62 protein-coding genes and 2 pseudogenes (2 of these 64 running past the window's edge) are annotated in these 54,088 nt (G+C 71.7%); 38 read left to right on the top strand and 26 right to left on the bottom strand.

What is annotated here, in order from left to right:
- The 5 genes and pseudogenes from ACFW47_RS14220 to ACFW47_RS14200 all read right to left on the bottom strand — a co-directional run.
- A protein-coding gene (locus tag ACFW47_RS14220) for an SCO6880 family protein (protein ID WP_386280358.1) crosses the window boundary here: on the bottom strand, positions 1-652 show its beginning. Its footprint begins 908 nt before the window's first position; 652 of the gene's 1,560 nt are visible here — the first part of the coding sequence; its start codon is at positions 650-652; its stop codon lies off the left edge, out of view.
- Positions 649-2,001 (bottom strand): hypothetical protein, encoded by a 1,353-nt coding sequence (locus ACFW47_RS14215; protein ID WP_386305925.1) that lies wholly within the window; start codon positions 1,999-2,001, stop codon positions 649-651. The genes ACFW47_RS14220 and ACFW47_RS14215 overlap by 4 nt, the downstream gene beginning before the upstream one ends.
- Positions 1,991-2,791 (bottom strand): hypothetical protein, encoded by an 801-nt coding sequence (locus tag ACFW47_RS14210; RefSeq protein ID WP_386305924.1) that lies wholly within the window; start codon positions 2,789-2,791, stop codon positions 1,991-1,993. The genes ACFW47_RS14215 and ACFW47_RS14210 overlap by 11 nt, the downstream gene beginning before the upstream one ends.
- A gap of 166 nt (positions 2,792-2,957) precedes the next feature.
- A complete protein-coding gene (locus tag ACFW47_RS14205) occupies positions 2,958-3,266 on the bottom strand; it encodes a membrane protein (RefSeq protein ID WP_019326783.1) in 309 nt (102 codons plus the stop codon).
- A 277-nt stretch (positions 3,267-3,543) separates the two neighbouring features.
- A pseudogene (locus tag ACFW47_RS14200) lies at positions 3,544-3,633 on the bottom strand (DUF397 domain-containing protein); the annotation flags it as partial.
- On the opposite strand from ACFW47_RS14200, the pseudogene ACFW47_RS14195 reads away from it, so the two are divergent.
- From ACFW47_RS14195 to ACFW47_RS14185, 3 genes and pseudogenes are all read left to right on the top strand, one after another.
- Positions 3,620-4,035 (top strand): annotated as a pseudogene (locus tag ACFW47_RS14195) (transposase); the annotation flags it as partial. The pseudogenes ACFW47_RS14200 and ACFW47_RS14195 sit on opposite strands and share 14 nt — an antisense overlap.
- Positions 4,036-4,251: 216 nt before the next feature.
- Positions 4,252-5,271, top strand: a complete 1,020-nt coding sequence (locus tag ACFW47_RS14190; RefSeq protein WP_386280368.1) for an NlpC/P60 family protein — start codon at positions 4,252-4,254, stop codon at positions 5,269-5,271.
- 239 nt (positions 5,272-5,510) lie between these two features.
- Entirely contained in the window at positions 5,511-6,221 is a 711-nt protein-coding gene (locus ACFW47_RS14185; protein ID WP_386280371.1) for a phosphatase PAP2 family protein, read from the top strand.
- 41 nt (positions 6,222-6,262) lie between these two features.
- Here the strand turns inward: ACFW47_RS14185 and ACFW47_RS14180 are convergent, their stop codons facing one another.
- Complete coding sequence (locus ACFW47_RS14180; RefSeq protein ID WP_386280374.1) at positions 6,263-6,445, bottom strand: hypothetical protein; 183 nt, start codon at positions 6,443-6,445, stop codon at positions 6,263-6,265.
- A gap of 87 nt (positions 6,446-6,532) precedes the next feature.
- Between ACFW47_RS14180 and ACFW47_RS14175 the strand changes: the two genes are divergently transcribed.
- A complete protein-coding gene (locus tag ACFW47_RS14175; RefSeq protein ID WP_386305923.1) occupies positions 6,533-7,408 on the top strand; it encodes a hypothetical protein in 876 nt (291 codons plus the stop codon).
- Positions 7,409-7,476: 68 nt separating this feature from the next.
- Positions 7,477-7,659, top strand: a complete 183-nt coding sequence (locus tag ACFW47_RS14170; RefSeq protein WP_386280379.1) for a hypothetical protein — start codon at positions 7,477-7,479, stop codon at positions 7,657-7,659.
- A 23-nt stretch (positions 7,660-7,682) separates the two neighbouring features.
- On the opposite strand, the gene ACFW47_RS14165 is transcribed toward ACFW47_RS14170, so the two are convergent.
- Positions 7,683-8,069 carry a metal-sensitive transcriptional regulator gene (locus tag ACFW47_RS14165; RefSeq protein WP_386305922.1) on the bottom strand — a complete coding sequence of 129 codons (387 nt, stop codon included), beginning with the start codon at positions 8,067-8,069 and terminating at the stop codon, positions 7,683-7,685.
- 234 nt (positions 8,070-8,303) lie between these two features.
- Between ACFW47_RS14165 and ACFW47_RS14160 the strand changes: the two genes are divergently transcribed.
- Together ACFW47_RS14160 and pitH are read left to right on the top strand one after the other, a co-directional pair.
- On the top strand, positions 8,304-8,924 hold the full coding sequence (locus tag ACFW47_RS14160) for a DUF47 domain-containing protein (protein ID WP_030403626.1): 621 nt from the start codon (positions 8,304-8,306) through the stop codon (positions 8,922-8,924).
- A 7-nt stretch (positions 8,925-8,931) separates the two neighbouring features.
- The gene (gene pitH / locus ACFW47_RS14155; RefSeq protein WP_386280383.1) at positions 8,932-9,930 is read left to right on the top strand and encodes a low-affinity phosphate transporter PitH; all 999 of its coding nucleotides are present in this window, start codon (positions 8,932-8,934) and stop codon (positions 9,928-9,930) included.
- Between the two features lie 114 nt (positions 9,931-10,044).
- On the opposite strand, the gene pstB is transcribed toward pitH, so the two are convergent.
- The 7 genes from pstB to ACFW47_RS14120 form a co-directional block, all read right to left on the bottom strand.
- Entirely contained in the window at positions 10,045-10,821 is a 777-nt protein-coding gene (pstB, locus tag ACFW47_RS14150; protein WP_100046999.1) for a phosphate ABC transporter ATP-binding protein PstB, read from the bottom strand.
- 57 nt (positions 10,822-10,878) lie between these two features.
- Positions 10,879-11,937, bottom strand: a complete 1,059-nt coding sequence (gene pstA / locus ACFW47_RS14145; RefSeq protein ID WP_386280386.1) for a phosphate ABC transporter permease PstA — start codon at positions 11,935-11,937, stop codon at positions 10,879-10,881.
- Positions 11,934-12,947 (bottom strand): phosphate ABC transporter permease subunit PstC, encoded by a 1,014-nt coding sequence (pstC, locus tag ACFW47_RS14140; protein WP_386280389.1) that lies wholly within the window; start codon positions 12,945-12,947, stop codon positions 11,934-11,936. Before pstC ends, pstA begins: the two co-directional genes overlap by 4 nt.
- Positions 12,948-13,071: 124 nt before the next feature.
- Complete coding sequence (gene pstS / locus ACFW47_RS14135) at positions 13,072-14,199, bottom strand: phosphate ABC transporter substrate-binding protein PstS (RefSeq protein ID WP_386280392.1); 1,128 nt, start codon at positions 14,197-14,199, stop codon at positions 13,072-13,074.
- Between the two features lie 208 nt (positions 14,200-14,407).
- Complete coding sequence (locus ACFW47_RS14130) at positions 14,408-14,869, bottom strand: NUDIX hydrolase (protein WP_386305921.1); 462 nt, start codon at positions 14,867-14,869, stop codon at positions 14,408-14,410.
- Between the two features lie 32 nt (positions 14,870-14,901).
- A complete protein-coding gene (locus ACFW47_RS14125) occupies positions 14,902-16,095 on the bottom strand; it encodes a CHAD domain-containing protein (protein ID WP_386280397.1) in 1,194 nt (397 codons plus the stop codon).
- Positions 16,076-18,325 carry an RNA degradosome polyphosphate kinase gene (locus ACFW47_RS14120; protein ID WP_386280400.1) on the bottom strand — a complete coding sequence of 750 codons (2,250 nt, stop codon included), beginning with the start codon at positions 18,323-18,325 and terminating at the stop codon, positions 16,076-16,078. The genes ACFW47_RS14125 and ACFW47_RS14120 overlap by 20 nt, the downstream gene beginning before the upstream one ends.
- Before the next feature lie 254 nt (positions 18,326-18,579).
- Between ACFW47_RS14120 and ACFW47_RS14115 the strand changes: the two genes are divergently transcribed.
- The 5 genes from ACFW47_RS14115 to ACFW47_RS14095 are packed head-to-tail and all read left to right on the top strand — an operon-like array spanning position 18,580 to position 23,026.
- Positions 18,580-19,122, top strand: coding sequence for an RNA polymerase sigma factor (locus ACFW47_RS14115; protein ID WP_386305920.1), 543 nt, complete (start codon positions 18,580-18,582; stop codon positions 19,120-19,122).
- Entirely contained in the window at positions 19,119-19,955 is an 837-nt protein-coding gene (locus ACFW47_RS14110) for a zf-HC2 domain-containing protein (protein WP_386280405.1), read from the top strand. The genes ACFW47_RS14115 and ACFW47_RS14110 overlap by 4 nt, the downstream gene beginning before the upstream one ends.
- Positions 19,956-20,010: 55 nt before the next feature.
- Entirely contained in the window at positions 20,011-20,880 is an 870-nt protein-coding gene (locus ACFW47_RS14105) for an ABC transporter ATP-binding protein (RefSeq protein WP_386305919.1), read from the top strand.
- Positions 20,877-22,400: an ABC transporter permease gene (locus ACFW47_RS14100; RefSeq protein WP_386305918.1), complete on the top strand. Its 1,524-nt coding sequence runs from the start codon at positions 20,877-20,879 to the stop codon at positions 22,398-22,400. The genes ACFW47_RS14105 and ACFW47_RS14100 overlap by 4 nt, the downstream gene beginning before the upstream one ends.
- Positions 22,388-23,026, top strand: coding sequence for an ABC transporter (locus ACFW47_RS14095; RefSeq protein ID WP_386280414.1), 639 nt, complete (start codon positions 22,388-22,390; stop codon positions 23,024-23,026). Before ACFW47_RS14100 ends, ACFW47_RS14095 begins: the two co-directional genes overlap by 13 nt.
- Before the next feature lie 13 nt (positions 23,027-23,039).
- Here ACFW47_RS14095 and mshD read toward each other — a convergent pair whose 3' ends face one another.
- Positions 23,040-23,969: a mycothiol synthase gene (gene mshD, locus ACFW47_RS14090; protein ID WP_386280416.1), complete on the bottom strand. Its 930-nt coding sequence runs from the start codon at positions 23,967-23,969 to the stop codon at positions 23,040-23,042.
- Positions 23,970-24,152: 183 nt separating this feature from the next.
- Between mshD and ACFW47_RS14085 the strand changes: the two genes are divergently transcribed.
- Entirely contained in the window at positions 24,153-25,988 is a 1,836-nt protein-coding gene (locus tag ACFW47_RS14085) for a bifunctional metallophosphatase/5'-nucleotidase (RefSeq protein WP_386305917.1), read from the top strand.
- Between the two features lie 64 nt (positions 25,989-26,052).
- Here ACFW47_RS14085 and ACFW47_RS14080 read toward each other — a convergent pair whose 3' ends face one another.
- The 5 genes from ACFW47_RS14080 to ACFW47_RS14060 all read right to left on the bottom strand — a co-directional run bounded on the left by ACFW47_RS14080 (position 26,053) and on the right by ACFW47_RS14060 (position 31,367).
- Positions 26,053-27,495: a sensor histidine kinase gene (locus ACFW47_RS14080; RefSeq protein WP_386305916.1), complete on the bottom strand. Its 1,443-nt coding sequence runs from the start codon at positions 27,493-27,495 to the stop codon at positions 26,053-26,055.
- On the bottom strand, positions 27,492-28,238 hold the full coding sequence (locus ACFW47_RS14075; protein WP_386305915.1) for a response regulator transcription factor: 747 nt from the start codon (positions 28,236-28,238) through the stop codon (positions 27,492-27,494). Before ACFW47_RS14075 ends, ACFW47_RS14080 begins: the two co-directional genes overlap by 4 nt.
- A gap of 97 nt (positions 28,239-28,335) precedes the next feature.
- Positions 28,336-29,385 (bottom strand): S1C family serine protease, encoded by a 1,050-nt coding sequence (locus ACFW47_RS14070; RefSeq protein ID WP_386305914.1) that lies wholly within the window; start codon positions 29,383-29,385, stop codon positions 28,336-28,338.
- A gap of 110 nt (positions 29,386-29,495) precedes the next feature.
- Entirely contained in the window at positions 29,496-30,518 is a 1,023-nt protein-coding gene (locus ACFW47_RS14065) for a LacI family DNA-binding transcriptional regulator (RefSeq protein ID WP_386280456.1), read from the bottom strand.
- A gap of 42 nt (positions 30,519-30,560) precedes the next feature.
- A complete protein-coding gene (locus ACFW47_RS14060; protein ID WP_386305913.1) occupies positions 30,561-31,367 on the bottom strand; it encodes a winged-helix domain-containing protein in 807 nt (268 codons plus the stop codon).
- Between the two features lie 255 nt (positions 31,368-31,622).
- Between ACFW47_RS14060 and ACFW47_RS14055 the strand changes: the two genes are divergently transcribed.
- From ACFW47_RS14055 to ACFW47_RS14020, 8 genes are all read left to right on the top strand, one after another.
- A complete protein-coding gene (locus tag ACFW47_RS14055; RefSeq protein ID WP_386280460.1) occupies positions 31,623-32,495 on the top strand; it encodes an alpha/beta hydrolase in 873 nt (290 codons plus the stop codon).
- Positions 32,496-32,557: 62 nt separating this feature from the next.
- On the top strand, positions 32,558-32,812 hold the full coding sequence (locus ACFW47_RS14050; protein ID WP_217245275.1) for a MoaD/ThiS family protein: 255 nt from the start codon (positions 32,558-32,560) through the stop codon (positions 32,810-32,812).
- Between the two features lie 2 nt (positions 32,813-32,814).
- A complete protein-coding gene (locus ACFW47_RS14045; protein ID WP_386305912.1) occupies positions 32,815-33,999 on the top strand; it encodes a hypothetical protein in 1,185 nt (394 codons plus the stop codon).
- Positions 34,000-34,128: 129 nt separating this feature from the next.
- Positions 34,129-34,866 (top strand): DUF2993 domain-containing protein, encoded by a 738-nt coding sequence (locus ACFW47_RS14040; protein WP_386280466.1) that lies wholly within the window; start codon positions 34,129-34,131, stop codon positions 34,864-34,866.
- Between the two features lie 189 nt (positions 34,867-35,055).
- On the top strand, positions 35,056-35,136 hold the full coding sequence (locus ACFW47_RS14035; protein ID WP_350203226.1) for a putative leader peptide: 81 nt from the start codon (positions 35,056-35,058) through the stop codon (positions 35,134-35,136).
- 127 nt (positions 35,137-35,263) lie between these two features.
- Complete coding sequence (locus tag ACFW47_RS14030; protein WP_219187417.1) at positions 35,264-36,109, top strand: sulfurtransferase; 846 nt, start codon at positions 35,264-35,266, stop codon at positions 36,107-36,109.
- A gap of 33 nt (positions 36,110-36,142) precedes the next feature.
- A complete protein-coding gene (locus ACFW47_RS14025) occupies positions 36,143-36,430 on the top strand; it encodes a DUF1416 domain-containing protein (protein WP_121747762.1) in 288 nt (95 codons plus the stop codon).
- A gap of 100 nt (positions 36,431-36,530) precedes the next feature.
- Complete coding sequence (locus ACFW47_RS14020; protein ID WP_386280469.1) at positions 36,531-36,791, top strand: DUF3099 domain-containing protein; 261 nt, start codon at positions 36,531-36,533, stop codon at positions 36,789-36,791.
- Positions 36,792-36,843: 52 nt separating this feature from the next.
- Here the strand turns inward: ACFW47_RS14020 and ACFW47_RS14015 are convergent, their stop codons facing one another.
- Positions 36,844-37,473 carry a TetR family transcriptional regulator gene (locus tag ACFW47_RS14015; protein ID WP_386280472.1) on the bottom strand — a complete coding sequence of 210 codons (630 nt, stop codon included), beginning with the start codon at positions 37,471-37,473 and terminating at the stop codon, positions 36,844-36,846.
- A 162-nt stretch (positions 37,474-37,635) separates the two neighbouring features.
- Here ACFW47_RS14015 and ACFW47_RS14010 point away from each other — a divergent pair, with 162 nt between their 5' ends.
- The 5 genes from ACFW47_RS14010 to ACFW47_RS13990 all read left to right on the top strand — a co-directional run bounded on the left by ACFW47_RS14010 (position 37,636) and on the right by ACFW47_RS13990 (position 41,896).
- Positions 37,636-38,445, top strand: a complete 810-nt coding sequence (locus tag ACFW47_RS14010; RefSeq protein ID WP_386305911.1) for an SDR family NAD(P)-dependent oxidoreductase — start codon at positions 37,636-37,638, stop codon at positions 38,443-38,445.
- Positions 38,446-38,474: 29 nt separating this feature from the next.
- The gene (locus ACFW47_RS14005) at positions 38,475-39,239 is read left to right on the top strand and encodes a glucose 1-dehydrogenase (protein WP_386280477.1); all 765 of its coding nucleotides are present in this window, start codon (positions 38,475-38,477) and stop codon (positions 39,237-39,239) included.
- A 148-nt stretch (positions 39,240-39,387) separates the two neighbouring features.
- Positions 39,388-40,203 (top strand): hypothetical protein, encoded by an 816-nt coding sequence (locus ACFW47_RS14000; RefSeq protein ID WP_386305910.1) that lies wholly within the window; start codon positions 39,388-39,390, stop codon positions 40,201-40,203.
- Complete coding sequence (locus ACFW47_RS13995) at positions 40,200-41,048, top strand: hypothetical protein (RefSeq protein ID WP_386305909.1); 849 nt, start codon at positions 40,200-40,202, stop codon at positions 41,046-41,048. The genes ACFW47_RS14000 and ACFW47_RS13995 overlap by 4 nt, the downstream gene beginning before the upstream one ends.
- Entirely contained in the window at positions 41,045-41,896 is an 852-nt protein-coding gene (locus tag ACFW47_RS13990; RefSeq protein ID WP_386280484.1) for a hypothetical protein, read from the top strand. The genes ACFW47_RS13995 and ACFW47_RS13990 overlap by 4 nt, the downstream gene beginning before the upstream one ends.
- A gap of 99 nt (positions 41,897-41,995) precedes the next feature.
- Here ACFW47_RS13990 and ACFW47_RS13985 read toward each other — a convergent pair whose 3' ends face one another.
- Positions 41,996-42,358, bottom strand: a complete 363-nt coding sequence (locus ACFW47_RS13985; protein ID WP_003974797.1) for a DsrE family protein — start codon at positions 42,356-42,358, stop codon at positions 41,996-41,998.
- 205 nt (positions 42,359-42,563) lie between these two features.
- On the bottom strand, positions 42,564-42,956 hold the full coding sequence (locus tag ACFW47_RS13980; protein WP_386280486.1) for a hypothetical protein: 393 nt from the start codon (positions 42,954-42,956) through the stop codon (positions 42,564-42,566).
- A 172-nt stretch (positions 42,957-43,128) separates the two neighbouring features.
- Between ACFW47_RS13980 and ACFW47_RS13975 the strand changes: the two genes are divergently transcribed.
- The 5 genes from ACFW47_RS13975 (at position 43,129) to ACFW47_RS13955 (ending at position 46,343) form a co-directional block, all read left to right on the top strand.
- Positions 43,129-43,971 (top strand): helix-turn-helix domain-containing protein, encoded by an 843-nt coding sequence (locus ACFW47_RS13975; protein ID WP_386280488.1) that lies wholly within the window; start codon positions 43,129-43,131, stop codon positions 43,969-43,971.
- Complete coding sequence (locus ACFW47_RS13970; RefSeq protein ID WP_386280490.1) at positions 43,953-44,168, top strand: DUF397 domain-containing protein; 216 nt, start codon at positions 43,953-43,955, stop codon at positions 44,166-44,168. Before ACFW47_RS13975 ends, ACFW47_RS13970 begins: the two co-directional genes overlap by 19 nt.
- Positions 44,169-44,337: 169 nt before the next feature.
- Positions 44,338-44,913, top strand: coding sequence for an FABP family protein (locus ACFW47_RS13965; protein ID WP_272586226.1), 576 nt, complete (start codon positions 44,338-44,340; stop codon positions 44,911-44,913).
- A 16-nt stretch (positions 44,914-44,929) separates the two neighbouring features.
- Positions 44,930-45,367: a Fur family transcriptional regulator gene (locus ACFW47_RS13960; RefSeq protein ID WP_386280492.1), complete on the top strand. Its 438-nt coding sequence runs from the start codon at positions 44,930-44,932 to the stop codon at positions 45,365-45,367.
- Between the two features lie 10 nt (positions 45,368-45,377).
- Positions 45,378-46,343 (top strand): YgfZ/GcvT domain-containing protein, encoded by a 966-nt coding sequence (locus ACFW47_RS13955; protein ID WP_386280494.1) that lies wholly within the window; start codon positions 45,378-45,380, stop codon positions 46,341-46,343.
- A gap of 9 nt (positions 46,344-46,352) precedes the next feature.
- Here ACFW47_RS13955 and dtd read toward each other — a convergent pair whose 3' ends face one another.
- Positions 46,353-46,778, bottom strand: a complete 426-nt coding sequence (gene dtd, locus ACFW47_RS13950) for a D-aminoacyl-tRNA deacylase (RefSeq protein ID WP_073729726.1) — start codon at positions 46,776-46,778, stop codon at positions 46,353-46,355.
- A 179-nt stretch (positions 46,779-46,957) separates the two neighbouring features.
- Here dtd and ACFW47_RS13945 point away from each other — a divergent pair, with 179 nt between their 5' ends.
- The 3 genes from ACFW47_RS13945 (at position 46,958) to ACFW47_RS13935 (ending at position 50,056) form a co-directional block, all read left to right on the top strand.
- Positions 46,958-47,629, top strand: coding sequence for an aerial mycelium formation protein (locus tag ACFW47_RS13945; protein ID WP_386280496.1), 672 nt, complete (start codon positions 46,958-46,960; stop codon positions 47,627-47,629).
- Positions 47,630-47,723: 94 nt separating this feature from the next.
- Complete coding sequence (locus tag ACFW47_RS13940) at positions 47,724-48,725, top strand: asparaginase (RefSeq protein WP_386280498.1); 1,002 nt, start codon at positions 47,724-47,726, stop codon at positions 48,723-48,725.
- A 74-nt stretch (positions 48,726-48,799) separates the two neighbouring features.
- Positions 48,800-50,056, top strand: coding sequence for a GNAT family N-acetyltransferase (locus tag ACFW47_RS13935; protein WP_386280500.1), 1,257 nt, complete (start codon positions 48,800-48,802; stop codon positions 50,054-50,056).
- Between the two features lie 169 nt (positions 50,057-50,225).
- Here ACFW47_RS13935 and ACFW47_RS13930 read toward each other — a convergent pair whose 3' ends face one another.
- The gene (locus tag ACFW47_RS13930; protein ID WP_386280502.1) at positions 50,226-50,411 is read right to left on the bottom strand and encodes a hypothetical protein; all 186 of its coding nucleotides are present in this window, start codon (positions 50,409-50,411) and stop codon (positions 50,226-50,228) included.
- 154 nt (positions 50,412-50,565) lie between these two features.
- Here ACFW47_RS13930 and ACFW47_RS13925 point away from each other — a divergent pair, with 154 nt between their 5' ends.
- Positions 50,566-51,477 carry a FadR/GntR family transcriptional regulator gene (locus ACFW47_RS13925; protein ID WP_384478428.1) on the top strand — a complete coding sequence of 304 codons (912 nt, stop codon included), beginning with the start codon at positions 50,566-50,568 and terminating at the stop codon, positions 51,475-51,477.
- Here ACFW47_RS13925 and ACFW47_RS13920 read toward each other — a convergent pair whose 3' ends face one another.
- A complete protein-coding gene (locus ACFW47_RS13920; RefSeq protein ID WP_386280504.1) occupies positions 51,478-51,666 on the bottom strand; it encodes a hypothetical protein in 189 nt (62 codons plus the stop codon).
- 148 nt (positions 51,667-51,814) lie between these two features.
- On the opposite strand from ACFW47_RS13920, the gene ACFW47_RS13915 reads away from it, so the two are divergent.
- From ACFW47_RS13915 to ACFW47_RS13905, 3 genes are all read left to right on the top strand, one after another.
- Positions 51,815-52,690, top strand: coding sequence for a winged helix-turn-helix domain-containing protein (locus ACFW47_RS13915; protein WP_386280506.1), 876 nt, complete (start codon positions 51,815-51,817; stop codon positions 52,688-52,690).
- Complete coding sequence (locus tag ACFW47_RS13910) at positions 52,690-53,445, top strand: HAD family hydrolase (protein WP_386280509.1); 756 nt, start codon at positions 52,690-52,692, stop codon at positions 53,443-53,445. Before ACFW47_RS13915 ends, ACFW47_RS13910 begins: the two co-directional genes overlap by 1 nt.
- A gap of 241 nt (positions 53,446-53,686) precedes the next feature.
- Positions 53,687-54,088: the start of a phosphotransferase family protein gene (locus tag ACFW47_RS13905; protein WP_386280511.1), read on the top strand. Its footprint extends 1,824 nt past the window's final position; only the first 402 of its 2,226 coding nucleotides appear in the window; the start codon lies at positions 53,687-53,689; its stop codon lies off the right edge, out of view.

Here is a 54,088-nt window from a genome sequence, read left to right as displayed (position 1 = left end):
GCTGGGCCACGTCCTTGGCGTGCGCGTCGGGGTCGGCCGGGAGGGTGCGGGCGAGCATCTGGATGCGGGTGACGAAGCCGTCGCCGTTGGCCACGTGCTTGAGCAGGGTGCCGAAGCGGTCGACGAGGGCTTCCTGGTCCTCGGAGTCGCGCAGGCCGACGCCGGGGCCCTCGATCTCGATCGCGGCCGTCACCGTCTTGCGGTCGGCGTGCAGGAGTACGGCGATCTCGTCCGGGCCGAAGGGCGCGGCAAGCCAGGTGATGCGGCCGATGCCGGGCGGCGGGCCGACCTCGACCTCCCGGCCGTCGAGCCGGGTGCCGGCCTCGATGGCGCCGGAGCGGTAGGTGGTGCCGTTGCGCAGTGTCCGCTTGTAACTGCGGTTGATCTCGAACCACCGGTAGAACGTCCGGTGCTTGTACGGCACGTAGACGGCCGCCAGCGCGAGCATCGGGAAGCCGACGAGCAGCACGATGCGCAGGGTCAGGACGGGGACGAGGAGCCCGCACATCATGCCGAGGAACGCGCCGACGACGATCAGCGCGATCTCACCGGTCTCGCGGTTGCGGCCGACGATCGCGTTCGGCCGGGCGCGGCCGATCAGATACGTACGGCGGGGCGTGACCGGATGGGACACGTGGGACTCGGTCGTCAACGCCCGTCACCTCCTGTGCTCTTGGTGCTGCTGTTGCGGTTGTTGCTGGCGTGCGGGGTGTTCACCGGGCTGCCGGAGCGCGGTGCGGGTGCGGCGGAGGGGACAGTTCCGCCGCCGCCGTTCGAGGGGCGCGAGCTGTGCGCGGCGACTCCGCCGGAGGCGGGGTTGGAGGGGCGGGACGCGGAGGAGGAGCCGCCGCTCTGGCTGCCGCCGCCTCCGCCGTCGCCGTTGTGGCGGGAGCTGTGGGTCCTGATGCCCTGGGCGACGAGGTTCGCCGGGGAGCTGATCACGGCGGCGGCCTTGCCCTCGGCGCCCTGCATGATCCGGTTGTTGCGGCCGCTCGCGATCTCGTCGCCGAAGCCGGGGACGAAACGGTAGATCATCGCGGACGCGAAGATGGCGAGCAGGATGATCGCGAGGCCGGAGACGACGGCGGAGAAGGCGTCCGGCCCGTCGTCGGCGGAGAGCGCCCCGGCGAGCCCGAGCACGATGACGATGACGGGCTTCACGAGGATGACCGCGATCATGATCCCGGCCCAGCGGCGGACGTGTCCCCACAGGTTCTTGTCGACCAGGCCGGCGTAGACGACGGTGCCGAGCAGGGCGCCGACGTAGAGCAACGCGGCGCGGATGACCAGCTCCAGCCACAGGACGCCGGCGGCGAGAATCGACACCAGGGAGACGACGATCAGCATAATCGGTCCGCCGCCGATGTCCTCGCCCTTCTTCAGGGCGCCGGAGAACGTGCCGAAGAACGTGTTCGTCTGGTCGCCGGTGGTCTGGGCGAGGACGTCCGTGACGCCGTCGGTCGCGGACACGACCGTGTAGAGGATCAGCGGCGTGAACGCCGACGCCAGGACGGTGAGCCAGAGGAACCCGATGGCCTCGGAGAGCGCGGTACTGAGGGGGACGCCGCGCACGGCACGCTTCGCTACCGCGAGCAGCCAGAGGACGAGCGTGAGGACGGTCGACGCCGCGAAGACGACGGCGTACTGCTGGAGAAACTTCGGGTTCGTGAAGTCGACGTTCGCGGTGTCCTCGACGGCGGCACTGAGCTTGTCGACGGTCCACGCGGCGGCGTCGGCGCAGCCCTTGGCGAGGGAGGAGAGGGGGTCGAGGGTGGAGGTGATGCCGGGGGTGTCGGCTCCGCCGCCGGATCCTGTGCCGGAGTTTCCGTCTTCGCAGTAGTCCTTGGCGGGGCCGCGGATGAGGTCGCAGGGATCGTCGCTGTCGGCCGGGCTTGGGGTCGGTGTCGGAGCAGCGGCCGCGCGGGTCGCCAGGAGCGCCATGGCCGCCGGTACGGAGACAAGGACGGTCGTGACCTTGAGAAGGCGTTGGTCAGCGCGCATAGGTGAACCCTCCGAACTCCTCGACGGCCTTCGACATTTCGTCGGGAGCGGAGGCCCGCTGATCGCGCCCGATCGGCACCGGGCCGTCCTTCTGCTGGAAGTCGATGACCTTCCAGTCGTTGCCGGTCCAAGTCAGCTGGTAGGTGGTGGTGTACCAGCTCTCGGTGACCGGGTTGGTCGACTTGCCACCGGACAGCCCGAAGAGCGACGTGTACCAGACCTCGACGGTGGCCTTGTCGGCGCTTGACTCCGTGACCTTGGTACCAACCGGGATCACGCGCGAGACGAACGTTTGACCGCCGGGCGCTTTGCCGTTCTTGTCGAGCCCGATGTTGGACAGGAACTTCGGGCTCGAGTAGGCCTCCTCCAAATCGGCCTGCCGGGAAGCAGCGACGTCGGGGGCATAGACGGTGTTCACGATGTCCTGGCGTTTGGCCTTGTCGAACATGTCGGCCGACCCCAAAGCCACCGCATAGTTCGCCGCCGCGCTCTGCGCCCCCTGCTCGTCATGGGCGAAGCCCGACTGGACCGGCGCGGTTCCGGACGGGGCCGTCGATGACGTCTTCGGTTTGTCCGTGGCCGCGTCGGCGGAATCGGAGTCCCCTCCTCCACGGTTCGCGAAGGCGATCGCGGCGATGAGGAGGACGACGACGCCGACCACGGTGACCAGGCTTCTGGACGACGAACGGCCGCCGCGCCGGTGTCCGCCCTCGTCCTCGGGCAGCCGCATCCGCGTCCCGCTCGTGCCGCCGTAACCGCCGGAGGACTCGTGGTCGTCTCCGAGACTCATGCCGCGTACGCCCCCTCGACGTCGTGTCTGCCGTAGAAGTACGACGGTAGCCGTGCTGGTTCCCGCGCGGGCGCGGTGTGGTGACTCGACATCAGGGAAACGCAACCTCAGCCGGTTGGCACGACGGGCGGGTGGGGTGGAGGGTGAGGAACGGACGTGAGCGTGGCTATACGGCCATCCCGTACACGATGGTGAAGAGCGTGCCGAGGGAGCCGATGATGAACACGCCCGTCAGCCCGGCGATGATGAGACCCTTGCCCTGCTCGGCGCTGAAGGTGTCCCTCAGGGCCGTGGCTCCGATGCGCTGCTTGGCGGCGCCCCAGATGGCGATGCCGAGGCAGAGCAGGATCGCAACGGCCATGACGACCTGGACCATCGTCTTCGCCTCGGCTCCCAGCGCACCGAAGGGGCCCCAGTCCGGAGCGATCCCCCCGATGATGGTGTTGATGTCTCCCTCGTCGGCCGCAAAGAGCATGTAAGTCACCGCCCCTGTTGGGTAGTTCCGCATCCTCTGCGGGCATGCAGAGGTCAGGCCTCATTGTCGCCGACAAATCCGCCGTCGTATGTCGACTTGGCGTCATTGATTGGCAGGTTTCGTACGGATAGCTTGCCACCGGCCCGCGCCGACCCCTAAGAGGGCCGGGCGGACCGGTGTGCGATGAGTCGTATGGTCACTCTGTGTATCACGGCATGTTACGCCTAGCAATGATGCTGGAGCGCAACCTGTCGCGTGGTTGTGTCGTTGGACCCTTCTACGCACCCACGAAGTGATCGAACTCGCCGGCCTTCACGCCGAGCACGAAGGCGTCCCACTCCTGACGGCCCGTCGTGACGACGGCATCTCGGGCGCCGGGACCGCGGACGCGTACGGGGGTGTCCGCGGTGGTGCTTCAGCAGTCTCCGCGTGACGCCGAGGCCGCGTACCGCAACTTCTTCGCCTTCCTCCAGGGCGGCCGCAAAGGAGCCAGGAGTGGACGGCCTCGCTTCAAGTGCCGCAAGGAGGCCCGGCAGTCGGTCCGGTTCACCGCCAACGCCCGCAGCCTGCCCTCCACGCCCTCGTCCGTCACCGTGGCCTCACCCACTTCGCGGTCCTCTCCGACGGCACGAAGATCGACTCCCCGCGCTTCCTGCGGCGTGCGGAGAAGGAGCTGAAGAAGGCCCGGCGGGAGCTGACCCGCAAGCAGAAAGGATCGAAGAACCGTGCCAAGGCCCGCCTGAAGGTCGCTCGCGCCCACGCCAAGGTCACCCGGCTTCCGGGACGGGGAGCAGCCCGGCACCGCGGCCCCGGCGGACGCCGGGCGTGGGCTGGCACTGGTGCGGGCCTGCGCCGACGCCGTCGGCGTGTCCGTGCTGCGTGAGCTGGACGCGTCGATGGGAGGCAAGCTGCTGTGGGCCGAGTCCCGAAGCCGCCCCGAAGAGGTGCGCGACATGGCTGGAAAGTGTTATTGAACGGCCCCGACATGGGGGAAAGTTGGGCCATGCGGAAGTTGTGGGTCGGGGCCGGTGTCGCGGTTGCCCTCGGGATGGGCTTCGTGATGCTGCTCGTCGTGGGCGTCTACGTGGTCGCCGGGAATCTGGCCAACGGCGTCGGGAGCGGGTCGAAGAGGCTCGCGAAGGGGTCCGTTCCCGCGGCGTACCAGCCGCTCGTGCAGAAGTGGGGCAATCTCTGTCCCGCCATCAACCCCGCGCTGCTCGCCGCCCAGCTCTACCAGGAGAGCGGCTTCAACCCGAAGGCCCAGAGCCACGCTGCCGCGCAGGGCATAGCGCAGTTCATCCCGGGGACGTGGGCGACGCACGGGATCGACGGGGACGGTGACGGGGACCGGGACGTCTGGGACCCGGCGGACGCCATCCCGTCGGCGGCGTCGTACGACTGCACCCTCGCGTCCTACGTGAAGGACGTGCCCGGCAACCCGACCGAGAACATGCTGGCCTCCTACAACGCGGGGGCCGGCGCGGTGATCCAGTACCAGGGCGTGCCGCCGTACAAGGAGACCCAGAACTACGTCAAGGTCATCCGGAGCCTGGAGAAGAGCTTCGCGGCGCCCGAGGGGCGCGTCGACCCCTCCGAGCAGGCCGCCGGGGCCATCGCCTACGCGCAGGAGAAGCTCGGGACGCCCTATCTGTGGGGCGGTAACGGGACGGCTGATCAGGGTGGGCGGTTCGACTGTTCGGGACTGACCAAGGCGGCGTACGAGAGTGTGGGGATCACGCTGCCGCGGGTGGCCAACGACCAGTACAACGCGGGGCCGCATCCCAGCCGGGAGGAGTTGCTCCCGGGGGACCTGGTGTTCTTCTCGGACGACCTCACCAACTCGCGGGCGATCCGGCACGTGGGGATCTACGTCGGCGGCGGGTACATGATCGACGCGCCGCGGACGGGCGCCGTGATCCGGTTCGACCCGATCGACACGCCGGACTACTTCGGGGCGACCCGGGTGACGGAAGATGGCGCGAAAGCGTTGCCCACCACGGTGTGAATGCCATGGTTTGGACACAGCGTGAACCCGTGCCCTGAGCTGCGACGACGTGTCTCTCTTCGATAACGTCTGCGTGATCATTCAGTGGAGTGTGGAACGTATCAACGGGGGCCGTGCGTTCCTGTTGTCGTGTAGGTGTGCGGGACAAGAGGAGCCGGCGGATCTACTGACCACGGGGGTGGCAGAGGAAAGGCGTGCGCACAGTGCGCCGCAGGACATGACGAAGGGGCCGCAGCACCATGGCTGGACTCGCCGAATCCGGGTCGAACCCCGACGTCGAGCTGCTCTACGACATCAACGGTTTGGCCAAGGACGCGCCGCACTGGTTCGACCGGGTCATGGAGTTCGTCGGTGAGTACGGACTGCTGTTCGCGATCGTGCTGATGGTGCTGTGGTGCTGGTGGGGCGTGCGGCGGCGGGGCGGTGAGGACGCGGCGTCCTCGGTGGCCGCGCTGGTGTGGGCGCCGCTCGCGGCCGGTGTCGCGGTGCTGGTCAACGTCCCGATACGGGGTTTCGTGGAGCGGCCACGGCCGTTCAAGACCCATGACGGGCTGGAAGTGCTGGTCGCCGGGAAGGACGACTTCTCGTTCGTCAGCGATCACGCGACGCTGTGCATGGCGCTCGCCGTCGCACTGTTCGTCGCCAACCGGAAGTTCGGGCTCGGCGCGATCGTGCTGGCGCTGTTCGGCGGTTTCATCCGGGTCTACATGGGCGTGCACTACCCGACGGACGTCATCGGCGGCTTCGCCCTCGGTACGGCGGTCGCGCTGCTGCTGTCGCCGGTCGCCATGGCGCTGCTGACGCCGCTGACCCGTGCCGTCGAGCGGTCGCCCCGGGTGGGATGGCTGGTGCGCGCGCGGGGGCGAGACGGTGCCGACGGGCGCGGCGCCGTGATTCCGGGGGCCCGCAAGGAGAGCGCCGAGGCGGACGAGCGGGATCTCGCCGCCTGAGGCAGACGTCCCCCACTTCGGTAACGCACGCGGCGGCCCTTTCAGGCCGCCGCGTGCGTTTTCGCGTCCGTCCGGGCCTGGCTTCTCGCCCTGCGGGCCGGGCCGCGCCAGCCGCAGCTGCAGCGGGCCAGGCAGAAGCGGCCCTGTTCGGTCGTCGTCGTGAGGTGTTCCGGCTCCGGTCCGGGGGCTTCCCCGGGGGCTTCCAGCCCGTCCTGCTGCGCCACGCCGTCCACGTTACCGGCGTCACCTGCCCCTCGTTAACCGGGTCGGCAGGGGGTCCGGAGCGGGCGTGACGGCTGGGGTAGGTGGCGATGGTCGGGCGGGAGCGGAAGAGGGAGCGGCGGGGCAGGAGGGGGGTCGGTGGTCTCGCCGTCGCCGGGGGCGTGGTCTGTGTGTGGCTGGCCGGGAGCGGGTGTTCCGGGGAGGGAGCCGCCGTCCGGGGCGCGGGCGGCGGTGATCCGGTCGCCGTGCTGCAGCGGGCCGCCGACCGGCTGGTGGCCGCCGGGAGCGCCAAGGCGCGCACCGCGATGGAGATGGCCAGCGGCGGGACACGGGTGACCATCCGGGGCGAGGGCGTCTACGACTTCGAGCGGCGGTTCGGCCGGCTGGAGGTGCGGCTGCCCCAGGACCCCGCGGGCGCGAGCGAGCACCGGCCGATCACCGAACTGCTCGCACCGGGGGCCCTGTTCATGAAGAACCGGGGAGCCGGCGTGCCCGACGACAAGTGGGTGCGGGTGGAGACCGCCTCGCTGTCCGACGGGAACCTCGTGACCGGAGGGGCGACCGACCCCTTCGCCGCCGCCGAGGTGCTGCGGGGGACGCGGACGGCGACGTACGTGGGGCGGACCGAGGTCGGCGGGACTGAGGTGCGGCACTACCGGGGGACCGCCGACCTGGGGCGGGCGGCGCGGGGCGCCTCCGACGGCAACAAGGACGCGCTGGCGGCGGCGGCCGACGGGTTCGCCACCGCCGAGGTGCCCTTCGACGCCTACCTCGACGACGAGGGCCGCATCCGCAAGGTCCGGCACCGCTTCAGCTTCGTCAACGGGCGGGACGAGGGCACCGTCGACGTCTCCTCGACGACGCTGCTCTACGATTTCGGCGCCGCCGTCCGCGTACGGCTGCCGGACGACGAGGACATCTACGCCGGCAAGATCGCGGCGGGGCCGGGCGGCGACAAGAACTAGCCCTTCCGTGCCATGCGCGGTGTGTAGGCCGCTCCCTACTCTAGGAAGTCGGTGACGGCAGAGACGAGGTGACGCGCGTGGCTCCGGTCGGCGGTACGGCGGTACAGGACCACGTGGCCCTCGCCGAGATCGAGCTGTGCGGCGAGCTGATCATCGCGGCGTCGGCCGCCCGGGAGCGGCTCAGTCTGGAGAGCATCGACGAAGTGCTGCGGGTGGCCGAGGAGCGCAGGTCCGCTCCGGCCGACCGGTAGCGGCTCGCCGGGGCCGCCCGGGGTCAGGTGCGCAGCAGGCGGCCGATCGCCTTCGTGGCCTCCTCCACCTTCGCGTCGATCTCGGCGCCGCCCTTGACGGCCGCGTCGGCGACGCAGTGGCGCAGGTGTTCCTCCAGGAGTTGCAGGGCGAAGGACTGCAGGGCCTTCGTGGAGGCGGAGACCTGGGTCAGTATGTCGATGCAGTAGACGTCCTCGTCGACCATCCGCTGCAGGCCGCGGATCTGGCCCTCGATGCGGCGCAGCCGCTTGAGGTGCTCGCCCTTCTGCTTGTGGTAGCCGTGCACGCCCCGGTCGTGGTCGGTCACGACGTCCGTGCCGTCCGTCTCCACCTCGTTCGCCTCGTCCACGGCGGGGGAGGGCGCACCTGCGCCGGCCTCAGTGGTCGTCATCGCGTCCTCCTGTGAGATTGGGCAGATAGCGGACATATACCCCTGGCGGGTATATGGTAACGAACTTTGCGGGGTAAGGGGCCCTCGGGAGGAAACCCTGGCTGTCGCCCGGGTGTCGCCCCCCTGCTCATCAGTCTTCCTGATGGGCGACACTGGGGGACGGCCCGTTAGCCGTGGCCGGATGATGCGCCTAGCATCAGCCTGACCGAAACCGATGCACCCCGAGGACCCCACGTGCGCTTTCGTCTGACCCCCAGGGAGACGAGCTTCTACGACATGTTCGCCGCTTCCGCGGACAACATCGTCACGGGCTCGAAACTCCTGATGGAACTGCTCGGGGCGGACGCATCCGCCCGGGCCGAGATCGCAGAGCGTATGCGGGCCGCCGAACACGCCGGTGACGACGCCACGCACGCGATCTTCCACCAGTTGAACTCCTCGTTCATCACGCCCTTCGACCGCGAGGACATCTACAACCTCGCCTCCTCCCTCGACGACATCATGGACTTCATGGAGGAGGCCGTCGACCTGGTCGTCCTCTACAACATCGAGGAACTGCCCAAGGGCGTCGAGCAGCAGATCGAGGTGCTGGCGCGGGCCGCCGAGCTGACCGCCGAGGCCATGCCGAACCTGCGGACCATGGACAACCTCACCGAGTACTGGATCGAGGTCAACCGGCTCGAGAACCAGGCCGACCAGATCCACCGCAAGCTGCTCGCCCACCTCTTCAACGGCAAGTACGAGGCCATCGAGGTGCTGAAGCTCAAGCAGATCGTCGACGTGCTCGAGGAAGCGGCCGACGCGTTCGAGCACGTGGCGAACACGGTGGAGACCATCGCGGTCAAGGAGTCCTGACCCCTTCATGGACACCTTCGCACTGGTCGTGACCATCGGGGTCGCGCTCTTCTTCACGTACACCAACGGTTTCCACGACTCGGCGAACGCGATCGCGACGTCCGTGTCGACGCGCGCGCTGACGCCCCGCGCGGCGCTCGCGATGGCCGCCGTCATGAACCTCGCCGGCGCGTTCCTCGGCTCCGGGGTCGCCAAGACCGTCAGTGAGGGGCTGATCGAGACGCCCGAGGGCTCGAAGGGAATGGGGATTCTCTTCGCGGCGCTCGTGGGCGCGATCGTCTGGAATCTCATCACCTGGTACTTCGGGCTGCCGTCGTCCTCGTCGCACGCGTTGTTCGGCGGGATGGTGGGGGCCGCACTGGCCGGGAGCACGACCGTGTACTGGCACGGGGTCGTCGACAAGATCGTCATTCCGATGTTCGTGTCGCCGGTGGTCGGTCTGATCGCCGGTTACCTGGTGATGACGGCCATCATGTGGATCTTCCGGCGGGCCAACCCGCACAAGGCGAAGCGGGGCTTCCGTATCGCGCAGACGGTGTCCGCGGCGGGTATGGCGCTGGGGCACGGTCTGCAGGACGCGCAGAAGACGATGGGCATCGTGGTGATGGCGCTGGTCATCGCCGATGTCGAGGACTACGGCGATCCCATTCCGGTGTGGGTGAAGATCGCGTGCGCGCTGATGCTGTCCGCGGGGACGTACGCGGGGGGCTGGCGGATCATGCGGACGCTGGGGCGGAAGATCATCGAGCTGGATCCGCCGCAGGGGTTCGCCGCGGAGACCACGGGGGCCTCGATCATGTTCGGGTCCGCGTTCCTGTTCCACGCGCCGATCTCCACGACGCATGTGATCACGTCGTCGATCATGGGTGTGGGGGCTACGAAGCGGGTGAACGCCGTGCGGTGGGGCGTTGCGCGGAACATCATCGTGGGCTGGTTCATCACGATGCCGGCGGCCGCGGTGGTGGCGGCGGTGTCGTTCTGGATCGTGAATCTGGCGTTCCTGTAGCCGCTCACCCGCGGCTGCGGCAGGCAAGAGGGCCCGCCCCCGACGGGGGCGGGCCCTTTGTGCTCCTCGCGGTGGCACCGCCATGCAGCACCGCGAGGGGATCGGGGTGGGGGTCTAGCCGAAGCGGCCGGAGATGTAGTCCTCCGTGGCCTGGACCGACGGGTTGGAGAAGATGCGCTCCGTCTCGTCGATCTCGATCAGCTTGCCGGGCTGGCCGACCGCCGCCAGGTTGAAGAACGCCGTGCGGTCGGAGACACGCGCCGCCTGCTGCATGTTGTGCGTCACGATGACGATCGTGAAGCGCTCCTTCAGCTCGCCGATCAGGTCCTCGATGGCGAGGGTGGAGATCGGGTCCAGGGCGGAGCAGGGCTCGTCCATGAGCAGGACGTTCGGCTCGACGGCGATGGCGCGGGCGATGCACAGGCGCTGCTGCTGGCCGCCGGAGAGGCCGGAGCCCGGCTTGTTCAGGCGGTCCTTCACCTCGTTCCAGAGGTTGGCACCGCGCAGCGACTTCTCGACGACGTCGTCCATCTCGGACTTCTTGTACTTGCCGTTGAGCTTCAGGCCGGCCGCGACGTTGTCGTACACCGACATGGTCGGGAACGGGTTCGGGCGCTGGAAGACCATGCCGACCTCGCGGCGCACGGCCACCGGGTCGATGCCGGCGCCGTAGAGGTTCTCGTCGTCCAGCATGACCTTGCCGTCGACGCGGCCGCCGGGCGTGACCTCGTGCATGCGGTTGAGCGTGCGCAGGAAGGTGGACTTGCCGCAGCCGGAGGGGCCGATGAAGGCGGTCACGGAGCGGGGCTCGACGGTCATCGAGATGTCCTCGATGGCCAGGAAGGAGCCGTAGTAGGCGTTGAGGCCGCTGACGTCTATGCGCTTGGCCATGGGTATCACTTCTTCTTTCGCGTGTCCGGATCGCTGACTGTTCTTGCCGCGGCCGCGTCAGCGACCCGTCTTCGGGGCCTTCCAGCGGGCGATCCCGCGGGCCACGAGGTTGAGGATCATGATGAACGCGATGAGCGTCAGGGCCGCCGCCCAGGCACGGTCGTAGGCGGGGTCGGAACCGGCGGTGTACTGGAGGTAGATGTACATCGGCAGCGATTCCTGCGGATCCTGGAACGGGTTCGCGTTGATGAAGTCCGTGCCCCAGACCAGCAGCAGCACGGGCGCCGTCTCGCCGGTGATGCGGGCGACGGACAGCATGACGCCGGTGACGATGCCGCCGATCGAGGTGGGCAGGACGACCTTCAGGATCGTGCGCCACTTCGGCACGCCGAGCGCCAGCGACGCCTCGCGCAGCTCGTTGGGGACGAGCTTGAGCATCTCCTCGGTGGAGCGGACGACCACGGGGATCATCAGGATGGACAGGGCGAACGAACCGGCGACACCGGAGGGGCCCATGTCCAGGATGAGGACCCACAGGCTGAGGATGAACAGACCCGCGACGATCGACGGGATGCCCGTCATCACGTCCACGAAGAACGTGACCGCCTTGGCGAGCCGGCCGCGCCCGTACTCGACCAGGTAGATCGCGGTGAGCACACCGACCGGCACGGAGAACAGGGTGGCGAGGCCGACCTGCTCCAGGGTGCCGAGGATGGCGTGGTAGATGCCGCCGCCGGGCTCGTAGTCGGCGACCACGCCCATCGAGTGGGTGAGGAAGTAGCCGTCGAGGACCTCGACGCCCCGCTTGACGGTCTCCCAGATCAGGGACAGCAGCGGGATCAGAGCCAGCAGGAACGCGACCCAGACCATGCTGGTCGCCACCCGGTCCTTGGCCTGCCGCCCGCCCTCGACACCCGCCGAGATGGCGTACGTGCCGCCGACGAAGAGGACCACGGCGATCAGGGCCCACTGGATGCTGCTGTTCAGCCCGGCCACGGTGCTGATGCCGAGGCCGGCGAGGGTCGCGCCGGCCGCCACCGCCCACGGGAACCACTTGGGCAGGGTGGCGCCGCGCAGGGAGCTGCGGCTCTTGGGGGTGAGGGTTGCGTTGCTCATGCGTTGGCCCCCGAGTACTCCTTGCGGCGAGCGATGATCATGCGGGCACCGCCGTTGACCAGCAGCGTGATGACGAACAGCACCAGACCGGAGGCGATCAGCGCGTCCCGGCCCATCACGGTCGCCTCGTTGAACTTGCTGGCGATGTTCTGGGCGAAGGTGCCGCCGCCCGGGTCGAGCAGGCTGGCGTTGATGTCGAAGGTCGGCGAGAGGACCATGGCCACGGCCATCGTCTCGCCGAGGGCGCGCCCGAGGCCGAGCATCGAGGCGGAGATGATGCCGGAGCGGCCGAAGGGGATCACCGACATCCGGATGACCTCCCAGCGCGTGGCGCCGAGGGCCAGGGCGGCCTCCTCGTGCATGCGCGGGACCTGCCGGAAGACCTCGCGGCTGACGTTGGTGATGATCGGCAGGATCATGATCGCGAGCAGGACGCCCACGGTGAGCATCGAGCGCGGCGCGCCGCCGCTCCACTCGAAGATGCCGGTCCAGCCGAGGTACTCGTCCAGCCAGCCGAAGAGCCCGTCCATGTGCGGCACGAGGAAGAGCGCGCCCCACAGGCCGTAGACGATCGAGGGCACGGCGGCGAGCAGGTCGATCACGTACGCGATGACGCCGCCCAGCTTGCGGGGCGCGTAGTGCGTGATGAACAGGGCGATGCCGACCGAGATCGGGACGGCGATGGCCATCGCGATGACCGACGACACGACGGTGCCGTAGACCAGGACGGCGATGCCGAACTGCGGCGGGTCGCCGCTGGGGTTCCACTCGAAGCTGGTGAGGAAGTTGGCCTCGTTCTCGCTGATGGCGAGGATGGCGCGGTAGGTGAGGAAGGCCGCGATGGCGGCCATGATGGCCAGCACCAGGATGCCGGACCCGCGGGAGAGCCCGAGGAAGACCCGGTCGCCGGGGCGGGTGGCGCCGCGGGTGGCGCGCTTGCCGTCCTTGCCGGGGGGCTGGTGCGGTACGGGGGCTGCTGCTGGCTTCTGGGGGTCAGTGGTTATGTCCATCGGGTTCTCCGGTCTGCGGAGCCGCCGCTGTGACGGCGGCTCGGGCGGAGCCCGTCGGGCTCCTGGCGGCGGTGCACCGGACGGTGCGGTCCGGTCCCCGGTCGGGGGCCGGACCGCACTCGGGTCAGCTCAGGCCCGAGATGGTCTCGCGGACCTTGGTGATGATCTCGGTGGGCATCGGGGCGTAGCCGGCGTCCTTCAGCAGGCCCTGGCCGTCCTCCGAGGCGATGTAGTTGAGGAAGGACTTGGTGGCGGGCAGGGTCTCGGCCTTGTTGCCCTTGTCGCAGACGATCTCGTACGTGACGAGGACGATCGGGTAGGCGCCGTCGGCGGCCGGCGTGTAGTCCAGCTCCAGCGCGAGGTCCTTGCCAGTGCCGACGATCTTGGCGGCGCCGATGGCGGCGGTGGCGTTGTCGACGGTGGCCTTGACCGGCTCGGCGGCCTCGGTCTTGATGTCGACGGTCTTGATGCCGCCCTTGGCGTACGACAGCTCGAAGTACGAGATGGCGCCGGGGGTCTGCTTCACCTGGCCGGCCAGGCCGGAGGAGCCCTGCGCGGACTGGCCGCCCTTGGCCTCCCAGGACTTGCCCGGCTCGTACTTCCAGGCGTCGGGCGCGGCGGCCTTGAGGTACTTGGTGAAGTTGTCGGTGGTGCCGGACTCGTCCGAGCGGTGGAAGGCCTGGATCTTCAGGTCGGGCAGCTTCGCGTCGGGGTTGAGCTTGGCGATCGCCTCGTCGTTCCAGTTGGTGATCTGGCTGTCGAAGATCTTGGCGAGCGTCGGGGCGTCCAGGGCGAGGGTGTCGACGCCCGGGACGTTGAAGCCGACGGCGATGGGGCCGCCGACCATCGGCAGGTCGATGGCCTGGCCGTCCTTGCAGACCTTCTTCGACGCCTCGATCTCGTCCGGCTTCAGCGCGGAGTCCGAGCCGGCGAACGCGGTCTGGCCCTGCGTGAAGGCGGTGATGCCCGCGCCGGAACCGGTCGGGTTGTAGTTGATCTGGACGCCGTTGCAGGCCGCGACGTACTGCTTGACCCAGGCGTCGATCGCGTTCTTCTGCGCGGACGAGCCGGACGCCTGGAGCTGGCCCTTGGCGTCGTCGCACTTGATGTTGCTGTTGGCGGCGGCGCTGGCGTCGCCGCCGTTGCTGTTGCCGCCGGTGTCGTCGGAGCCGCACGCCGTGAGGGCCAGGGCGCCGGAGACGGCGAGAGCACCGAGAGCGAGGGCCCGCCGGTTCTTGCGCTGAAGCTTCACTTGAGGGAGTTCCTTCCAGGAGCCGCCGTCCTGAATTCGGCGGCGTGCGAGGACTGCGCTGAAGACTGGGCGATACGGCCGCGTTCTCGGGGTGCGTCCCGTATCGGTAAGGCCGAAATTAGGCAGAACAGGTGAAGCCGCCGATGGCCGTAAATGAACGCGGGGTGAACCCCTGTGGTCGGTGCGGTGAGGTCACGGAACGCTTACGTCAAGGACACGGAGTGGTCCCGGCGGGCAGCGCCGTGAGGAGGGCGTCGACGAGGGAGCGGTCGCCGGGCCGGGTGAGGCGGGCGCGGGCTTGTGCGGGCGCCAGCCACAGGATGCGGTCCACCTCGTCGGAGGGGGTGAAGGCGCCGGTCGTGGCCGCCGCCGCCCAGTACCTGACCTCCTTGGGGCGGCCGTCGGCGAGGTAGCGCACGCGGGGCAGCTCGGCGCCGGGCGCGGCGGCGTACCCCGTCTCCTCCGCCACCTCGCGCAGCGCGCCCGCGAGCGGGTCCTCGCCGCGCTTGAGCTTGCCCTTCGGGTGCGACCAGTCGTCGTACTTCGGCCGGTGGACGAGGCACAGCTCCAGGCCCGGGGGGCGGGGCGAGCGGCGCCACAGGACGCAGCCCGCCGCGCGGACGGCGGTGTGGGCGGCGGCCGGGTCCGCGGGGGCCTCGTCGGGGCTCACGGTGTGTGTCGCCTCCAGTCCTGCGAGAGCGCCTAGGGCAGCCTGATGGGTTCCTTGCGCCAGCTGTGCTGGAACGCGTACCTCGCCGCCTCCACCTCATGCCGCTGGTCGGCGTGGAGCACGCCGAGCGCGTACGCCGTCGCGGGCGCGATGCGCGGTGTGCGCGCGGCCTGGGCGGCGGCAGCGGCGGCCTCGGAGGCGTCGCGGTGGCGGTCCAGGGCCTCGCCGGCCGCCAGGAGGCGTACGTCCGTGCCGCCGTCGGTCCCGTCGGCGTGCTCGCCGGACAGCACCTCGAGCGCGTACCGGTGCAGGCGCAGCAGCAGGCGGACCTGGTGCCACTGGGCGTCCTGGGGGTGGGGCGCCGGGTCCGGGGAGAGGCCGTGGATCAGGGCCTGGGCGTTGTACGGGCTGCCCGCGGTGACCAGCGGGAGCGCGGCCACGGCGTCGGTGAGGCGGTCCCGGGCCGCGGCGGCCAGGGGGCGCAGGTCGGTGGTGGACGCCGCGGTGTCCTTCAGCGGCACCTCGCTGGCCAGTAAGGCCACCTTGTCGGCGACCGCGTGGAAGCGGCTGCTGCCCAGCGCCTGGAGGGCCGTGGAGTGCGCCCGGGTACGGGCCAGGGTCAGCTGGCGGTCGAGCAGCGCGCCCGCCTTGGCCGCGCCCACGGTGAGGCTGCCGCGGTCGGCGGGGGACGGGCGGGTGGCGGTGAGGGGCGCGGGGGAGTCCGCGCCGGTGGGCGCGGACACGGTGGGGGTGGTGCGGCCCGCCTGCTGCTGGGTGGGGAACAGCGCCGTCCCCGACAGCCGGTGCAGGGCCTGGAGCAGGCGTTCCAGCCGGGACGCGTACGCGTGCTCCAGCGCCAGCGTGCCGGACAGCCACGCCAGCTCGGGGCGCATGGACTCCGCCCACTCGGCGTCCAGCAGCGGCTGGAAGGTGTGCAGGGTGCCGCTGAGGCGGCGGGCCGCGCGGCGCAGGGCGCGGGCCGCGTCGACGGGGCCGTCGGGGGCGGGGGCCCCGTCCCGGCCGTGTGCTCCGGCCCCGCGCGCTCCGGGTCCCTGGGCCCCGGTGGCGTGCGCGCCCGCGCCGGTCTCCCGGTGCAGGCGCAGGGCGCGGAGGAACTCCGTGGCCTGGGCGCGCAGGTAGCTCGCGAGGGCGTCACCGCCCGCGGGCGCCGGCGGCGGCCCGGCGGCGGCCGCGGGGTCCGTCGGTTCAAGGTGTTGCTGTGCCACGCCGGCGCCTCCGGGCGTCAATGAGCATCTCCTGGACGTTGCGCAGGGGCTGGCCGTCCGGGTCCGTCGCGTGCCGCGTCCACTCGCCGTCCGAGCCGAGGTGCCAGGACGCGGTGGAGTCGGACATGCCGGTCTCCAGCAGCCGGTTCAGAGCCGCCCGGTGGGCCGGGTCGACGACCCTGACCAGGGCTTCTATCCGGCGGTCGAGGTTGCGGTGCATCATGTCGGCGCTGCCGAACCAGACCTCCGGCTCGCCGCCGCCTCCGAAGGCGAAGACGCGGGAGTGCTCCAGGAAGCGGCCGAGGACCGAACGGACCCGGATGTTCTCCGACAGGCCCGCCACGTCCGGGCGCAGCGCGCAGATCCCGCGCACCCACACGTCGACCGGGACGCCCGCCTGGGACGCGCGGTAGCAGGCGTCGATCACGGCCTCGTCGACCATCGAGTTGACCTTGATGCGGACGTAGGCGGGACGGCCGGCGCGGTGGTGCTGGATCTCCTTGTGGATGCGGGAGACCAGGCCGTCGCGCAGGGACTTCGGAGCCACGAGGAGGCGGCGGTAGGTCTCGCGCCGGGAGTAGCCGGAGAGCCGGTTGAACAGGTCGGAGAGGTCCGCGCCGACCTGCGGGTCGGCGGTGAGCAGGCCCAGGTCCTCGTAGAGGCGGGCGGTCTTCGGGTGGTAGTTGCCGGTGCCGACGTGGCTGTAGCGGCGCAGTGTCTCGCCCTCCTGGCGGACCACCAGCGACAGCTTGCAGTGGGTCTTCAGGCCGACCAGCCCGTAGACGACGTGGCAGCCGGCCTCCTCCAGCTTGCGGGCCCACTTGATGTTCGCGTGCTCGTCGAAGCGCGCCTTGATCTCGACCAGCACCAGGACCTGCTTGCCGGCCTCGGCGGCCTCGATGAGCGCGTCGACTATCGGGGAGTCGCCGGAGGTCCGGTACAGCGTCTGCTTGATCGCCAGGACGTCCGGGTCGGTGGCCGCCTGCTCCAGGAAGGCCTGCACGGAGGTGGAGAAGGAGTCGTACGGGTGGTGCAGGAGGACGTCGCGGCTGCGCAGGGCGGCGAAGACGTCCGGCGCGGAGGCGGACTCGACCTCCGCGAGGTCGCGGTGGGTGCCGGCGACGAACTTCGGGTACTTCAGCTCGGGCCGGTCCAGGCCGTGGATGCGGAAGAGGCCGGTGAGGTCCAGGGGGCCCGGGAGCGGGTACACCTCGGCCTCGCTGACCTTCAGTTCACGGACCAGGAGGTCGAGCACCTCGCGGTCGATGGACTCCTCGACCTCCAGGCGCACCGGCGGGCCGAAGCGGCGCCGCATCAGCTCCTTCTCCAGCGCCTTGAGGAGGTTCTCGGCGTCGTCCTCCTCCACCTCCAGGTCCTCGTTGCGGGTGACGCGGAAGGCGTGGCTCTCCAGGACCTCCATGCCCGGGAACAGCTCCTCCAGGTGGGCCGCGATGACGTCCTCGATGGGGACGAAGCGGCCCGGGGAGGCCTCCAGGAAGCGGGAGAGCAGCGGGGGGACCTTGACCCGGGCGAAGTGGCGGTGGCCGGTGACCGGGTTGCGGACGACGACCGCGAGGTTCAGGGAGAGGCCCGAGATGTACGGGAAGGGGTGCGCCGGGTCGACGGCGAGCGGGGTGAGGACCGGGAAGATCTGGTGCCGGAAGAGGGTGAACAGGCGGGCCTGTTCCTTCTCCGCCAGCTCGCTCCAGCGGACCAGGTGGATGCCCTCCTCGGCGAGGGAGGGGGCCACGTCCTCCTGGAAGCAGGCGGCGTGCCGGGCCATCAGCTCGCGCGAGCGCGCCCAGATCATCTCCAGCACCTCGCGGGGCTGGAGGCCGGAGGCGGAACGGGTGGCGACGCCTGCGGCGATGCGGCGCTTCAGGCCGGCGACGCGGACCATGAAGAACTCGTCCAGGTTGCTGGCGAAGATCGCGAGGAAGTTGGCGCGCTCCAGGACGGGCGTGTTCGGGTCCTCGGCCAGTTCCAGCACGCGTTCGTTGAACGCGAGCCAGCTGCGCTCCCGGTCCAGGAAGCGGCCCTGCGGGAGCTTGGTGCCGTCCGCCTGGAGCCCCTGGGACTCCTCCGACTCCTCGTACGCGTCGAGGTCGGCGTCGATGTCCGGTTCCAGGTCGGAGACGGTCGCGGCCACCGTGTGCGGGCGGTGCGCGGCGATGGAGCCCACGGAGGGCTGCGGGTGCTGGACCTCTGCCTGGGTGTTCGGCTGCCTCATGAACCCATTCTTCCGCGCAGCGCGCAGGACAGGCGCGTCGGAAGGCGCGTGATGCCCTGCTCCTGGTTGCTCCGGCACGGTCGGCTGCATTCGGCGAGGGTCGCAAGGCAGTCTGAATCGACGGTTACGAGGACATGACGTGTGGGATAGCGGGGGGCTTCCGGCGGTGGGGTGCACGCCGGGATCCCCCTCCGGTCCGGAAATCGCCGGCTGCGATCGTGAACCGGAGGACCCGCCCCGTGCGATGAGGAGACGTGAGCGAGACGAGAAGCGACGGCGAGCTGCTGCGGGCCGTCGCCGCCGACGGCGACCGGCGTGCCTTCGAGGAGCTGTACCGCCGCTACGCACCCTGGCTGACCGCCCGCCTGCGCGGCCGCTGCGCCGACGCCGGCGTCGTGGACGACGTCGTGCAGGAGACGTTCCTCGCGGTGTGGCGGGGCAGCGCGCGCTACCGGCAGGACGGGGACGTGGCCGGGTGGCTGTGGCGGATCGGGTCCCGGCGGCTGATCGACGTGATGCGGGGCGACGGGGCTCGGGGCCGGCTGCGGCAGGCGCTGGCGCGGCTGCGGCACCGGGACGAGGCCTCGGCCGAGGAACGGGTGCTGGCCGGTGTGGAGCACGGCGACCTCGCCGGCGCGCTCGTGCGGCTCTCGCCTGAGCTGCGCGCGGTGCTCCAGGCCACCGTCGTCGACGGGCTGACCACCCGCGAGGCGGCCGTCCTGCTCGGCATCCCGCCGGGCACGGTCAAGACACGGGCGATGCGGGCCCGCCGACAGCTGCGGGAGGCGCTGGCATGACCTGGCACGTTGACGAGGCCGACCTGCGGGCCTACGCCCGGGGCGAGCTGGCGGCACCCGTCCTGTGGTCCGCCGACGCCCACCTGACCGCCTGCGCCCACTGCCGCGCCGTCCTCGCCGAGGTGAGCGACCCCGTCGCCCTGGACGCGGGGTGGGAACGGCTCGACGCAGAGCTGGACGCCCCGAGGCCGGGGTGGTTCGAGGGCCTGCTGGTGCGGTGCGGCGTCGGGGACGGCACCGCGCGGCTGCTCGCCGCCACCCCCGTACTGCGCCGCTCCTGGCTCGGTGCGGTCGCCACCGTACTGCTGACGACGTTCCTCGTCGCCTGGACGGCGGGCGCGGCCGACCGGCCCACCCTCTTCCTCGCCGTCGCACCGCTGCTGCCGCTGGCCTCGGTGGCGCTCGCGTACGGGCCCGCGCTGGACCCGACGCACGAGATGGCCGTCGTCTCGCCGCTGCACGGCTTCCGGCTGCTGATGATCCGTACGGTCGCCGTGCTCTTCGTCGCGCTGGGCGTGGGCGGGCTGGCGAGCCTGGCCATGCCGGGGTACGGATTGCGGGCGCTCGCCTGGCTGCTGCCCGGGCTCGCCCTGACCGCGACCGGGCTGGCGCTGACGCCCCGGCTGGGGCCGGTGGCCGCGCCGTCCGTCGTGGCGGGGGCGTGGGTGGCGGTGCTGCTGGCCGCGGACGCGGCGGCTCCGGCCGGGGACGACCCGCTGGCGCCGTTCACGGCGGCCGGGCAGGGCGTGTCCGGGCTGGTGGCCGCGCTCGGCGCCGGGCTGCTGTTCCTGCTGCGCGACCGGTTCGACGTGTCCGCGCGCGGTGTCGTGTGAGCGCCGCCCCCCTCCCTCACTTCTTCCACTCGAACCTCTTGTACGGGAGTGCCGTATGACCCCCACCGTTTCCGCCTCCGGGCTCTGCCTCTCCTACGGCCGGACCCGTGCCCTCGACGACGTGTCGCTGCGGCTCACCCCGGGCGTCACCGGGCTGCTCGGACCCAACGGCGCCGGGAAGACCACCCTCCTGCGGGTGCTCGCCACCGCCGTGCCCGCCGACCGGGGCGCGTTCACCGTGCTCGGGCACGACCCGGGGAGCGCGCGCGGGCGCCAGGAGGTGCGGCGGCGGCTCGGGTACCTGCCGCAGACGCCGGGCTTCCATCCGGACTTCACCGCGTTCGAGTTCGTCGACTACGTCGCCGTCCTGAAGGAGATGACGGGCCGGGCCGCCCGGCACCGCGAGGTGCGGCGCGTGCTGGAGGAGGCCGGGCTGGGCGACGTGCGCGGGCGGAAGATCAAGAAGCTGTCCGGCGGGATGCGGCAGCGGGTCGCGCTCGCGGCCGCGCTGGTCGGCGACCCCGGCTTCCTGGTGCTCGACGAGCCGACCGTGGGCCTGGACCCGGAGCAGCGGATGCGCTTCAGGGAGCTGATCGCCGGGGCGGGCGAGGGGCGCACCGTGCTGCTCTCCACCCACCAGACCGAGGACGTGGCGATGCTCTGCAACCGGGTGGTCGTCATGGCCGCCGGCACGGTGCGCTTCGACGGCACCCCGGCCGGACTGACCGCACGGGCCGCCGGACGCGTGTGGAGCAGCGGAGCGCGCGACGCGGGCGCGAAGGCCGGGTGGCGTACCGGCGACGGGTCGTTCCGGAACGTGGGCGATCCGCCCGGGGGCGCCGAGCTGGTCGAGCCCACGCTCGAGGACGGCTACCTGCTCGCCCTCGACGGCGCCGCCGGCAGCGACGCGGAGGTGGCCGCGTGAGCGCCGTACTGACGACGACCGCCCCGGACGACGTGGACGCCGGTCCCCGCGGGGCGGGCGCGAAGGCCGTGTTCGCCCTCGCGCGGTTCGAGGCGCGCCGGATGCTGACGAGCATCCCCGTCGTGCTGGTCTTCCTCGGCTACATCGCCTGGATCGTGTGGCGCGGCCGCAGCGCCGAAGACGGCTACCCCGCCCTCCAGGACGCCGACCGCGCCACCCAGAGCATGCCGATGTTCGTCGGCCTCGCGGTCCTGGTCGGCGTCAACTCCGCGATGCTGCGGCCCCAGCGGCACGGCACCGAGGCGCACTTCACCGTGCTGGTCCTGCCGGCCTGGCACCGTACGGTCGCGCACGCGCTGTCCGTCGTACCGGCCGCCCTGCTCACCGCGGTCTGCGTGGCCGGGCAGTTCGCCTGGGCGGCCCTCAAGCCGGGCGCGGTCGGGCACGGTTCACCCGCCGAGCTGGCCGTCGGACCGCTGACGGTGCTGCTGTTCGGGATGCTCGGGGTGCTGCTGGCGCGGGTGCTGCGGTCGCCGCTCGCCGGGCCGCTCACGGTGGTGCTGCTGCTGTTCGCCTTCGTGCTCGGTACGGGACCCAGCGGCACGGACGGCACCTCCTGGCTCTCGCCGGTGGTCGCCGCGATCAGCGGCGACACCCTGCCCTCCGAACTGCTGGGCCGGCCCGCAGCCTGGCACGCCCTCTACCTGACGGGCGCCGCCCTGTTCGCCGCCTTCCTCGCCGTGCTCCTCGCCGGCGGGCGGAACCCGGTCGTGCGGGCGGGCGTCGCCCTCACCCTCGCGCTGGCCGTGACGGGCGGGGTCCTCCAGGCCCGGGGCGTGGCGCCGTCGCCGGAGCTGACCGCGGCCCGGGAGCGTGCCTCGGTGCGGCCGGAGCAGACGTGCGTGGAGCGCGGCGGATCGACGTACTGCGCCTTCGACGAGTGGGTCCCCCGCGTCGGCGCCTGGGCCGGCGTCGTGGAGCGGGTCCAGTCCCTGGCGGGCGGTGCCGCGCAGGAACGGCGGATCGTCGTGCGGCAGCGGATCGACGCCCGGTACGGGCTGGAGGGCGACGCCGCGATCCCCGCGCTCACCGAGCCCGGCCAGGTGACCGTGGGCACCGCATGGGGCGGCAACCGCGTCCCCGAGTTCTCCAGTGCCGTCGCCGCCGTGCTCGTCGCGGGAACGGAGGCGGCCGGGAGCGAGCTGTGCGACGGTCGGATGGTCACCGTCATGTGGCTGTCCCTGGCCTGGCAGGACGACCCGATGGACGCCCTGCGCCGGGTCCGGCTGGACGACAGCGTCAAGGGCTCCGCGATCGTCCTGTCGCCCACCGACCCGCTGACCATGACGGAGGGCCAGACGGACGTCGTGCGCCGGCTGCTGGAGAACCCGCCGGCCGGGGTGGGCCGGCGGGTCAAGGAGCACTGGGACGCGCTGACCGCCCCGGGCGTCACCACGGCCCGGACAGCCGAGCTGCTGGGTGTGAGGGGGCCGGACAAGGCGGACTCGTGCGAGGAGTGACGCGCGCCCTGGTCGTCCCCGTGTGGCGCACGCTGCCGTGGCCGGCCCTGGCCGCAGCCGGAGCACTCGGCCTGCTGGCCGCGTCCACGCCCGCCCTGACGGGCGCGGAGCCCGCCCCCTGGCAGACGCTCGTCCTGCTCCGGGGCGTCGCGCTCATCGGCGCGCTCGGCCTGGCCTTCCTCCTGGACGACCCGGCCCGCCACCTCACCACGCCCGTCCCCGTCCCGCGCCCGCTCCGGCAGGCGCTGAGGGTGGCCCTGGTCGCCCCGCTCGCCGCCCTGTGGTGGACGGCCGTACTGCTCGTCGCCCCGTCGGCGTCCCGGCCCCCGGCCGGTGACATCACCCTGGAGGCGGCGGCGGTGGGCGTGCTGGCCCTCGCGGCCGCCGCGACCGCGGTACGGCTGACGGACGAGGCGCGTCCCGGCCCGGCGGTGGTGGCGGCCCTGCTGCTGGCGGCCGTCGCCGCGCCCCTGCTGGCGCCGGAGGGCTGGGCACTGTTCGTCCCGGCCGAGGACCCGCGGTGGCCCGAGGCCCACGACCGGTGGGCGGTGCTGCTGGTGGCGGTGACCGTGGCGTGGGCGGTGTGCGGCCCGGAGCCGGTGGGACGGCGCGACGGGGCGGCCTGACGGGCGGCGCGCCTCACGTCTCCGTGCGGTACATGAGGTCCGTCTCGTGGGTGACGAACCCGAGGCGTTCGTAGACGGACACCGCCGCCGTGTTGTCGGCGTCGACGTACAGCATCGCCGTGGGCAGTCCACGCTCCGCCAGGTGCCGCAGGCCGATGGTCGTCAGGGACTTGCCGAGGCCGCCGCCCTGGGCGTCGGGGCGGATGCCGAGGACGTACACCTCGCCGAGCCGTTCCTCGGCGTGCGTCTTGGTCCAGTGGAAGCCGATCAGCTCCCCGTCCCGCTCCGCCAGGAAGAACCCCGCCGGGTCGAACCACGCCTCGGCCTTCCGGTCGTCGAGGTCCCGCTGCGTGAGCGAGCCCTGTTCGGGGTGGTGGGCGAAGGCGGCGGCGTTCACCGCGAGCCAGGCGGCGTCGTCCCGGCCGGGCACGAAGGTCCGCACGGTCACGCCCTCGGGCAGACGCGGGTCCGGCAGCTCCAGGCCGGCCAGCGGGCGCCGCATCTGGCGCAGTTCGCGGAAGAGGGTCAGCCCCAGCACCTGCGCGAGGTGCCGGGCGGCGGAGTGGCCGCCGTGCGCCCAGATCCGCAGCCGCTTGCCGGAGGCGGCGAGCAGCGCGGAACCCAGCGCCCGCCCGTGTCCCCGCCCCCGGTGCGAGGGGTGGACGACCAGCTCGGCGGCCGGGGGCTCGATCGGGTCGGCGCCCTCCAGTTGGGCGTAGCCGACGAGTTCGCCGCCGTCGACGGTGAGCAGCAGGTGCGAGACGCCCTCCCGCGCCGGACCGCGCAGTTGCAGCCGCCCCTGCTCGGACACGGCCTGCTGACCGTCGTACCGGGCGGCCTCGGCGAGCAGGGCGAGGACGGCTTCGGTCTGCTCCGGGGTGAGTTCGGAGAGGGTGTCGATCGAACGGGAGCGGCCGGGCCGCACGGTGTCGTCGCTGGTCATGCGTACGAGGGTAAGGGGCGGGTGCGGCAAAGCGGCGGTGGTCGCGGGAGTTGGGCCGATGCGGAGGTACACCAGGATGTAACCCGTCGCCCCCTGTCGCGCTACGCGCGTTGACTCTAGGCTGCTGCGCCGACGAGCCGTCTCCTCAGCGGCTCGCGCTCACGCACACCCACAGGGGGGCGCATGCCAGCCACAGCACAGTCGCACCATCCGCGCCGCAGACGCCGTACGACCCGTCTGCTCGCCGCTGCCGCCACCGTCGTCACCGCGGGCGCGCTCGCCGCGGCGACACTGCCGGCGTCGGCGAGCACGGCCGGGAACCACCGGGGCCACGGCGGTCCTGGAGGCCACGGCCACGGTCATGGCCGCTACCAGGACGTCCAGCTCCTCTCCTTCAACGACCTGCACGGCAACCTCGAACCGCCCGCCGGATCCTCCGGCCGGGTCACCGAGATCCAGCCGGACGGCACGACGGAGACGATCGACGCGGGCGGCATCGAGTACCTGGCCACCCATCTGCGCGAGGCGCGCAAGGGCAACCGGTACTCCATCACCGCCGCCGGCGGCGACATGGTCGGCGCCTCCCCCCTCCTCTCCGGCCTCTTCCACGACGAGCCGACCATCGAGGCCCTGAACAAGCTGGACCTCGACGTGACGAGCGTCGGCAACCACGAGTTCGACGAGGGCGCCAGGGAACTGGCCCGCCTCCAGAACGGCGGCTGCCACCCCACCGACGGCTGCTACACCGACAAGGAGTTCAAGGGCGCCGACTTCCCGTACCTGGCGGCGAACGTCCTCGACGAGAAGACGAAGAAGCCCATCCTGAAGCCCTACTGGGTGTGGAAGCAGCGGGGCGTCAAGGTCGGTTTCATCGGCGTGACCCTGGAGGGCACCCCGGACATCGTCTCGGCGGAGGGCGTCAAGGGCCTGGCCTTCAAGGACGAGGTCGAGACGATCAACAAGTACGCCGACGTGCTCCGGCGCCAGGGCGTGAAGTCCATCGTCGCCCTGGTCCACGAGGGCGGCTTCCCGGCCTCCTCCTCCTACAACTACGACTGCGACTCCCCGGGCGCGGGCGACGGCATCTCCGGCCCGATCGCGGACATCGCGAAGAACGTGACGCCCCAGGTGGACGCACTGGTCACCGGCCACACCCACGCGGCGTACGTCTGCACGATCCCCGACCCGGCGGGCAAGCCCCGCATGGTCACCTCGGCGTCGTCCTTCGGCCGCCTCTACACGGACACGACGCTGACCTACGACCGCGCGACGGGTGACATCGCCCGTACGGCCGTGAAGTCGGCGAACCACGTGGTGACGCGGGACGTCCCGAAGGCGCCGGACATGACCCGCCTGATCGACAAGTGGAGCACCCTGGCCGCCCCCATCGGCAACCGCGCCATCGGTTACGTCTCCGGCGACATCGACCGGGGCGGCACCGAGTCCCCGCTGGGCGACCTGATCGCCGACGCGCAACTCGCGTACGGCAAGTCCCAGGACCCGGAGACCGACCTGGCCCTGATGAATCCGGGCGGCATCCGCGCGCCGCTGACCTACGCGGCGTCGGGCGCCGAGGGCGACGGAGTCGTCACCTACGCCGAGGGCTTCACGGTCCAGCCCTTCGCCAACACGGTGAACCTGAAGGACTACACGGGCGCCCAGCTCGTCCAGGTCCTCAAGGAGCAGGTCACCGGCCCGAACGAGGCCTCCCCGAAGATCCTCCAGATCTCCTCCGGCCTCACCTACACCCTGGACCTGACCAAGTCGGGTGCGGACCGCGTCGTCACGGACTCCATCCGTCTCGACGGCGCGCCCATCGACCCGTCGGCCACCTACCGCGTCGCCTCCAACAGCTTCCTCGCGGGCGGCGGCGACGGCTTCCCCACCCTCGACGAGGGCACGAACGAACTGGTCGGCGCGGACGACCTGACGGCCCTTGAGCAGTACCTGACGGCCAACTCCTCGGCCGCCGACCCGATCGAGCCGCCGGCGGCGGACCGGATCACGGTCGTGCAGTAGGCGTTGCGCGTCCGGGAGCGGGGCCCGGCGGCCGCACGGGGTGCGGACGCCGGGCCCCGCTCGGCTACTTCTGCCCCCCGTCGGCCCCGCCCGTCTCCGGCGGCGGTACCGGCGCTCCCGGCAGGCGTACGGTCGCCGTCGTGCCGCCGCCCTCGCCCGGTATCAGGCTCACGGTGCCGCCCGCCTGCTGCACCGTGCGGGCCACGATCGACAGGCCGAGGCCCGAGCCGGGCAGCGCGCGGGCGGACGGGGAGCGCCAGAAGCGGTCGAAGACGTGCGGGAGCTCGTCGGAGGGGATGCCGGGGCCCTGGTCGCGGACGGTGAGGACGCCGTCGGCGAGACGTACGTCGACCGTGCCGCCCTCGGGGCTGAACTTCACCGCGTTGTCCAGGATGTTGACGACCGCGCGTTCCAGGGCGGCCGGCTCCGCGCGCACGTACCAGGGGTGCACGTCCGCCGTGATGGTCAGCTCCGGTCCGCGCAGGCGGGCACGGCGCAGGGCGGACTCGACGACGTCGTGCCAGGCGAGGATGCGGGACTTGCCCGCGTGCTGGCCCGTGTCGGGGCGGGAGAGCTCCTGGAGGTCGCCGATCAGGGCGGCCAGTTCGGCCATCTGGGCCTTGACCGAGGTGAGCAGGGCCCTGCGGTCCGCCTCCGGGATGGGGCGGCCGGTCTCCTCGCTGCGGGTCAGGAGTTCGATGTTGGTGCGGAGGGAAGTGAGCGGGGTGCGGAGTTCGTGGCCGGCGTCGGCGATGAGCTGCTGTTGCAGGTCGCGGGAGCTGGCCAGGGACGAGGTCATCGAGTTGAAGGAACGGGAGAGGCGGGCGATCTCGTCCTCGCTGTCCTGCTCGACCGGGATGCGGACGGTCAGGTCCTCGGTGCGGGCCACGTGTTCCACGGCCCGCGTCAGTTCGTCGACGGGACGCAGGGCGGTCCGGGCCACCCAGAGGCCCGCGGCGCCCGCGCCGACGACCCCGGCGCCCGCGACGAAGACGAGCACCAGCGCGAGGTTGCTGAGGGAGCTGTTCACCTCGCTCAGCGGGCGGGCGGCGGAGACGGCGACACCCAGCTCGGGCAGCACGCTGTAGGTGTAGACCCGGTACTGGGTGCCGTCCGGGCCTGTGGCGTCGTGCAGGGCGTCCTCGGTCCTGCCCTCGGCCACGGCACGGTCGGTGTCGGCGAGCGGGACCTCTTCCATGCCGATGATCAGGCAGCTTCCGCCCTTGCCGTCCACGAGCTGTACGGACGAGCCGAAGGGGTTCTGTTCGTGGGTGACGGGGTCGTGGGCGCACTCACCGGTGCGCAGGTTGACGTACTGGCTCACCTGCTGCTTGCTCATGCGGTTCGCCTTCAGCGCCTCGTCCAGCGAGCTGACCAGCACGCTCTTCACCACGAACCAGCACGCCACCGCCGCCGCCGCGACCGCCAGCGCCACCGCCGACGCCACCAGCAGCGACAGCCGCGCCCGGATGGGCAGGGCCCGGACGCGGCGGGCCAGGCTCGTCACTCCGCGCCGCCCTGCCGCAGGACGTAGCCGACACCGCGCACGGTGTGGACGAGGCGCGGCTCGCCGGCCGCCTCGGTCTTGCGGCGCAGGTACATGACGTACACGTCTAGGGAGTTGGAGGACGGCTCGAAGTCGAAGCCCCAGACGGCCTTGAGGATCTGCTCACGGGTGAGGACCTGGCGCGGGTGGGCCATGAACATCTCCAGGAGGGTGAACTCCGTGCGGGTCAGTTCGACCGGGCGCCCGGCGCGGACGACCTCCCGTGTCGACAGGTCCATGGTCAGGTCGGCGAAGGTGAGGGTGTCGTCGTCCTCGGCGGTGGCCTCCACCGCCGCCGCGTACGAGCTGCGGCGCAGCAGCGCGCGGATGCGGGCGAAGAGTTCGTCGAGCTCGAAGGGCTTGACCAGGTAGTCGTCGGCGCCGGCGTCCAGGCCGGACACCCGGTCGCCGACCGTGTCGCGGGCCGTGAGCATGAGGATGGGCGTCGTGTCGCCCGCGCCGCGGATGCGGCGGGCGGCGGTCAGGCCGTCCATGCGGGGCATCTGGATGTCGAGGACGACCAGGTCGGGACGGTACGCCGACGCCTTCTCCAGCGCGTCGGCGCCGTCGACGGCGACCTCGGTGTCGTAACCCTCGAAGGCGAGGCTGCGCTGGAGGGCTTCGCGGACCGCCGGTTCGTCGTCGACGATCAGGATGCGCTGGATCTCGCGGTCGCGGTCACGGTCGCCGTCTGCGGGGCTCATGGGCTCGGGTTCCTCGGATGCGGTGTCGGGTGCGGCTGCCAACGTCTTCAGCCTCGCATGTTCGCGGCGGCCTCGGGCAGCCGCGTGGGACGCCCGCTCAGCCGTCGGCGCCCGCGCGCAGCTTGGCCAGGTCGGCCTTGACGGTGTTGATCGGGATGGCGAAGCCGAGGCCGACGCTGCCCGCGCCGGCGGAGGACTCGGCCGACGAGTACATCGCGGAGTTGATGCCGACGATGTTGCCGTTCATGTCGATCAGCGCGCCGCCGGAGTTGCCCGGGTTCAGGGACGCGTCGGTCTGGATCGCCTGGTACGTCGTCGTGGACGAGCCGGTGTCGCCGTTGAACTCCCGGCCGCCGAACTCGAAGGGCCAGCCGCCGCCCTGCTGCTGTTGCTGCCGGCCCTCGTCGGTCGAGACGGTCACGTCGCGGTCCAGGGCCGAAACGATGCCGCTGGTCACCGTGCCGGTGAGGCCCTCGGGGGAGCCGATCGCCACGACCTGCTGGCCGACCTTCAGGGCATCGGAGTCGCCGAGGGTCGCGGCCTTGAGGCCGGAAGCGTTCTCCAGCTTGATCAGCGCGAGGTCCTTGCTGCTGTCGGTGCCGACGACCTCGGCCGTGTACTGCTTGCCGTCGTTGGTCGTCACCTTGACGGAGGAGGCGCCGGAGACGACGTGGTTGTTGGTGATGATCTCGCCGTCACCGGTGATGATCACGCCGGAACCGGTGGAGGATCCGGCGGGCGAGGTGGCGCTGATCTCGACGATGCTCGGGCTGACCGACGCGGCGACGCCGGAGACCGTGCCCTTCTGACTGGAGGGCACCACGTTGGTGCTGCTGGAGCTGGAGGCGACGGTGTCGCCGCCGGTCAGCTCCTGGATGCCGAAGGCGGTACCGCCGCCGACGGCCGCCGCGACGATCGCCACGGCCGTGAGGAGGGCGACCGGGCCGCGCCGGGCCCTGCGCTTCTCGCGCGGCTGCTCGGGCTGCCCGCCCTGGAAGGAGGCGAAGGAGGCGGCGGGCGGCTGGGCCGGCGGGGGCGGCCACTCGGGGTCGACGGGAGAGGAGGCGTGCTCGTGGGTTCCCTGGTACGGGTTCTCCTGTGCGTGCTCGTACTCGCCGTTCCGGCGGAGGCTCTCGGTCATGTCCATGAGCGTCCCGCCCGCGCATGAGAAGGGCCTGAGTGCTGCCTGAGAAGCCCGGCAGAACCTCGTATGCCCGATATAAAGACCCGCACGGCCGCCCGGAGGACCGCCGGAGGTTACTCGCAGCCGCAGGACTGGCGGACCACCAGCCGCGACGGGAAGACCTTCAGCCGCTCCCGCCGCGAGCCCGCCACCCGCAGGCCGTCGTCGAGGACCAGGTCCACGGCCTCCCGCGCCATCGCCGAGCGGTCGGAGGCGACCGTCGTCAGCGGCGGGTCCGCCAGGTCGGCTTCCTTGATGTCGTCGAAGCCGGCCACCGCCAGCTCGCCGGGTACGTCGATGCGCAGCTCGCGGGCCGCGCGCAGCAGGCCGATCGCCTGGTCGTCGGTGGAGCAGAAGATCGCGGGCGGCCGCCGCGGGCCGGAGAGGAGCTCGAGGGCGACGCGGTAGGCGTCGTAGCGGTTGTACGGGGCTTCGAAGAGCCGGCCCTCGGTGGAGAGACCGGCCTCCTTCATCGCCCGTTTCCAGCCCTCGACGTGGTCGGAGACCGGGTCGCCGACGGACGGGGTCTCGGCGGTGCCGCCCATACAGGCGACGTACTCGTACCCGTGCTCCAGCAGGTGGCGCACGGCGAGCTGGGCGCCGCCGAGGTCGTCGGTGACGACGGCGACGTCGTCGATGGCCTCGGGGCGCTCGTGCAGCAGGACGACCCGGGCGTCCCAGGCCTCGATCTCGGCGGCGGCCAGGTCGTTCAGGGCGTGGCTGACCAGGATCAGCCCGGAGACCCGCATGCCGAGGAAGGCGCGCAGGTAGTGGACCTCGCGCTCGCCGACGTAGTCGGAGTTGCCGACGAGGACCATTTTCCCGCGCTCGGAGGCGGCCCACTCGACCGCGTGCGCCATCTCCGCGAAGAAGGGCTGGCGCGCGTCCGGCACGATCAGCCCTATGAGGTCCGTGCGCCGCGACGCCATCGCCTGGGCGACCCGGTCCGGGCGGTACCCCAGCTCCTTGATCGCGGCGAGGACACGCTCGCGCGTGGCCGGGGCGACCGGCCGGGGTCCGTTGTTGATGACGTAGCTGACGACGGCGGTGGAAGTCCCCGCCAGTCGCGCCACGTCATCCCGAGTCACCTTGGCCACGCGCGGAGTCTACGCGGATGGAACCGCCCTGGGCAGGGCGTATCACACCTTGGTTGACGTCGCCCGCGCCGCGGGGTCCGCCTGCGGCCGGGCGTCGGTCTTCGCCTCGGCCTCCTGCGCCGAGCGCTCCGGCCTGTCCGACTTCTGTGGCTTCTCCGGCTTCTCCGGCTTCTCCGGCTTCTCCGGCGTGACGAAGCGGTAGCCGACGTTGCGCACGGTGCCGATCAGCGACTCGTGCTCGGGGCCGAGCTTGGCGCGCAGCCGCCGTACGTGCACGTCGACCGTGCGGGTGCCGCCGAAGTAGTCGTAGCCCCAGACCTCCTGGAGCAGCTGGGCGCGGGTGAAGACCCGGCCCGGGTGCTGGGCGAGGTACTTCAGCAGTTCGAATTCCTTGAAGGTCAGGTCCAGGACCCGGCCCTTGAGCTTCGCGGAGTACGTCGCCTCGTCCACGGACAGGTCGCCGTTGCGGATCTCCATGGGGGAGTCGTCGCCGACGATCTGCTGGCGGCCCATGGCGAGGCGCAGCCGGGCCTCGACCTCCGCCGGGCCCGCGGTGTCCAGCAGTACGTCGTCGATGCCCCAGTCGGCGGTGACGGCGGCGAGGCCGCCCTCGGTGACGACCAGGACCAGCGGGCAGCTGAGGCCCGTGGAGCGCAGCAGCTGGCACAGGCTGCGGACCTGGGGAAGGTCGCGGCGCCCGTCGACGAGGATCACGTCGGCGCCGGGGGTGTCGACGAGCGCGGGGCCCTCCGCGGGCGCGACGCGGACGTTGTGCAGCAGCAGGCCGAGGGCGGGGAGCACCTCCGTCGACGGCTGGAGGGCGTTGGTCAGGAGCAGCAGAGAACTCATCGCGCCCCACCTGCCTGGGTCGTCCTGTGGTCGTGCCCGGTTCGCTCGCCCATAACGTCTGGTTCCTCCTGGGTCCCTGCGAGGACGTTTGCGGCACTGCTTCGTACGGTGGTGCAGGTGGCGGGTCCCGTGCCCGTGGGGCCCGCCGCGCGTCCGGGAGGTGAACGCCCGGCGGCCGCCCGGCATCGCTCCCGAAAGCACAAAAGGACCCGGGGGCTACGTTGCCCGAGTCCTCTGCCCAGCAGAATAGCCGACATGAGCAACCGACCGGCAGGTCATGTGGCGCGTTCCACCATTCGTCCGAATGCCGAGACGTCCGGCGAGACACCCGCGGACAGGTCCCGGCGGACGCCGCGCCGCACGCCCGCGCGCACCTTCCTCCACACGCCCGACGGGGTCCGGATCGACGCCGTGTACGAGCCCGGCGCGACCACCCGCGGCACCTCTGACCTGGTGTTCGTCGTCGCCCACGGGTTCACCGGCGACGCCGACCGCCCGCACGTCCGCCGGATCGCGGAGGCGTTCGCGCGCCACGGCGCCGTCGTCACGTTCTCCTTCCGCGGGCACGGTGCCTCCGGCGGCCGGTCCACCGTCGGCGACCGCGAGGTGCTGGACCTGGCGGCCGCGGTCACCTGGGCGCGCGGCTTCGGGCACGCCCGCGTGGTGACCGTCGGCTTCTCCATGGGCGGCTCCGTCGTCCTGCGGCACGCCGCGCTGTACGCCGGCGACCGCGAGGCGGCCACGGACGCCGTGGTGTCGGTGAGCGCGCCGGCCCGCTGGTACTACCGGGGCACGGCACCCATGCGCCGGCTGCACTGGCTGGTGATGCGGCCCGCCGGGCGCCTGGTGGGCCGCTACGGCATGCGCACCCGTATCCACCACCGGGACTGGGACCCGGTGCCGCTGTCGCCGGTGGAGGCGGTGCCCCGGATCGCGCCGAGGCCGCTGCTCGTCGTGCACGGCGACCGGGACGGCTACTTCCCCCTGGACCACCCCCGGATGCTGGCCGAGGCGGCCGGTGACCACGGGGAACTCTGGGTGGAGCCCGGCATGGGCCACGCCGAGCACGCGTCCGGCGAGGGGCTGCTGCACCGCATCGGCGACTGGGCGGCCGCGCGAGCGGGCTAGCCTGACATGGTTCACCGCCGAACGGCACCGACGCCGATCGGCACCGGCGACGAAGGATCCAGATGGCAAAGGTCACGGTGCGCTACTGGGCCGCCGCGAAGGCCGCGGCGGGGGTGGCCGAGGAGGCGTACGACGCGGCCACGCTCGCCGACGCGCTCGGCGCGGTGCGCGAGCGGCACCCCGGCGAACTCACGCGCGTGCTGCTGCGCTGCTCGTTCCTCGTCGACGGCGACCCCGTGGGCACGCGCGAGCACGAGGCGGTACGGCTGGCCGACGGCGGCACGGTCGAGGTGCTCCCGCCGTTCGCGGGAGGATGAGCATGACCAACCAGCCGCATCAGCCGTACGGGCAGAACCAGCCGTACGAGGGGTACGACGCCCAGGCGTGGCCGTCCGGGCAGCAGGCGTACCAGGACCACCAGGGTTACCAGAACGGGTACGAGGGCCCGGACGCCGCCCAGTACACCCAGCAGTGGCAGGGGCAGACCTGGGAGACCCAGGTGCAGCCGCCGGTCTCCGCAGAGGAGACGGCGTACCTCCCGCCGCAGCAGCCGCAGCAGCCGTACCAGGAGTACCAGGAGTACCCGCAGGCATACGGGTACCACTCTGGGCCGCAGCCGCAGCCCTACGAGCACCAGCCCCAGCAGTACCAGTCGGTCACGCCCTCCCCGGCGTCCCCGACGGCGCCTGCCCCCGCCCCCGCCTCCACCGACGAGCCCGGCTACGGCCCCGCGACCCTCGCCGGGAACACGCGGATAACGGACGCCCAGCGTGCCCGTGCCGAGGGGCGTTCGCCGATCATCGACCCCGGCATGCAGCCGGCGGGACTCACCGCGCTGCTCGGTCTGCTGCTGGCCGTCGGGGCGGCGCTCGGCACGTACGCCCTGCTCGTCCCGCTCGTCGTCCTCCAGGCGGTCACCGCGGCCGGCTGGTTCCGGCTGAACGGGATGTGGCCCGCCCGGCAGGGCATCGCCCTCGGCTTCGCCGCCGCGCTCGCCGCCGACGCGGCGATGCTGGTGTCGGACCGCTCCCCGGCGGCGATCATCGGCACCCTCGGGGTATGGGTGCTGCTCTCCCTCGTGCTGCAACTGCGCTCGCACGCCGACCCGGACGAGCGGATGTACGGCCTGATGGCGACCATCGTCGCGGCGGCCCTGGCCGTGGTCGCGGGCGGGTACCTCGCCGCCGACGCGGACGCCGTGACGGTCGGCGCGATCGCGGCGGCCGTCGCCGTCGTGGCGCGGGCCCTGCCGCTGCCGACCGCGGCGTCCCTGGTCGTGGCGCTGCTCGCGGCGGCCGGGGCGGGGATCGCGGCCGGCGCGATGACGGACTTCGGGGCGTCGGGGGCGCTGCTCGGCGCGGGCGCCGCGGTGTGCGCGCTGATCGGCCACCGGGTGGCGGCGTACGACTACCCGTCCCGCTTCGTCCACTTCACGGCGGGCGTGGCCCTGCCGCTGGCCGCCGCGGCGCCGGCCGTCTACCTGCTGGGCCGGGCACTCGGCTGAAACCGGCCGCCTGTCACAGGTGATCGACAAAAATCCGGTGGCCCTTGTCCGGCGCGTTACTCTCGCGCTGGACGGCCGCCGGTCGTCGGAGACCGCCGTCAATCGACCGCCCAGGTGGGGGAACACCGCATGCGTGCACTGCGAATACTGTTGATCGTCGTCGTGATCCTGGGCGGTCTCTTCGTGATCGCGGACCGGGTGGCGGTCAACTTCGCCGAGGGCGAGGCGGCGGACCAGCTGCGAAGCACCGAGAACCTGGCCTCGACGCCCGACGTCTCCATCAACGGCTTCCCCTTCCTCACCCAGGTCCTCGGCGGCGAGCTGGACGACGTCGAGATCGGCATCGACGGCTACGAGGCGTCCACCGGTGACGGCGCCGAGAAGATCCGCATCGACCACCTGCGCGCGAACATGAAGGGCGTCGGCTTCTCCAGCGACTTCAGCTCCGCCACCGCGGCCACCGCCACCGGCACCGCGACCATCGCCTACGACGAGCTGATGAAGGCCGCCAAGTCCGAGCCCACGGACATCGCGCCGGGCATCACCGCGAAGGTCGTCGGTCTCTCCGACGGCGGCAACGGCAAGATCAAGGTCTCTCTCCGGGCCACGGCGTTCGGCGTCGAGCTGCCCGAGCCGGTCGACGTGCTCAGCTCGGTCACGGTCAAGGACAACAACGTCGAGGTCGTCGCCGACGGACTGCCGGAGATCGGCGGCAAGGAGCTCGCCGAGTCCCGCATCCGGGCCATCACCGACTTCCAGCAGACCATCGACGAGCTGCCCGGCGGCGTGCAGCTGGACAAGGTCGAGGCGGCGAAGGACGGCGTCGAGATCACGGTGAAGGGTGCGGACGTCAGGCTGGCCGGGTAGCGCGGCGACTGGGCGTCCGACTGGCGAGACGTCGCAGTCCGCAGCGTAGATGTACGGCGGTGCGTCCGGGCCGGGAGGCGGCGTGCGACCGCCCGGGGAGCGTAGGGCATCCCGCATGGCGGACAATCGTGTCTCATAATTCGACACGCCGGTGACACGCCCCGCTGTCCGTCCCTACGATCGGGACTTATGAAGCGACAGGCGGATCTCACGAAGCGGCGGGCAGTCGACCTGTGCCGTGTCGCCGCCATGCTCTGTCGCACCGTCTGAGCGGACGGCGACGCCGCCGTCCGTGTCCCCTCGCCCGCCCTGCCCAGGGCACCCGCGCGCCGCCCCGGCCTGAGCGCGCACACCCTCTCACCGCACGCCCCGCCGCACCTGCCCCGGAGGAGAAAACATGAGCCGCAGCGACGTCCTGGTCGACGCCGACTGGCTGCAGGACCACCTGGACGACCCGACCATCGCGATCGTCGAGGTGGACGAGGACACGTCCGCGTACGACAAGAACCACATCAAGAACGCGATCCGGATCGACTGGACCCAGGACCTCCAGGACCCGGTCCGCCGCGACTTCGTCGACCAGGAGGGCTTCGAGAAGCTCCTGTCGAAGAAGGGCATCTCCAACGACCACACCGTGGTCCTCTACGGCGGCAACAACAACTGGTTCGCGTCCTACGCCTACTGGTACTTCAAGCTGTACGGCCACGACAGCGTCAAGCTCCTCGACGGCGGCCGCAAGAAGTGGGAGCTGGACGCCCGCGAGCTGGTCGACGGCACCGAGGTGCCCGAGCGCCCGGCCACCGACTACAAGGCCAAGCCGCAGGACACCTCCATCCGTGCCTTCCGCGACGACGTCGTCAAGGCGATCGGCGCGCAGAACCTGGTGGACGTCCGCTCGCCCGACGAGTTCTCCGGCAAGCTGCTCGCCCCCGCCCACCTCCCGCAGGAGCAGTCGCAGCGCCCGGGCCACGTCCCGTCCGCCCGCAACATCCCGTGGTCGAAGAACGCCAACGACGACGGCACCTTCAAGTCGGACGACGAGCTGAAGCAGCTCTACACCGACGAGCAGGTCGACCTGGCGAAGGACACCATCGCCTACTGCCGCATCGGGGAGCGCTCGGCCCTGACCTGGTTCGTGCTGCACGAGCTGCTGGGCGTGGAGAACGTCAAGAACTACGACGGCTCCTGGACCGAGTACGGCTCCCTGGTCGGCGTGCCGATCGAGCTCGGCGCCAACAAGTAAGCCCGCCCCCTCTCAACTTCTCAGGAGTACGACATGTGCGGAGCGAAGGCCGGCGGCCCCGACGCCTCGACGATCAAGCCCGGTGAGACCACGATCCAGGGCCACGTGACCCGCGACGGCGAGCCGGTGACGGGCTACGTCCGTCTGCTGGACTCCACCGGCGAGTTCACGGCGGAGGTCCCGACCTCCGCGACGGGCCAGTTCCGCTTCTACGCGGCCGAGGGCACCTGGACCGTCCGCGCGCTCGTCCCGGGCGCCAGCGCCGACCGCACGGTCGTCGCCCAGCAGGGCGGGCTCGCGGAGGTCGCGATCGCCGTCTGACGGCGACTGCGGCGGCGAGGGGCCGCACCCCACGGGTTGGACGCCCGGGGTGCGGCCCCTCGGCATGTCCGCGGCCCGGGTGCGGACCTACCCTGGAGTCATGTACGCGCGGCGGCGGCATCGCTACTTCGTGATGATGGGCACCTGCATCGCGCTGTTCGTCCTGGCCTGGGGCGTCGTCCGGCTCTGGTCGGTCCCCGCGGCCGTCGCCATGTGCGTGGTCGCCATGGTCATCCCCCCGCTCGCCGCCGTCGTCGCCAACCGCCGCGGCCCCGACGACCGCTGGTGGGACGACCCCTCCGGCGACCCGAAGTCCGACGAGTGGTGGGACGAGCTGGACGGCAGGAAGAAGTCCCACTAGCCAGTTCAGTTCCAGGCCTCAGGCGCCCCGGGCCCTCGGTCCCAGGCGCTCCCTACCCCCGGTCGAGCCCCCCGACGAGCCGTTCCAGGCAGCGCACCGCCAGTTCGGCCGGTGATCCCGGGCCCTTTGCGCCCGCCTCCGTGCCGGCCCACGTTTCCATGGCGATCCGGATGGCGTCGGTGGCGGCGGCGGCCACCAGCCGTACCTCCAGAGGGTCCGCCATGCCGTCCGTGAGGCGCGCGACGACCGGGACGAGCCGCTCCTCGGACTCCTGGTTCACGCGGTACCACACGGCGCGCAGCGCCGGATCGTCCTGAGCGGCCCGCAGCAGCCCGCGCGTACGCAGCATCGCCTCGGCGGCCTGGGCGTCCGGGACCGCCAGCGCCTCCTCGACCGCGGTGCGCAGTGCCGGGCCGAGCGGGGTGCCCGGCTCCGTGTCGGCGAGCAGCCCCCGCCAGCGGTCGGCACCGACGGTCAGCAGCGGACCGACCGCGTCCTGCTTGGAGCGGAAGTACCGGTAGAAGGTGCGCAGCGCGACCCCGGCGCGCCGGGCGATCTCCTCGGCCGTCGTGGCGTGCGGGCCCTGGGTGCCGAACAGCTCGGCCGCCGCGTGCGCGATGTCGAGCTGGGTGGCGGCCTTGCGGCGCTCGGTCAGGGACGGGGTCGGCGGCTCGGTGCTCACCCCAGAAGCGTACGACCCGCGACCGTCCGGCGGCATGTCGTGACGTAGTGGCAAACCGTGCCACCTAGGCGTACCGTGAAGTGCATCGGGGCGCCGCAGGACAGAGAGCGGGCGCCGTAAGGGACCGGCCGACGGACGACGGCGAGCCGGGTTGGAGCACACATGAACCACCTCACCCACCTGAACCGCTACGAAGACCGCCGCGCCCTGGTCACCGGCGCCGGATCGGGCATAGGCCAGGCCACCGTCCTGCGACTGCTGGCGGAGGGCGGCACCGTCGTGGCCGCGGACGTCAGCGAGAAGGGCCTGAAGGACACCTTCGAGAAGGCGGCCGGCCACTGTCACACGGACCGGCTCACCACCCTCGTCGTCGACATCGCCGACGAGACCTCCGTGCGCGAGGGCGTCCAGGCCGCCACGGACGCCCTCGGCGGCCTGGACGTCCTCGTCAACGCCGCCGGCATCCTGCGCTCCTCGCACACCGAGCAGACCAGCCTCGCGGACTTCACCCGCGTCCTGACGGTGAACCTCGTCGGCACCTTCCTGGTGATCCGCGAGGCGATTCCTGCGCTCCTGGAGGGCCGGGACGCGGCCGTGGTCAATTTCAGCTCCACCTCGGCGGCGTTCGCCCACCCGTACATGGCGGCCTACGCGGCGAGCAAGGGCGGCATCCAGTCCATGACCCACGCCCTGGCCGCCGAGTACGCGGGGCGCGGCATCCGCTTCACGGCCGTGCAGCCGGGATCCATCGCCTCCGGCATGACGGACGGCAGCGGGGCCAGCGGGCAGAGCGCCGGTCCCGGGCTGCCCGAGGACGCCGACATGAGCCTCTTCGCGAAGCTCTCGCCCGCCCTCGGCCAGGGCTTCGCCGGCCCGGAGACCGTGGCGTCCGTGGTCGCGATGCTCGGCTCCGAGGACGGCCGGTTCATCACCGGCACCGAGATCCGGATCGACGGCGGCACCCACTTCTGACCTGCCCGCCTCTGGAAGGAGCACCCCCCATGCACGACCTGACCGGCAAGAACCTGATCATCACCGGCGGCGCCCGGGGCCTGGGCGCGGAGGCCGCCCGCCAGGCGGTCGCCGCCGGCGCACACGTCCTGATCACCGACGTCCTCGACGACGAGGGCGAGGCCACCGCCCGCGAACTCGGCGCCCGGGCCCGCTTCCTGCACCACGACGTGACCTCGGAGGAGGACTGGCGCCGGGCCGCCGACCTCGCGGTCGACGCGTTCGGGTCGCTGCACGGTCTGGTGAACAACGCCGGCATCTCGACCGGCTCCCTGCTGGAGTCGGAGTCCGTCGAGCACTTCCGCAAGGTGCTGGACATCAACCTCACGGGCGTCTTCATCGGCATGAAGACCGTGGTCCCCGCGCTGAAGGAGGCCGGCGGCGGATCGATCGTCAACATCTCGTCCGCGGCGGGTCTGATGGGCCTCGCCCTCACGGCGGGCTACGGCGCCTCCAAGTGGGGCGTGCGCGGACTGACGAAGATCGGCGCCGTGGAACTGGGCACCGCCCGCATCCGCGTCAACTCCGTCCACCCGGGGATGACGTACACCCCGATGACCGCGGCCGTCGGCATCGAGCGGGGCGAGGGGAAGTACCCCAACACGCCCATGGGCCGGGTGGGCGAGGCCCACGAGATCGCCGGCGCGGTCGTCTTCCTGCTCTCGGACGCCGCGTCCTACGTCACCGGCGCGGAACTGGCGGTGGACGGCGGCTGGACCACCGGCCCGACCGTGGCGTACGTCATGGGGCAGTGAGCGTCAGTCTCAAACTGCCGAAGACGCGGTCCACCGGGTTCACCATGGCCGAATCGTGATCAACTTCGCCGCAACCCCGGACCTCGGCTGCGGGTCTCCTGGGTGCGCGTATACGGAACGCGCGCTTCACATTCTGTGGGGGGACGTCATGGAAGAGGAACCAGGGAGACCCGCGGTACCCGCCGGGCCGGCGGCGCCGGACGAGGACGTGCCGCCGGCCGGTGGCCCTTCCTCGCCCGTCGAGGAGCCCGTACGCCCCCGGAGGCGCGGGCGTACGGCACTGCTCATGGGTGCCGCCACCGTGTTGGGACTGGTCGTCGGCGCCTGCGCCGGAGTGATCGTGCAGGCGGGCCGGGAGCCGACGAAGCTGCCGCCGCTGTCGCAGGCCGCGCTCGCGCCCAGCACCGGGAAGGCGCCGAAGCCGCTGCCCGCCGGCCAGGACCGCCAGGTGCGCACCGAGGGCGACCTGCGTGACCTGCTGCTGGAGAAGCCGCGCGGGGCGGAGGAGTTCGACTGGCTGAAGGGCTCCGACGGCTGGATGGGCCTGGCGGGCTACACCACGACCTTCGGGAATCCGCAGGTTGCGTACGAGTATCTGCTCCGCAACGAGTTCCGCCGGGCCGCCGTCACCGGCTGGGAGGTCGGCGAGACGTACTCCGTGGAGATCCGGCTGATCCAGTACCGGCAGGAAGAGGTCCTCGGCGCCGCCGAGGCCAACGCGAAAGGCCAGTTCTCCGCAGGCCGAAACGGCGTCGGCGACTGGAGCATCCCGGGCACGGGGGACGGCCGCGTGTACGTCTATGACGAGCCTGTCCCCGGCCTCGACGCCTCGCAGTTCCCTTACCGGGCGGTAGCGCACGCCCGGCGGGGCGACATCGCCGTTCAGATCTGGGTGAGCGGTGCCAAGCGGATCGACAGGAAGATGATCCTGGACCTGGCCGAGCAGCAGATGGGGCGGCTGTGAACGAGCACCGGAACGATGACCCGTCCACGGTCGAGCCCACCGAACCGCCCTCTCCCGCCCCCGGACGCCGAGGCCGCCGCCGGACCGCCGCCGTCACCGGAGCGCTCCTGCTGACCGGCGCCGTCGTCGGCGCCGTCGCGTGGACCGCTGTGGCCGTCGCGGACGCCGACCGCGATCCGGGTGCCCCTTCCTGGGCGCGTCCCCAGCCCACCGAGGACCGGACGGCGGCGGCGGCCGAGCCGGGCAGTCTGGCCTGGACCCTGGTGCCGTACCGGCCCGACAACTGGCGGCGCGGCCCCGACCTGGGCGAGTTCGGCTCGGACGCCGTGCTGAACGGAGACCGGACGGCCGCCCTGTTCAAGGAGTCGCTGGCCGGCCTGCCCCGAACCGAGCGCAAAGAGCTGGAGAAGGAGATCGACCGCCGGCGCGTCAAGGAGATGGCGATGCGCAGCTACGCCTTCACCATGGGGGAGAACGCCAACCGTGTGGCGGGCGCCGCCACCATGACGATCGTCCTGGCCCGGATGGAGGACCAGGCCGCGGCCAGTTCCGTGACGACGGGCCGGAACGGGCTTCTGGACGCCCTCGACATCTTCCTCGAGGGCCCCGAGATCGAAGGCTACGAGAACGCCGCCTGCTATCGCTCGCCTTCCGGCTCCGGCTCCGGCTCCGGCTCCGGCTCCGGCGACGACGAGGAGCTCGACAGGATGTTCTGCTCCGCCTCCACGGGAGACATCGCGGTCGTCGCCACCGCCGAGGGAGCGCAGCCGTTCGACGCCGACGGTGTCGCCGCGCTGTTGAAGGACCAGTTGGACCGCATCGTCGAACCCGGGGAGTCCGTGTGACCGAGCAGATCACCCCGCCGGCCCCCACCCCCCTGCCGCCCCTGCCGGACGCCCCGCCGCCCGGCGCCCCGGCTCCGTCGGGCAAGAACCGCCGGGTCCTGCGCGCCGTGCTGCGCTGGACCGCCGCCGTCGCCGTCTTCGCCGCGGTCGGATCGGCCACGGCGTACGGCATCACCCGGATGGACCGGACGGATGTGCCAGGGCTCGCGACCGCGTCGGACGGGCGCTGGAAGTACCCGACGCTCACCGCGGCGCCGCTGCCGTCCGGCAGCCCGGGGCCGTTCGCCGAGGGGAACGCGGCCGGTGCCCACTACGCCGATCTGCGGGCCCTGGTCCTGCCGGCGCCCGACGGGGCGACACTGGACCCGGCTCTGCGCGGCACGGACGGCTGGCTGGCGACGGAGACGTTCCTCGCGGAGTACGAGGAGGAGTCCGACCGTGAAGCACTGCGGCTGAAGATCGTCGACGCGGGGCTGCGTCACATCGCGGCACGCGGCTGGACCACCGAGGACGGGACGCACACGCGAATCTACCTGCTCCAGTTCGGTACGGCGGCCGTCGTGGACGACCTGCACACCATGCAGCTGGCGCCGTACGACAGCCCGGTCTACGCCGTGCGGGGCGCGGACACGGTGGAACCCGACGAGGACTTCCCGGAGGCCGCCGAGTCCGACGACGTGATCACCGCCGTCTTCACCGAACCCGATCCCTACGGCGGCGAACAGGTCCGCGAGGCGTACCTCGGCGCCGGCGACGTCCTGGCGGTAGTGCTGCAGAGCCGCGCGGGCGGGGCGGCCGAGGTGCCGTTCCAGCAGACCGTGGCCCTGCAGACCCGGTTGCTTCTCTGACGGAAGTGTGAACACTTCGCCCGCGGGTGTCCTCGGGGTGCTCGGATGAGCAGTCTGAGGACACTCGGGTGCTGAGTGTTCACGCTTTCTGGGAGCGGGTCAGTAGACCAGGGCCTGGGTGTCGTCGGCCAGGGCCTCCTGCACGAAGACCTGGGCGCCCGCGATCCGCACGCCCTCGATGACGTCCTTCTCGGTCAGGTCGCGCCGGGCCGCGCACTGGGTGCACAGCGTCACCCGGCCACCCGCCAGAAGCGAGTCGAGCAGGTCGGGCAGCGGCGCGGCGTGCGGCAGCTCGAACTCGGCCGCGCGCCCCGGCACCGCGAACCAGGCGGACTCCCCGGTCAGCCACAGCGACACGTCGACCCCGCTGGCCACGGCCACCGCCGCCACCGTGAACGCCTGCGAGCAGCGCTCGGGGGCATCGGCCCCCGCCGTCACCTTGATCACGAGCTTCTTCGCCATGCCGGAAGCGTAGCCCTCGCGGGCGGCTTCAGACCGCGAAGGCGATCGTCACCAGCAGCGTCGCCACGCTGAGCACGCGGCCTCGGCGGGTGGTCCGGGTGGAACGGGGGCATCGCGAAACCGGGCGAGAGGGGCGTCCGGTCGAGCCGGGGCGACAGCCGCTGGGCCCGTCGGCACTCCTCGTAGGGCAGACCGCCTTCGTACGTCATCCGTCGTGCTCCGCCCGCTGGTGCTGGCGCAGCAGGACGTTCGCGTCCGTCACCGCGCTGTGGTCGCGTTCCGTGCGCGCCGCCTCCCGCCGGTCGTCCAGCCGGGCGCAGGCCGCGCAGCCGGGGACCGGCGCCGGGGGCCGGTCCAGGTCGCCGGGGTCCGGGGGCGCGGTACGCGCGCGGTCGTTCGCGGCGCGCACGCCCGCACTGAGGCGTTCGCGGTCGGTCGCCGGCCGCAGCGATGCCGGTTCCGCCTCCCACTCCCGGCCGCCGCCGAGGGGACGGAGCAGCGCGCGGGGCCCGGACCGGCCCTGGTATGCGCCGACCTTCGCGGCGGCCGGGTCGTACAGCACGGCACCGAGCTGGAAGGTGGCCGGTCCTGTTTTCACGGGTTCGCTCCCTTACGTCAACATCTATACGGAATGCGACAGTTGCCCTACTCTGTGTAGCAGTGGGCAGTTACGAGCATGTCCCACGGCGGGGGTCGCCAAGCCCGGAACGGCCGCTAGTGCCACAACGGGCGCTCCAAATTCCACAAATTCCACAGCCGGGAGGGGTGCGGTGCCGCAGCGGAGGGCGATCACGGGTCGCAGTCAGGAACCGAGGGCACGGTTCGCGGAGGAGCTGCGGCTGCTCCGGCAGGGGCGGGGTGTGTCCCTGCGGGGCATGGCGGAGGCGGTGGGCTGGGACGCGTCCCAGTTCGGAAAGATGGAGAACGGCCACACGCTGGGCGGCCCGGAGATCGTCGAGGCGCTGGACCAGTACTACGGCACGAACGGAATGCTGCTCACGCTGTGGGAGCTGGCGGTGGCCGATCCCACGCAGTTCAAGGAGCGGTACCGCCGGTACATGGTCCTTGAGGCCGAGGCGGTGAGTATGTGGCAGTACTCGCCGAGCATCGTTCACGGGTTGCTTCAGACGCCTGAGTACGCGGCCGAGTTGCTCAAGGAGGGTGGGCTTGCCGGAGCGGAGCTGGAAGCCCAGGTGGCGGCACGTGTAGGACGACGTGAGCTGTTGCTGGCACCCGGCGGTCCGCAGTTCCGCACGATCCTCTCCGAGACGGTGCTGCGTAGTCCGTTGCGCGACCGGGATGAGTGGCGGGCGCAACTGAGCCATCTCGCCGCGATGGGGGAGCGCGCCAACGTCATCGTCCAGGTGCTGCCTTGGACGGCCGGGCTGCACGGGCTGACGAACACCGACGTCATGTTTCTACGGGGCCGCGGGGGCCGGACCGTCGCCTGGGTCGAGACCGGCTACTCAGGCGAACTGGTCCAAGAAACCACGCCCGTCGAACAGCTCCAGCTCCGATACGATCGGGTACGCGATCTGGCTCTGTCTCCAGAGGGATCGCGGCAGTTCATCGGGCGGATGTTGGAGGAAGCGTCATGCGAGTCATCGACCTGAGCAACATCACGTGGCGCAAGAGCAGCTACAGCAACCAGGACGGCGGCGCCTGCGTCGAGGTCTCCGACAACCTCCCCTCCCTCGTCCCCGTCCGGGACAGCAAGGACCCCTCCCGCGGAGCGCTCCTCTTCACCGCGCCCGCGTGGGCCGCCTTCGTGGGCGGAGTCCGACGGGAAGCGGCCGGAAGGGCCGCGTAAGCTGGGGGCGGCCCTGTCGTATGCCCCCCGCTCAAGGAGCACCCCGTGGAGATCTTCTTCGAAGCCCTGCTGGTCCTGGTCTGCGTCGGCGTCCTCGCCTTCGCCGGTCTGACCGTGAAGAAGCTGTACCAGGGCCAGCGCTGATCACCGACGCCAGGAAGTACCCCTCATGATCGAGATCCCGTCCGACCTCCACAAGGACCTCGTCCCCCTCGCCTTCCTCCTCGGGAACTGGGCGGGCGCGGGCGTGCACGACTTCCCCGGCGCCGAGAAGTGCAACTTCGGCCAGGAGGTCTCCTTCACCCACGACGGGCGGGACTTCCTGGAGTACCAGTCGCACACCTGGGTGCTGGACAACGACGGCAACAAGGTCCGCCCGCTGGAGTCCGAGCACGGCTTCTGGCGCATCGACGCCAACCGCAAGGTCGAGGTGACGATGACGCGCGACGACGGCGTCATCGAGATCTGGTACGGCGAGATGGCCGAGCAGAAGCCGCAGATCGACCTGGTGACGGACGCGGTGGCCCGCACGGCGGCCTCTCAGCCCTACACCGGCGGCAAGCGGCTCTACGGCTACGTCAAGAGCGACCTGATGTGGGTCGGCGAGAAGCAGACCCCGGAGGTCGAGCTGCGCCCCTACATGTCGGCGCACCTGAAGAAGGTCGTCACCCCGGAGGACGTCGAGCGCTGGGCCAAGGCCCTCCCGGACGACATGCCCGACGACGGGATCGCTTTCTTCAAGTAGTCCTAGACTCAGGGGTGTGGTGAGCACCGACTGGAAGAGCGACCTCAGGCAGCGCGGCTACCGGCTGACCCCGCAGCGGCAGCTGGTGCTCGAAGCCGTCGACACCCTGGAACACGCGACCCCCGACGACATCCTCGGCGAAGTGCGGAAGACGGCGTCGGGGGTGAACATCTCCACGGTGTACCGCACGCTGGAGCTCCTGGAGGAGCTGGGGCTGGTCAGCCACGCCCACCTGGGGCACGGGGCGCCCACCTACCACCTGGCCGACCGGCACCACCACATCCACCTGGTGTGCCGGGACTGCACGAACGTGATCGAGGCCGATCTGTCGGTGGCCGCCGAGTTCACCGCCAAGCTGCGGCGGCAGTTCGGCTTCGACACCGACATGAAGCACTTCGCGATCTTCGGCCGGTGCGAGGACTGCTCCCTGAAGGCTTCAACTACCGAGTCGTAGGCTAGGGCGTATGAAGAGCCCTCTGCTGTCCCTGCCCGGCGCCGTCCCCGCCGAGGGCGTGGACGAAGGCGTCGCCGCCCACTACGGCGACCTGTTCCGCGAGCAGCGTGCCCTCGCCGACGGCACCGGATTCGTCGACCTCTCCCACCGCGGCGTCGTCACCGTCACCGGCGACGACCGGCTGAGCTGGCTGCACCTGCTGCTCACCCAGCACGTCAGCGAGCTGCCCGCCGGACAGGCCACCGAGGCGCTGATCCTCTCCGCCAACGGCCACATCGAGCACGCCCTGTACCTGGTCGACGACGGCACGACCACCTGGGCCCACGTGGAGCCCGGCAGCCAGGAGGCGCTGATCGCCTACCTGGAGTCGATGAAGTTCTTCTACCGGGTCGAGGTCGCCGACCGCACCGCCGACACCGCGGTCGTGCACCTGCCGGCGGGGTCGATCGCCGAGGTCCCCGAGGGCGCCGCCGTCCGCGAGACGCCGTACGGCCGTGATCTCTTCCTGCCGAGGGAGGAGCTGGAGGCGTTCGCGGCACAGGCCGGGCCGCCGGCCGGGATCCTCGCCCACGAGGCGCTGCGGGTCGAGCAGCACCGCCCGCGGCTCGGCTTCGAGACCGACCACCGGACCATCCCGCACGAGCTGGGCTGGATCGGGACCGCCGTGCACCTCCAGAAGGGCTGCTACCGGGGGCAGGAGACCGTCGCCCGGGTGCAGAACCTGGGCAAGCCGCCGCGCCGGCTGGTCTTCCTGCACCTGGACGGCAGCGAGGTCCACCTGCCGCCGAGCGGGTCGGAGGTGCGGCTCGCGGACGACGGTCCGGACGGCCGGAAGATCGGGTTCGTCACCACGTCCGTACGCCACCACGAGCTGGGCCCGGTCGCCCTCGCCCTGGTGAAGCGGAACGTGCCGGTGGACGCCCGGCTGGTGGCCGAGGACACGGCCGCCGCCCAGGAGACGGTCGTCGAGCCGTAGGACGCCGTCTCAGACCTCGACGAGGACCGTGAACGGGCCGTCGTTCGTGAGCGACACCCGCATCTGCGCGCCGAAGCGGCCCGTGGCCACCGTCGCGCCCAGCGCGCGCAGCCGCGCGACGACCTCGTCGACCAGGGGTTCGGCCACGTCACCCGGGGCGGCGGCGTTCCAGGTGGGGCGGCGGCCCTTGCGGGCGTCGCCGTAAAGGGTGAACTGGCTGATCACCAGGAGCGGTGCGTCGACGTCGCTGCACGACTTCTCGTCGTGCAGCACCCGCACCGACCAGAGCTTGCGGGCGAGCTGCGCCGCCTTCTCCTCGGTGTCGTCGTGGGTGACACCGACCAGGACGCACAGACCCTCGCCCTCGATCGCCCCCACGGTCTCGCCGTCCACCACGACGCTCGCGCCGTCCACCCGCTGTACCACTGCACGCATCCCGTCATGATGCCGTGCGCCCCCAGGGTGCGGGCGGGCGGGCCCGTACGGGGTTTCTTTTCTCTCCCTAACCCCCCATCTGGGGCCGATCGGGGCCGATCGTGGGCACTCGGTCACATAACAACCACTTGGGGTGGCACGATGCTCCCAGACGCCGGTCGAGGGGACGGTAGAGGCACATGAGCACACCGAGTACGGGGCAGTCGCTTGGCACTGTCGCGTTGACATATCCGGGAGGCCTGGAGGCGCCCCGGCCGCCCGTGCAGCGCACGGACAGTCCGGAGCTGCCCGCGGACCTTCCCCCACCAGGCCCTTCGGGCACCGGGGGCACGGGGGACAAGGGGGCGCACGACCTGACCGCGCTGAGCCTGCCCGAGCTGCGCACGCTGCGCCGGGAGGCCCAGCGAGAGGAGGCCGATCTCAGCTACGTACGACGGCTGCTGCAGGGGCGGATCGACATCCTGCGCGCGGAGCTGGCGCGGCGCGGTCCGGGCCCGTCGTCGTCCGTGGTCACCACCGCGGCGACGGGGTCCGTCGTCGAGCGGTTGTCCGAAATCCTGGCGGACGCCCCGGCGCGGCAGCGGTCCTCCGCACGGCATGTGACGCTCGCCACCCCGCGCAGCGAGGAGTGCCGGCGGCTGGCCGCGGAGATGCTGGGCGAGGTGGAGCTGTCCGACCTGACGGCCCGCACCGACGCGGAGCTGACCGGCGGGATGGGCCGGCTCGTCCGGTACGAGCGGCAGATCTCCCGGCGCAGGCAGCGGCTCCAGCGGACAGCCGACGACTGCAGCGGGGAGATCGCACGCCGGTACCGTGAAGGGGAAGCACAAGTCGACGACCTGCTCGTGTGACGTGAGGGGCGGCCGGTCCGGCCGCCCACCGGAGGTCCGGTGATCCCGGGCCGTCGCCGCGCGGCGGGTCACCCGTCCGGAAGGCCCACCGCCGATGTCCGCGCCCCAGCCGCACCAGTCGTCCCAGCCCGCCCCCACGTCCGCCCTGTCGCCCGTCGTGCCGCCCGTTCTCGCCGAGGTCGTCCGGTCCGGGTTCGTCGAAGGGCGGCACCGGGGCAGTCTCGTCGTCCTGGCCGCGGACGGGGCCGTGGAGCTGGCGCTGGGGGAGGTGACGGAGCCGGTCTTCCCGCGGTCCGCCAACAAGCCGATGCAGGCGGCCGGCGTCCTGCGGGCCGGCCTGGACCTCGCCGGGGAGCGGTTGGCGCTGGCCGCCGCGAGCCACTCCGGAGAATCGTTTCACCGCGACCTGGTCCGCAAGATGCTCGACGAGCACGGCCTGGACCCGGCCCTGCTCCAGTGCCCGCCCGACCTGCCGCTGGACCCCGAGGAGCGGGACACGTACCTGACCTCGGGCGCGGCCGCCGACCGCGTCACCATGAACTGCTCCGGCAAGCACACCGCGATGCTGGCGGTCTGCGCCGAGCGGGGCTGGCCGCAGGAGACGTACCTCGACCCGGAGCACCCGCTCCAGCGGATCATCCACAGGGTTGTGGAGGACGCGGCGGGCGAGCCGGTCGCCGCCGTCGGCACGGACGGGTGCGGGGCGCCCCTGATGGCGATCAGCCTGGTGGGGCTGGCCCGCGCCTTCCGCTCCTTCGTCGCCGCCGAGCCGGGCTCGGCGGAGCGCCGGGTCGCCGACGCGATGCGCGCCCACCCCGAGTACGTCGCCGGCACCCGGCGCGCCGACACCTGGCTGATGCGCGAGGTGCCCGGGACCCTCTCCAAGATGGGCGCCGAGGCCGTCCAGGCCGTCGCCCTGCCGGACGGCCGCGCCCTGGCCTTCAAGGTCGAGGACGGCGCGACCCGCGCCCTCGGCCCGGTCCTGGCCCGCGCCCTGACGCTGATGGGGGTGGAGAGCCCCGTGGTCGAGCGCATCGGCCGCACGCCGCTGCTGGGCGGCGGGCGCGAGGTGGGGGAGATCCGAGCGGCCTTCTGACCAGCCCGGGGGCCCGCGCACGGGACCCGCAAATCCCCGCGACGCGGGCGGGGGGACCGGCCTACCGTGAGCCCATGACCAGCAGCACCGACGTAGACGTACGTCCCATCACCGAAGCCGAGTACGCCGACTGGAACCGGGCACTGAACACGGGGTTCCTGCGACCGCCCGCCGTCACCGCGGAACAGCTGGAGGCCCGCCGCGTCGATTTCGTGCCCGGCAGGCTCCTCGGCGCCTTCGACGGCGCCCGGTGCGTGGCGACCTTCCGGTCCTTCGACCAGGAGGTCACCGCCGTCGGCGGCGCCCCGGTCCAGGCCGACGCGATCTCCAACGTGACCGTCACCGCGACCCACCGCCGCCGCGGCCTGCTGACCCGGATGATGGCGCAGGACCTGGCCGCCGCGAAGGACCGCGGGGACGTCGTCGCGACCCTGATCGCGGCCGAGTACCCGATCTACGGCCGCTACGGCTTCGGCCCCGCCACCACCATGACCGAGTGGACCGTCGACGTCCCCCGCGCCGGACTCGACCCCCGCTGGGCGGCCCCGGAGGACGGCGGGCGGATCGACCTCGTGGACGGCGAGGACGTCCGCAAGCTCGGCCCCGAACTGCACGAGCGGCTGCGCCGGGCCCAGCCGGGCGCCGTGAGCCGGACCGAGCTGTGGTGGCAGATCCGGACGGGTGCCGTCAACTGGAGCGGCACCCCGTGGACCGAGCCCTACTACGCCCTGTACCGCTCGGCGGACGGCGAGGTGGAGGGCCTGGTCTGCTACCGGAGCGACGACCACTGGGGCGACGGCAAGCAGCCGCTGAACACGGCGACCGTCGACTGGCTGATCGCCGTCACCCCGGCCGCCGAGCGCGCGCTGTGGCGCTACCTGTGCTCGATCGACTGGATCACGACCGTCAAGAGCGGCTGGCGCGCCCCCGACGACCTGCTCCCGCACCTCCTGCCCGACCCGCGCGCGGCCAGGATCACCACCCAGGCGGACTGGCTGTGGGTACGGATCCTGGACGTCGTACGGGCGTTGGAGGCGCGCGCGTACGAGGGGCGGGGGTCGCTGGTGCTGGAGGTCGCGGACCGGGCGGGGCTGACCGGTGGGCGGTGGCGGCTGGACGCGGGGCCGGACGGGGCCTCCTGCACGCCGACCACCGAGAGCGCCCACCTCGTGCTCGACGCGGGGGAGCTGGCGGCGCTGTGGCTCGGGGACGAGTCGGCCGTGCGGCTGGCCGCGCTCGGGCGGGTCCGGGAAGAACGAGCGGGCGCCGCCCGTGTGGCCGACGCCCTGCTGCGTACGTCCAGGCGGCCCTGGTGCCCGGACCTGTTCTGAGGCGGCTCCCTTCTGCCGGTGACGGTGGGTGTGCGCATCCGTAGCGCTCTTCGGTTGTGGTTGTCGTGCCGCTGTTCGGTTGTGGTTGTGGTTGTCGTGCGTGGTGCGACTGCCCGTCCGGGTCCCCGGCTCCCCTCCGGAACGGGGGCCCGGACAGCAGTGGGCCGGGTCAGCCGGACTGTGCGAGCAGCATCACGAGGATCACCGCGCCCACACCGCCGATCATGGTGTTCTTCGCCTTGATGCCGATGGACAGCGCGACGAACGCGATGACGCCCATCGGCCCGTACTTCGACTGCACGAGCTGCTCGAACCCGATGGCCAGAGCGGCGACGACGATGGCGATGAGCGGCATGGTGGACCCCCTGTTCACCGTGGCGGCCAACCCTCTGAAGGTTTGACCACGTTGCTCAAGTTGGCTGCCAACTTCACTGTAGTTATCTCCGCTTGGGTGCGTCTCATAACCACCTTCCGGTGAACTGCCCAAAGATGGCGAGAAGTTGTAGTGTTTGGTCGTGGAGCCGGAACACGTCCTCGTCGACGGCCTCAAGGGACCGCGGCGGCCGCAGAGGACACACCGCGAGGTGGCCGACGAGCTGCGCGCCCGGATCAGGTCCGGTCGGCTGCGGGCGGGCCAGCGCATGCCCACCCAGGCCCAGTTGGCCGACGAGTTCGGGGTGGAGCGCGGCACCGTCCGCCAGGCCCTGCGCATCCTCCAGTCGGAGCGCCTGCTCACCAATGTGTCCAAGGGGAGCCCGGCGACCGTCGCGCCCGATCCGGACGCGGCCCTGACCGGCCCGGCCGCCCTGCCCGCGCCCACCACGGTCGCCCTCGCGCCCCGCATCGCCGAGGCCTTCGCGTCCCCGCACGTGGAGATCGACGCCCTGTGCCTGACCTCGGTCTCCCTCACCCTCGCCCTCGGCGAACCCCTGCGCCAGATCCACGCGGGGCGGCGGAAACCGGCCAAGATCGACGTACGCGTGCTGCTGCCGGGCCGGAACATCGACCTGGCCTTCCCCGTGGCGGTGGCCGGCCGAGGGGACGACGACGCGGTGCACGAGCGGTGGCTGGCCATGCGCAACGCCCAGGGGCAGGTGCTCCAGCACAACCTGCTGGGCCTGCGGGCCACGCACGGCATCGACGTCAGCGTCTCCTTCCGCGCGCTGCCCTTCACGCCGCCGGTGAAGCTGTACCTGCTCAACGGCGCGGAGGCCCTCTTCGCGTACTACACCCTCAGCCGGCGTGAACACGAGATCGATCACGAGCCGATGGAGACGTACGACGTGGAGGGCATCCGTTCGACGCTGTTCGCGTTCGGGCAGGACGGGGGCGTGCGGGACGCGGTGTTCGTGAAGCAGTCGCGGCTGTGGTTCGACGCGCTGTGGGAGACGATCAGTTCGGAACTGCTGCTCACGACGTGATCACAGGGCGGGGCCCGCGACCAGGAGGGCCAGCACCACCGCTCCGGCGGAGCTGACGGACGGGCTCTTGGCCTTCACGCCCACGGTGAGCAGGAGCAGTCCGACGATGCCGGTGGCGCCGTACTTCCACTGGACGACCTGCTCGAGGGTGACGACGAGGATCGCGGAGACGAAAGCGAGGACGGGCACTGTCTTTCCCCCTTCGGAGGTTCGGGAAGAAGAACTTCCGCCAACTGACTAAAGTTGGCAACCAACTCCAACTAGGTTGTCCCCACTTGGCTACTACCTATAAACAAGTTTCAAACAACTCCCTATAGGTAGGTCGAAGTTGTAGCGTTTGGTCGTGACCCAGGAGAACGTGTCCGTGAACGGCGGCAGAAGGCTCTCGTCCCAGGAGATCGCCGACATCCTGCGGGAGCGGATCCGCGAGGGAGACCTCAAGGCGGGGGACCGCCTGCCCACCCAGGCCGAGCTGGCCGACGAGTTCGGGGTGGAGCGCGGCACCGTCCGCCAGGCCCTGCGCGCGCTCCAGGAGGACGGCCTGCTCACCAACGTGAGCAAGGGCAGCCCGCCCCGCATCGCCGAGCCCGCCACGCCCCGGGGGGAACCGCAGCCGACCATGGTGGCCCTCGGGCCCCGCCTGTCGGACGCGTTCTCGGCACCGCGCGTGAAGGTCGACGTCGTCTGCCACACCTCGGAGACGCTGATGCTCGCCCTCAGCGAGCCCCTCCGCCTCATCCACGAGGGCCGCATCCGGCCCGAGTCCATCGACTTCCGCGTCCTGATGCCGTCGCGGGACATCGAGCTGGCCTTCCCCGTCCTGGTGGACGAGGAGGACGACGACCCGGTCCACCAGCGCTGGCTCCAGATGCGCAACGCCCAGGCCCGCGTCCTCCAGCACAACCTGCACGCCGTGCGCTCCACCCACCGCGTCGACGTGCACATCGCCTTCCGCGCGCTGCCCTTCACCCCGCCGATGAAGCTCTACCTGCTCAACGGCGAGGAGGCCCTGTACGGCTACTACATGCTGACCCGGCGCGAGGAGGAGTACGAGAGCCGGACGCTGGAGATGTACGACGCCCTGGGCTCCCAGTCGCTGCTGTTCTCCTTCCTGAAGCGGGCGGGGCACCGGGACGCGGTGTTCGTGGAGGAATCGCAGAAGTGGTTCGACGCCCTCTGGGAAACCATCACCTCGGACATGACACTCTCCTAGTGACTTCCGATACGGATCAGACGGAACCGGTGACCGAGCGGACCGCCGGCCTCAGGGACCTGATCGCGGGCGCCCGGGTGGTCCTGTGGGACTTCGACGGCCCCATCTGCAGGCTCTTCGCCGGCTACTCGGCCGACCGGGTCGCCGGCGAACTGGTGGACTGGCTCGAACGGATGGGCCTCAAGGAACTGCTGACCGAGGAGGAGCAGGTCCACCCGGACCCGCACGTCCTGCTGGGCGCGGTCGACCGCAGGCGCCACCGCAGCGACCTGGCCGCGGAGTTCGAGGAGCGGCTGACCCGGGAGGAGCTGCGGGCGGTGCCCTCCGCCCGGCCGACCGCGTACGCGGACCCGCTGATCCGCACCTGGGCCGCGCTGGGCGTTGGACTGGCCGTCACCACCAACAACTCGCCGCGCGTGGTGGGCGAGTACCTCGCGACGCGCGGCCTGCTCGGCTGCTTCGCCCCGCACATCTACGGCCGCACCCGGAATCTCGGCCTGCTCAAGCCCGACCCGTACTGCCTCACCCGGGCCCTCAGCGCGATGGGCGCGGCGCCCGGCCAGGCCCTGATGATCGGCGACACCCCCTCCGACCTGACGGCCGCCCGCCGCGCCGGTGTGCCGTTCCTGGGCTACGCGCGCAACGAGGAGAAGGGGAAGCTCCTGAGGCAGGCGGGCGCGGACACGGTCGTGCACTCGCTGGAGCCGGTGCTGAAGCTGGTGTGGGAGGGCGGCGGGGGCCGGGCTCAGGCCTGAGCCATCGGCAGGACGAGGAGCACGGCCGCGGGTGCCGCGAGCGGCAGGCCGGGGACGGGTGACGGTCGGGCACGGTCGGGTGACAGGACCGATTCGCCCGGTCGGGTCACCCGAGTTGCTCCTGTGCGTTCCGGATCGTGGAGTACACCCAACGGGCCACCAGCCGTGGCTGTACTGTGTGCCCACTTTCTCCGTCCCCACATGAAGATCCGGCGCGTCGCAAGTCCTCCTGGAGCACTCCGTGAGTCGTCCGTCCCCGCTCGGCAAGCCGGCACTCGAGCGGGCGGCCGACGAGGCGTTCGACCGGTTCCTGGCGCACGCCAGGGCGCTGGGACGGTTCGGCCGGGGCCACCACAACCTGAACTACACGGTGCGCCCCCTGACCTCCGAGGACGCGCGCCTGGTCGCCGCCGAGGACGGCGCGGCGGTCACGGTCCGCGAACGCATCCCTTCCGCGCTGCCGGTGGTCGTCCGGACCTGGCAGGACGAGGCCGACGTGCTGAACCGGATCCGGGGTGTGCTGCCCAACGTCCCGCGGTGCCTGGCCAAGCACGGTGACGTCGTGGTCCTCAGCCATGTGGAGGGCGTGCCCCTGGCGACCGTCTGCCCCAACGACACGCCTGTCGGCCACGACCTGATCGTC

The organism is Streptomyces sp. NPDC058796, assembly GCF_042745235.1.
In the GTDB taxonomy this organism is placed as follows: Bacteria; Actinomycetota; Actinomycetes; order Streptomycetales; family Streptomycetaceae; genus Streptomyces.
Note: the sequence above shows the minus strand (reverse complement) of the source record. Positions and strands in the feature narration are given on the sequence as shown.

Bases quoted from the DNA above. Each gene is read 5' to 3' on its own strand.
- ACFW47_RS14215 (WP_386305925.1), bottom strand. From the start codon at position 2,001: ATGCGCGCTGACCAACGCCTTCTCAAGGTCACGACCGTCCTTGTCTCC.
- ACFW47_RS14210 (WP_386305924.1), bottom strand. From the start codon at position 2,791: ATGAGTCTCGGAGACGACCACGAGTCCTCCGGCGGTTACGGCGGCACG.
- ACFW47_RS14205 (WP_019326783.1), bottom strand. From the start codon at position 3,266: ATGCTCTTTGCGGCCGACGAGGGAGACATCAACACCATCATCGGGGGG.
- ACFW47_RS14190 (WP_386280368.1), top strand. From the start codon at position 4,252: ATGGGGGAAAGTTGGGCCATGCGGAAGTTGTGGGTCGGGGCCGGTGTC.
- ACFW47_RS14185 (WP_386280371.1), top strand. From the start codon at position 5,511: ATGGCTGGACTCGCCGAATCCGGGTCGAACCCCGACGTCGAGCTGCTC.
- ACFW47_RS14175 (WP_386305923.1), top strand. From the start codon at position 6,533: ATGGTCGGGCGGGAGCGGAAGAGGGAGCGGCGGGGCAGGAGGGGGGTC.
- ACFW47_RS14165 (WP_386305922.1), bottom strand. From the start codon at position 8,069: ATGACGACCACTGAGGCCGGCGCAGGTGCGCCCTCCCCCGCCGTGGAC.
- pitH (WP_386280383.1), top strand. From the start codon at position 8,932: ATGGACACCTTCGCACTGGTCGTGACCATCGGGGTCGCGCTCTTCTTC.
- pstB (WP_100046999.1), bottom strand. From the start codon at position 10,821: ATGGCCAAGCGCATAGACGTCAGCGGCCTCAACGCCTACTACGGCTCC.
- pstA (WP_386280386.1), bottom strand. From the start codon at position 11,937: ATGAGCAACGCAACCCTCACCCCCAAGAGCCGCAGCTCCCTGCGCGGC.
- pstC (WP_386280389.1), bottom strand. From the start codon at position 12,947: ATGGACATAACCACTGACCCCCAGAAGCCAGCAGCAGCCCCCGTACCG.
- ACFW47_RS14120 (WP_386280400.1), bottom strand. From the start codon at position 18,325: ATGAGGCAGCCGAACACCCAGGCAGAGGTCCAGCACCCGCAGCCCTCC.
- ACFW47_RS14110 (WP_386280405.1), top strand. From the start codon at position 19,119: ATGACCTGGCACGTTGACGAGGCCGACCTGCGGGCCTACGCCCGGGGC.
- ACFW47_RS14105 (WP_386305919.1), top strand. From the start codon at position 20,011: ATGACCCCCACCGTTTCCGCCTCCGGGCTCTGCCTCTCCTACGGCCGG.
- mshD (WP_386280416.1), bottom strand. From the start codon at position 23,969: ATGACCAGCGACGACACCGTGCGGCCCGGCCGCTCCCGTTCGATCGAC.
- ACFW47_RS14085 (WP_386305917.1), top strand. From the start codon at position 24,153: ATGCCAGCCACAGCACAGTCGCACCATCCGCGCCGCAGACGCCGTACG.
- ACFW47_RS14075 (WP_386305915.1), bottom strand. From the start codon at position 28,238: ATGAGCCCCGCAGACGGCGACCGTGACCGCGACCGCGAGATCCAGCGC.
- ACFW47_RS14070 (WP_386305914.1), bottom strand. From the start codon at position 29,385: ATGGACATGACCGAGAGCCTCCGCCGGAACGGCGAGTACGAGCACGCA.
- ACFW47_RS14060 (WP_386305913.1), bottom strand. From the start codon at position 31,367: ATGAGTTCTCTGCTGCTCCTGACCAACGCCCTCCAGCCGTCGACGGAG.
- ACFW47_RS14055 (WP_386280460.1), top strand. From the start codon at position 31,623: ATGAGCAACCGACCGGCAGGTCATGTGGCGCGTTCCACCATTCGTCCG.
- ACFW47_RS14050 (WP_217245275.1), top strand. From the start codon at position 32,558: ATGGCAAAGGTCACGGTGCGCTACTGGGCCGCCGCGAAGGCCGCGGCG.
- ACFW47_RS14045 (WP_386305912.1), top strand. From the start codon at position 32,815: ATGACCAACCAGCCGCATCAGCCGTACGGGCAGAACCAGCCGTACGAG.
- ACFW47_RS14040 (WP_386280466.1), top strand. From the start codon at position 34,129: ATGCGTGCACTGCGAATACTGTTGATCGTCGTCGTGATCCTGGGCGGT.
- ACFW47_RS14035 (WP_350203226.1), top strand. From the start codon at position 35,056: ATGAAGCGACAGGCGGATCTCACGAAGCGGCGGGCAGTCGACCTGTGC.
- ACFW47_RS14030 (WP_219187417.1), top strand. From the start codon at position 35,264: ATGAGCCGCAGCGACGTCCTGGTCGACGCCGACTGGCTGCAGGACCAC.
- ACFW47_RS14025 (WP_121747762.1), top strand. From the start codon at position 36,143: ATGTGCGGAGCGAAGGCCGGCGGCCCCGACGCCTCGACGATCAAGCCC.
- ACFW47_RS14020 (WP_386280469.1), top strand. From the start codon at position 36,531: ATGTACGCGCGGCGGCGGCATCGCTACTTCGTGATGATGGGCACCTGC.
- ACFW47_RS14010 (WP_386305911.1), top strand. From the start codon at position 37,636: ATGAACCACCTCACCCACCTGAACCGCTACGAAGACCGCCGCGCCCTG.
- ACFW47_RS14005 (WP_386280477.1), top strand. From the start codon at position 38,475: ATGCACGACCTGACCGGCAAGAACCTGATCATCACCGGCGGCGCCCGG.
- ACFW47_RS14000 (WP_386305910.1), top strand. From the start codon at position 39,388: ATGGAAGAGGAACCAGGGAGACCCGCGGTACCCGCCGGGCCGGCGGCG.
- ACFW47_RS13985 (WP_003974797.1), bottom strand. From the start codon at position 42,358: ATGGCGAAGAAGCTCGTGATCAAGGTGACGGCGGGGGCCGATGCCCCC.
- ACFW47_RS13970 (WP_386280490.1), top strand. From the start codon at position 43,953: ATGCGAGTCATCGACCTGAGCAACATCACGTGGCGCAAGAGCAGCTAC.
- ACFW47_RS13965 (WP_272586226.1), top strand. From the start codon at position 44,338: ATGATCGAGATCCCGTCCGACCTCCACAAGGACCTCGTCCCCCTCGCC.
- ACFW47_RS13955 (WP_386280494.1), top strand. From the start codon at position 45,378: ATGAAGAGCCCTCTGCTGTCCCTGCCCGGCGCCGTCCCCGCCGAGGGC.
- dtd (WP_073729726.1), bottom strand. From the start codon at position 46,778: ATGCGTGCAGTGGTACAGCGGGTGGACGGCGCGAGCGTCGTGGTGGAC.
- ACFW47_RS13945 (WP_386280496.1), top strand. From the start codon at position 46,958: ATGAGCACACCGAGTACGGGGCAGTCGCTTGGCACTGTCGCGTTGACA.
- ACFW47_RS13940 (WP_386280498.1), top strand. From the start codon at position 47,724: ATGTCCGCGCCCCAGCCGCACCAGTCGTCCCAGCCCGCCCCCACGTCC.
- ACFW47_RS13935 (WP_386280500.1), top strand. From the start codon at position 48,800: ATGACCAGCAGCACCGACGTAGACGTACGTCCCATCACCGAAGCCGAG.
- ACFW47_RS13930 (WP_386280502.1), bottom strand. From the start codon at position 50,411: ATGCCGCTCATCGCCATCGTCGTCGCCGCTCTGGCCATCGGGTTCGAG.